Genomic DNA, 57671 nt, shown 5'->3' with positions numbered 1-57671 from the left:
TTTAAAGACCTTCAACGAGATTGTTACTATAAAAATCGATACGGTTAAGTATAAAAGCGATTTTATTCTTGCGCAAAGTAGAAAAGACGAATTGGGTTTTGAGACTTTTGTAAACTTGAAGGGACTCGAAGAAGGGAAACACTATTTAGATGTTCAACGAAAACGTATTTGGCGGAAGGATACTTCGGACTGGCGTATTGCCAGAATTCCTTTTTGGTATTATAAGGGCCAATAACCACTAAAGATCACAATAAAAAGTAAGTCCATTCATATCGGGATCATAAAATGCAAACTCCTTAGTTCCCCATGGTTTTTCTGATAAGGAAGTGTGGTTATGAAACACACTTTTTAATTTATATTCTTCATAAAGTGATTCAATATGTTGTACTACAAATCGAAGCATTGGCCGATCAATTCCAGCTTCCCATTCGCTTGCATCATGCCATTGTAAATGAATTTCAATCCCGTCTTTGGTGATGCCGGCGTAGGTCGGATTCTTTTCGTCATCAGCAAATGCGACATTAAATCCAAGCTTATCAGTATAGTACAATAAGGATTCGAAAACATTTTTGACTGGTAGCACTGGGTGAATCTCTTTGATATATCCTTTCATCTGTAAAAAATTGTTACGTACTTTACTAGATGAAAATACTCAGAAATATTTTATTAATAGGCACTTTGTCTATTTCAGTGCTTTCTGCTCAAGAGATTGAAGTTCAGTTTGATCATGAGGCCATTCTTGTAAAAGACCTTTCTGAAAGTGCGCAATTTTATATGAATGTTATTGGTTTAAAAGAAATTGAAGACGGCACAGGTCTTGATCATATTCGTTGGTTTTCTTTAGGCAACAATACCGAATTACACATTATTGAAGATAAGAATCATAAGCAAGCCGATGTAAAAGGAGTTCATTTTGCACTTCGTGTAAATGATCTTGATATGTTCATTAAACACCTTCAAAAACAAAAAATAGGTTTTGAAAACTGGTTTGGCAAAGCGAATGCAACAAACGATAGACCAGATGGAATACGACAAGTATATTTAAAAGATCCTAGCGGATATTGGATTGAGATCAATGGCAAATAAACTAAGCAACAAAGGTGTTAGGATTAAAAAATGGGAATTACTTTCTGATAATTGGTACACCTTAAAGAAGTATTTCTTCAATTATCAATTAAAAAATGGCTCTTGGCAAGAGCAGCATCGCGAGGTTTATGATCGTGGTAATGGGGCGGTGATTTTGCTTTACAATAAAGAAAAGAAGACTATTATTCTGACAAGTCAGTTTAGAATTCCGACCTATGTTAACGGGAATGAAACCGGAATGATGATCGAATTGCCGGCTGGTTTGCTAGATGATGAACAACCAGAAGAGGCTATTAAACGAGAAACCGAAGAAGAAACTGGTTATCGCATTTCTAAAGTAAAAAAGGTGTTTGAAGCCTATATGTCTCCCGGATCGGTAAGCGAAATTTTATATTTTTTTATAGCTGAATACGATTCTGAAATGAAAGTCGGAACAGGAGGAGGTCATGACGATGAAACTGAAAATATTGAAGTGCTGGAAATCCCCTTTAAAGAAGCTGTGGCGATGATGCAAAAGGGTGAAATCAAAGATGCAAAGACAATGATGTTATTGCAGTATGCGCAAATAAATAAGCTTATATAAGCTTTTAAGAATGATCCATTATTTCCTTAGGAAACTTATCTTCAATTAATCTAAGGTTGATGCCATATTCTAAATAGCTTTTAAGTCCGATTAACACAATATGGAAGGCCCCAGTGGAATCTTTTATTGCTTCAATAAGATCACTTCCTGTGACTCCTAATTCATAATGCTTGGCAGTCAAAAACGTTGTATTGTCGCTAAGTTCCTTTAGATCAAAATCAACTTTGGTAAAGTTGTCTCCGCCATACCAATTAAACTGAATATGCTTATTCGCAATAATTTTTTGTGCAACAACCTTGGTAGTAATATTGTACATTTCCCATTCCCATATCACTTCTTTTCCAACCGTAAGACGGTCGCTGCCTTTCGTAAACCAAAAATTCTTGGTGATTTCAGGATTGACTAAAGCCTCAAAAACTTCAGAAGCGGGTTTTCTAATACGCATTTGCGCTTCAGAGAAGGGAGTGTCTTGAGTACTCATTTTATTAGGTTTTATTGTTCAATCAATAATACCTAAAGTTACTAAAAATTAGATTTAGCTAATAGCTGGCGCACTCTTGCTGTGCTTTTTTGAATTCAGAAATAAGATCGTAGACGATCTCTGCAGCGGGTTTGATATCGTGAATTAATCCAGCAATTTGACCAATTTCTAGTTCCCCTTCGTCCATATCTCCTTCAAACATACCTTTTTTGGCTCTAGCACGACCAAGTAGTTCTTTCAGTTCATCTATTGATGGCGCTTTTCGATACAATTCCTGGACGTCGTTATAAAACTTATTTTTAATTAGTCGAACAGGTGCCAATTCTTTTAAAGTAAGTTGAGTGTCACCTTCTTTTGCTGCGACTACTGCTTCTTTAAATTTAATGTGTGATGAAGCTTCGTCACTTGCAACAAATCGACTTCCTATCTGAACAGCATCAGCACCCAAAACCATGGTAGCAAGCATTGCTCGACCAGTAGCAATACCACCAGCGGCAATTAGCGGAATTTTGATCTGTTCTTTTACCATGGGAATCAAGGTAAGCGTTGTAGTTTCATCGCGGCCGTTATGCCCACCCGCTTCAAAACCTTCCGCAACAATAGCGTCAACTCCGGCCTCTTGTGCTTTTAGGGCGAACTTTACACTACTTACTACATGTACCACTGTAATGCCTTTTTCTTTGAAATAGGGAGTCCATGTTTTTGGATTTCCTGCCGATGTAAATACGATTTTCACGCCTTCTTCAACAATGATATTCATGATCTCTTCTAGATCGGGATATAACATTGGTACGTTTACGCCAAAAGGTTTATCAGTAGCTTTTTTGCATTTCTGAATATGTTCGCGCAGGACAATAGGATACATTGATCCAGCTCCGATAATTCCCAATCCGCCAGCATTACTTACAGCCGATGCTAACTTCCAACCGCTGGCCCATATCATGCCAGCTTGGATTATGGGACATTTGATGTTGAAAAGTTCGGTGATACGGTTGGTCATTCTAAAGCAGTAATTTTTATTTAGCTTTTCTGTTCTTTATTAAAATACACTAGATAATAATACATCTGCTTTTCTTCATCCCAGCCTTTTTCAACAAACTTCTCTGCAGATTCCGGATTGATAAAATCCATCTTAATTTGAATATTGGTATCTAAATCAATTACATTTTTAATTGTTTTTCTTGCGGCAGAAACGGCTTTATTGGCAATAGGAAAAGAAGTAAGGTCTTCAATTTGATATTTAGGCGCTTTTTCAACCTTATAGTGTTTAAACTCGGGAATCAAATCAGGATTATCAATCACCTCATTTAAAAAAGACGATTCTTCAAAATCATCATTTTTAGCAAAGTGATTTACTGCTCGATTCATGAACATTACTTGTTCTTTCTTATCCTCAGCTGGTAATACCACATCTTTAGCGAAATCTTGACAGAATTTTAAATACTTTTTAGTTTTGAAATTCTCATCATTTAAGGCGTCAACACCAAGAAAATTTTCAAGCCAGTATTTCGTGTCATACCTATTACTGTCAATAGAAAGAATTTTATAACCATTTTCTTTTTCAATATTGAATATCAGGCAGCCTTTATCTAATTTGTTTAAGTTGATACCTTGTTGTAATACCATTTCAAGGTTACTAGATTGCTCTTCAAACTGTAAAAAGTCTTGTTTGATCTCTGACTTAAAAATACCAACAGCCTCGACCTTTTGATTGTCGATTACAACGTTTGTCAGATAGCTCACGTAGACTTCCCCATTTTTGATATGTGGATGTTGTGATTGATCAAAAAGTAAACTCGTTATTTTTTTTGATTGTTCGTGTACTGCTTCAGGCTTATCAAAAATCGCCGATACAATTTCGAATAAACTATTAAAGGTAACATCAACATCGTTCGTAAACTGAAAATAGTTTTCTTCTTTATCTCGAAACGGTTTAAAGAAAAATTCCTTGATCAATGGTTGCAGTTCATCAGTCAATCTACATGGATTTTCTGAAAGAAACATACCTTCATTTCTACTTTTGTTGCCTACTCGGTGCAATGATAGGCTTTCAATATTAACGGGATACAGATTAATCATAAATAGGTATAACTATATTTTTTAGGTGCTTTTTTTGCTTTAATTCCAATTTTCATCAAAGCCTAGTTCGTCGTAATCTTCCGGATCTAGGTCATCGTCCATTCCAACATTGTCTGTTTCAAATTGCTTTTCTGGTACTTCGTCTGGCAGTTGTCCGTGAACGTACATTAGGTTAGGATAATCAGTCCCGTCTAGTACCACAGTAATATCGGCCAACTCGACAAGAAAAGTCCACAAATTAAAGAAATCATAGACGTAAATTAGCTTCGTCTTATCTTCAGACACTACTTCTTCTAGCATGGTTTCTCCCATTAAGCGTACGGGCTGGCTAGAATCACTCATGTCAAAAAGAGAAATCTCTTCGCCTTGATTCCAGTCGTCATCACTTACATAAAAAGAGGCCATTTCTGTTCCATCGAACCCAAATGATTGGGTGATAGCGTTATGAAAATCTTCGAGCGTATGGTGCTTGAGCATTTCGATATCGCGAAAAACATCTTCTTCCGCCTCACTATCGAGTAAGACTCTTAAACGATATAGCATTATAAATTATTTAGCGTGTAAATTTACGAACTTTGAACGGACACACGAGCTTTTCTTGATTCTAAAAACAAGTAATATTGCATCCCGAATAATAGTGTTGCAATGACAAGGTGTATTGGCTGGCTTCCAAATGGAAAATCAACATAATACATTAAAACACCAGTTAGTGCTTCAATACCAATAAATGCCATTACCCAGTTTATTTTTGAAAAACCTAAGCTATTTTTCTTGTTTAAATACCATAAAAAGGCATTGAGTACAACTACTAAAATGGATAGTGATCTATGAATATAAAATGTAATAGTTGGATTGTTCAACCATAATTCAGGTGATTCATATCCTACCTGTTTTATATTCATGTCTACAAACTGCCGCACTTGGGTGCCTAATATTATTTGAATTAAACTTAGAACAACCGCAACGATTAACAGCTTATTAAATGAAGCATTGTAAATGAAATTTGAAACACTTTCTTTACTTCTATAAATCAGACTGAGAATTAGTGCAACAATCAGCAGCGCCACCACCATATGTATCGTAATTTTTACTGGTGCTAAGTTGGAGTCGACAACGGTTTTACCAAGCCAGGCGGTAAATCCTAGCGCTATTAGGGTCAAGACGGATAAATATGCAAGCCATTTATCATCCTTAAATAAGAAAAAAGAAAGTACAGTCATCAGTAGAACGGGAATCCCCGATAATGCACCAAATAGTCGATTTATGTATTCTATCCACGTATGAAGTGGATTGAAAATGGCATAGTCATGTGCGGTATAAGCATCCCAATTTCTTTCGTTGTATGTTGATGATGAAGTGAAATCATTGGGGGTAATTCGAAGCGTTTCATTGACAATTATAATGCGACCTTCGTTGTAAAAAGTATTTGGTTTCCATTCTAGCTCCGCCCGCTCTGTTGGTGGTATCAAGTAACCAAAACATTTTGGCCAATCAGGACAACCCATCCCGCTGCCAGTCATTCGCACTACTGCACCAGCGATGATTACTATATATACCAGAATTAAACTTGCCTTAGCAGCCTTTCTAAAGTTGTTTTTCATGATCTATTTTGAAGAATCTTTTTTTCGTTTCCAAACAAAAATTAAGGCCATAAAAAGTCCGAAGAAAATGAGATTAAAAAGAAACCTCCAAAGTCTAAAGGGCTTATCATCTGAAAAATCTAAAATGGCCATTGCAATAGCAAATGTGCCACCATTGACTAAGAATGATATCAAAAATGTGCGATTTAAATACTTTCTCATTAATTGACTTTTAATCCAAGTTCTTTTCCTTTTTTAAGCATAAGTGCTTTGGCAGCTTCATATTCATTCGGAATATCCCCTTCTAAAATGGCCTCTTTAATGGCCTCTTTAATGATTCCAATCTCACGAGAAGGCTTCAAGTCAAAAGTTTCCATGATTTCTTCTCCCGAAACTGGTGGTTGAAAATTACGAACGTGATCACGTTCTTCAACCTCTACCATTTTTTGACGTACGATCTTAAAATTGTTATGGTATTTTCTAAAGCGCTTAGGGTTCTTAGTAGTAATATCCGCCTCGCATAACGTCATTAAATCTTCTATATAGTCGCCGGCATCAAAAACCAATCTACGAACGGCTGAGTCGGTAACAATATCTTGAGCTAAGACAATAGGTCTTGAACTCATTAGTACCATTTTTTGAACAAACTTCATTTTGTCATTCAATGGCATTCGTAATCTCTTGAATAACTTATAAACCATTTTGGACCCGACAAACTCATGTCCGTGAAAGGTCCATCCCACCTTTTTGCTAAATCGCTTTGTTGGCGCTTTACCAATATCATGTAATAGGGCAGCCCAGCGTAACCATAGATCATCTGTATGTTCGCAAATATTATCAACTACCTCTAGCGTGTGATAGAAATTGTCTTTATGAGTTTGCCCCTCTACTTCTTCAACACCTTTTAGAGCAATTAATTCTGGTAGAATATGAGATAATAAACCTGTTTTTTCAAGCAATATAAAACCGACGGAAGGCTTCGAACTTAGTATTATTTTATGCAATTCGTCATTGATGCGTTCTTTGGAAATTATCATAATACGATCTGCATTATCCTTAATCGCATTAAATGATGCCGTATCTATTTTAAAACCAAGTTGAGTAGCAAACCGAATCGCACGCATCATCCTTAGCGGATCATCGGAATACGTTACATTGGGCTCAAGTGGTGTTTTAATGAGCTTGTTCTTGAGGTCAGTAAAACCATCAAAAGGGTCAACCAACTCTCCATAATTATGCTCATTTAGACTAATGGCCATAGCATTGATGGTAAAATCTCTACGGTTTTGATCATCTTCTAAGGTCCCATTTTCCACGGCCGGTTTACGACTGTTTCGATCATAACTTTCTTTTCTAGCACCCACAAATTCAAGTTCAATATCAGCTGCCTGTACCATCGCAGTACCAAAGTTTTTGAATACTTGTACTTTGGTGTTAGGACCAATATTTTTTGCTACCTGCTTTGCAAGTGCAATTCCGCTACCGACTGCTACAATATCAATGTCTTTGGCATTGTTGCGTTCTAGAATATAATCGCGCACAAATCCGCCTATAACATAGGTCTCAAGATTGGTCTGTTTAGCTGCCTTTGCAACAAGATCAAAAACGGGATTTTTTAATGCTGATTTTAAATTATGGGTACTCACAAATGAGAAAGCTTTTTAATGATAGGAATTTGTCAACAAAGATAATTGTTAATGTTCGAATTATTGTTATTAAATAGAAGCCTTAGTTATGTTTCACCACGAATACACGAATATTTTTTTGATTTTACTTCACAATAAAATATTAAGAAATTAGATATTGGTTTTAAGCCTAGATGATTTTTATTCACTAAGCATACACATATAGATATTCGTGTATTCGTGGTGAAATAGTTGTAGTTTTTCTTTGATCGCTAAATTTTTGTCTAGATTAAAGAACCACTCTTTTATATTCAAAACCTTGTTGACTGAAATTTGCTAGAATGGCAAGTTTATTATTTGAAACTTTTAAATAGTTAATGCATTGCCCTAGTTGAACATCAGTCAATTGTAAAATAGTCTTGACTTCTAAAATAATTTTATCCTGGATTACAAAATCAGCATAAAATTTATGCTCCAGAATAATACCCTTGTAATTTACTTGATATTCTTTTTCACGTTCAAATGGGATATCATTTTTTGCAAACTCGTACTCAATTGCATCTTTGTAAACGATTTCAGAGAATCCACCTCCAAGGTTATTGAAAACCTCATAAAGGCACCCAACAATTTTATAACTTTCTTCTTTGTAAATTATATCTGCCAATCCTATCTTATTTCCTTATTATAGTCACAACCCCACTATTCGATAACTTGATAATAGAGGATGGTTTTGAACCGCTTTTTTCCTTTTGAAGATTGACTACATAGTCCACACCATTTAAAATTTCAGGGCTTATATCCTTAAAAGACTTTGGTGCTGGCATTCCACTAATATTTGCGGATGTAGAAACCAATGGACGCTTTAATTTCTTTATCAGTTGCTGGCAAAAATTATGTTTTACAACACGAATTGCCAACGTATTATCTTCAGCGACTAAGTTGCCTGCTACTCGAATCGGTTGATCATATATAACAGTAGTTGGCTTAAAAGTATTTTTCAAAATATCATAAGCAACTTCTGGAACATTTTCAATATGCTGCTCTAACATTCGATATCCATCAACTAAACAAATCAGGGCTTTACTATCATCACGGTTTTTAAGTTTGTAAACCTGATCAACGGCATCTGCATTTGTCGCATCGCAACCAATGCCCCAAACAGTGTCAGTAGGGTAGAGAATAATGCCTCCTTTTTTTAGAGTGTTTAAGGCGTTGTTTATTTCAGTATCTATAGACATAATGTGGCAAAAGTAGTATTTTTAAGCCTTAAATTGACACATGAAAGTTGCTCTTTTAATCAGTACCTATAATTGGCCCAAAGCGCTAAATCTTGTTTTTAAAAGTATTGCGAATCAATCAAAATTACCAGATGAAGTATTGATTGCTGACGATGGGTCAAAGTCTGATACCAAGGAACTAATTGACGATTATAGAAATAAAATATCATCAACAATTCATCATGTTTGGCATGAAGATATTGGATTTCGGAAAGGTGTTGTCTTGAATAAAGCTCTTGCATTATCTAAGGCGGATTATATTATTCAAATTGATGGCGACTGTATTTTACATGAAAAGTGTGTTGAAGATCATTTAAGTTTCGCCGAGAAGGGACTTTATCTATATGGCACAAGGGTTCACATTAAGCAACCTTATGTTTCTAAAATAGAGGATACGGGTCAGATCCACTTTTCTATTTTGCATCCTTCTTTAGGGAAAAGACCAAGACGTCTAAGAATTCCTTTTTTAAGTAATCTAAGCAAAAAGGAATCGAGTATTTCTAAAAAATTACGTGGATGTAATATGTCATTCTGGAAAGAGGATATTGTGAAAATAAACGGTTTTAACGAGGATATTCACGGTTGGGGAAGAGAAGACTCCGAAATGGCAATCCGGCTTCATAATATCGGTGTTCAATCTCGAAGAATGAAATTTAAAGGGCTCGTTTTTCATTTAGATCATACCATTAGCGATAAAAGTATGATGGATGAGAACAGTAAAATTCAAAACGAGGCAATTAAAAACAAAATAACCTGGGCAGGGAATGGTCTAGATAAGTACCTATAACTCTATATCAAAATAATCAGTCAATGCCTGCCATTGGGTTCTGTTTTTATCCTGATCGATATTGTGTTTTTTCAAAGAAATTGCCTGTGTACCAAAAATAGGAATAGCTTTTTTAGTAGTTTTTTCTGCTTGAACAGATTTAGTTCCTTTTAAAAAGGACATTGCTTTAAACCACAGGTCGTCCGCCTTCGGCGCGAGTTTTAAAAATAGATCAACGTTTAACACTTCACTATCCAGCATTTTTGGCGGATATAATACGCCCTCGGCCCCAATAGGTAATATAGCAGTTTCACTGATTTCATTTTTTTCAGGATATAGCCATTCTTTATAAGGTTTTAAAGTCCCGTCAGAATCATAACGAATATGTCGTGTTTGATTTGCTGTTATTGCCAGAGGATTTTTTAAATGTTCATTATACAGAATTTCTAACCAGTTTTTCCGATAGATCATATCATCATCGCATGTAACAATTATATGATCTGGAAATTTTTCTAGACTGTGAATCAATTTCCGATGCGAAAATGTATAAGGGGACACCTCAATCTCGAAACGCTCGCCAGTAAGTACAATTAGACTGTAGGGAATATTGTTAACATCATTTTCGTTTATCCAAAGCACAACTTTTTCTGGTTTTCTACTTTGATCGAGAATACTGCGAATAGTAATATGTAGCGTTTTAAGCCGGCTTGGTATGGTTGTAAGCGAAACAATTATGGGTAAAGCTTCTTTTTTGCTTCTATGAAGTCTTCTGATAGGAACGAACTTCAAGCGAAGGTTTTGATAAATGGATGCAGGAATTTCTTTAAGCTTCATACCGATTTGTTAGGGTACAAGATATCTAAAAAAGCGGATAACTTTTCTGCGATTAATTCTGGTTTGAACTCTTGATAAAGATGAATAGCATTTTCTTTTTGTTCTTTTCTGTTAAGCTCTCGATATAATTCTGGTTTTACATCCTTTAAATGAATTGCTTGATTGATATCATCCCCAAACAAATGCCAGGCTTCTTTATTTATCCAAGGAGAAAAAATACTGAAGGTCGGAATATTTAACGCCTTGGCCATATTAACAGCACCACCTTCGTTGCCAATTAGTGCATCGCAATGAGATAATAGGGCTAGAAACGAACGGAGTGAAGGCGCAAATGCCTCTAATTTAATTTGCGATTTGGTTTCGTGATTACAATGATTGAAAATGGCTTCAGCTTCCTCAAATTGAGAAGGTATATAATTAAATAGGAGGTGAGCTTGCGTTTTACTAGCAATTATATCTAACAGTTTCGCCATGTATGGTATGGGATATGTTTTGTTATGTGAGCTGCCAAGAACTCCGATCATTATGAAATTTTCATTCTGTGATATTCCATGTTCTTTTAGGAAACTAATGGCCTGGTTTAGCTCTTTATCGGTTAAATGGATGGTTGGTTTTACAATTATTTCATCCTCGTTTTTTACAAATGATTCAATCAGTAGTAATCGATCATTAACGGCTAAATCTTTGTTTTTTTGCTGTTGTGAAGCATTGTAGGTTTTGGTGTAGATCCACTTAGAATAGGACTTTTTCCAACCGATCTTTGTTTTTGCTCCTGAGAAGAGTGTTACTAAATTACTCTCCAATTTCCCATAGGCATCAATTACGATATCATATTTTTCTTTCTTAATTGATCGTAGAAATCGATAGAACTTGTACTTGCTTGAGCGAAAATCTTTTTTAAAAACAACAATGGAATCAATCGACGGATTCTGCTCGATAACAGCCAACGTATTTTCATTAGCCATATAATGAATTTCATGGTCGGGCTGAGTTTTTTTAAGATTGTCGCAAATGACAGATGAGGTTAAAACATCACCGATCATTTTTTGTTGTATTACCAATATCTTCATATAGAAATTGTTATCAAAAATATTAGTTTTTGCTATGATAGAAAAGAAACTTAACTTCGCAGTAGTTTAAGCGGCTAACTTTTAAATGAATATATCGGTAATCATAAGCACCTATAATGCAGAGGCTTGGCTTGAAAAAGTACTTGTAGGATATGCTATGCAAGATTTTAAAGATTTTGAAATGGTTATAGCCGATGATGGTTCAGGTCCCAAAACTAAGGCTTTAATCGATCGATATCGTTCAATTGTTGATTATTCTATAGTACATGTTTGGCAAGAAGATGACGGATTCCAAAAATCTCGTATTCTTAATAAAGCAGTTGAAGCATGTAGCGCACCATATATCGTAATGAGTGATGGCGATTGTATTCCTAGAAAGGATTTTCTGTCGATTCATGAAGAGCGTAAAGAAAAAGGCTATTTTTTATCGGGTGGATATTTTATGTTGCCGATGAATATTTCTGAGGCCATCGGTGAAGAAGATATTAGATCAGGACGTTGTTTTGATGCTAAGTGGTTAGCTGCAAATGGGCTTCCTTCTTCCTTTAAAACAAATAAGCTTACTTCTAGCGGATTAAAATCCAAACTACTAAATAAATTGACTCCTACCAATGCAAGTTGGAATGGCCATAACGCTTCTGGTTGGAAAGAAGATATCGTTGCCATAAATGGTTTTGATGAGCGTATGCAGTATGGAGGTCAGGATCGCGAATTGGGAGAGCGCCTTTTCAATTCAGGGATTAAATCAAAACAAATACGCTATAGTGCTATCTGTATTCACTTAGACCACCCACGTGGTTATAAGAATAAAGAGTCAATCGCGAAAAACAGGGCTATTCGTTTTGAGACTCGTTCTAAAAAATTAAAATGGACAGATTATGGGATTCGAAAGGATGCCGATGTCCTTAGTGAGACAGCTTAATTATCCTTCCAGTTTTCCTGCTAGTTCAAACCAACGTTCTTCTTTGGTTTCAATATTCTTAATTACTTGCTCAAGTTCTTTTGATTGCTCTAATATGGCTTCATTGTCTAGAGTTCCTTCCGCAAATAAAGCCTCCATTTCTTTTTTACGATATTCCAGTTGTTTGAGTTCACGCTCGATTTTTTCGTATTCCTTCTGTTCGTTATAAGAGAGTTTTCCGGCAGTATTATCTTTTTTCCAGTCGGTTTTTTCAGTTTTTATTTCCTTAATTTGAGCTGCAACAGGAGTACTGTCTTCATAAGCTCTGAAATCAGAATAATTACCGGGAAAATCCTCAATAACACCCTCGCCTCTAAAAACAAATAGGTGGTCGACAATCTTATCCATAAAATAGCGATCGTGAGAAACAACCAATAGACAGCCCGGAAAATCTAATAAGAAACTTTCAAGAACGTTCAAGGTAACGATGTCTAGGTCATTCGTAGGCTCATCTAGAATTAAAAAATTTGGGTTTTGAATAAGAACTGTACATAAGTAGAGTCGTTTTCTTTCTCCACCACTTAATTTTTCTACAAAATCATAAGATTTTTTTCTGTCAAACAAAAAGCGTTCTAAAAGTTGTTGCGCTGATATTTGACGCCCTTTTTTAAGCGGGATGTAATCACCAAACTCTCTAATAACCTCAATAACCTTTTGTCCTGGTTTTATATTGATTCCTTTTTGAGTGTAGTAGCCGAACTTTATGGTTTCTCCAGTAATGATTTTACCAGCATCTGGTTGTAATGCACCAGTAATCATATTCAAAAATGTAGATTTACCCGTTCCATTTTTTCCGATAATTCCAACACGTTCTCCTGGTTGAAAACTATGATCAAATTGTTTTAATATAATCTTATCGTCAAAAGACTTAGATAGTTTATGCAATTCGACAACCTTGTTGCCCATTCGTTCCATGTTGATCTCGAGCTGCATGGTATGATTTTCTCGCCGTTTATGGGCCTTAGCTTTTATTTCGGAAAAATCATCAATGCGAGATTTAGATTTCGTGGTACGCGCTTTTGGTTGTCGTCGCATCCATTCCAATTCCTTTTTATATAGCTGTTTTGCTTTTCCCGTATTTACAGCTTCTAATTGCAGCCTAGCTTCTTTCTTTTCTAAATAGTACGAATAGTTTCCTTTGTAACTATAAAGTTGACCATCTTCTAACTCGACAATTTCATTACAAACACGTTCTAAAAAATAGCGATCGTGCGTTACCATGAACAGGGTGATATTCTCTTTTGCAAAGTAATCTTCTAGCCACTCAATCATCTCTAGATCTAAGTGGTTCGTAGGCTCATCCAATATTAACAGATCTGGTTTATTCAACAATGCATTCGCCATTGCTAACCTTTTTTTCTGCCCGCCTGATAGTAGGTGCACCTTTCTATCTAACTGGTCCAACTTAAGCTTAAAAAGGACCTGCTTGTATTGGGTTTCAAAATCCCATGCTTGTAGCTGCTCCATTTCGTCAAAAGCTTTTTGGTAAGCATCTTGATCTTCTGGATTGTTTAATGCCTTTTCATAACGTTCAATGACCTTTAAAATATCATTATCCGAAGCAAAAATTGTTTCTTCTATCGTTAGATTACCATCTAGATTAGGTTCTTGAGGTAGGAATGATATCTTGATTCCTTTTCTGCTTACTACTTGCCCAGAATCGGGTGGAGTTATGCCAGCAATAATATCTAAGATGGATGTTTTTCCCGTTCCGTTTTTAGCGACAAAGGCTATTTTTTGGTCTTTATTGATGCCAAATGAGATGTCACTAAATAGAACGCGTTCGCCAAAGGCTTTTGAAATATTTTCAACTGAAAGGTAGTTCACTAGAAGCTATAAATAGAATTCCTGCCAAAGGTACTAATGCAAGTTGAATACTATAGTTTTAATTCAAATTGATTCCGATAACGATATTCACACTACCACGATTTATTGGCTCAAAATCGGTATTTGTTAGTCGTATATGTGGATTGATGGTTAATCTGAATGAAGAGGCACCAATACCAAAAAACGGCACATACCGTAAACTGTCCTCTCGAAAGCTAGTATAGTACACCATTTGTGAGCCTAAAACAATACCACCATAGCTTAAGTAAGCACCAATTTTTGGGCCAATTAAAAATACTGAATTGCCTACTGTGAATTCATTGCCGATATACCAATTAAGACTAGAACCATGAATACCGCTTGAATATGACTTTTGATAGTTGAGATCGACTAAATGAAACCTTTTTTGATTAGGCTCCCCAAAGCTATATTGATATCCAATACTAAGCAGTTTGTCTTTTGTATGACTGGGGCGTTCTTTTTCATATTGGTATGATAAAACCTTAGTTGAAGTAAATAAAAGGGCTATTAAAAGTAGGACTCTAACTGCTTGTTGCATTGGTTGAAAAGTATTGATATAGATATACATATCGTATCAATAATAATACCAAAATTGGAATTAGAGAAAGTGCAAATAATTGAATTCCGAATACCCACAAAACCAGCATTAAAAAGATTGCGCCTAAGAGAAATGCCATATAACGCTTGTTCCAGTTCTGGCTATTTTTTCTTAAGTAGAAAAGGAATAATAGGTTAGGTGTAAATGCCCAGAGAATATTAAAATTATTATCGCTAGCTATATGATCGGTGGCAAACCACAATAGTAAAAGTACAACTCCAATGAGCCCCGTTATAGAAAAGATAAGCCAATCAAGAAGCTTGGTTCGCTTGTTGTTTTTTCTATCTTTATATGTGATAAAAATCCCCAAAAAAGCCAGTGCTGAAAATATAAATACGGGGCTCCAGAAAAAATCAATACCAAAACCTGATTTTCTTGTACTGTCAATAATAGTTTCTGATTTTTCAACTGCCGGAATGATACCTTTTTCAGTCTTTATGGTTGCTTTTGATAAAGCTTTATTTAAATAATGCGGAATATAAATATGTTCCATTGGCGAGGCATCGCTATCAATTACGGAACCTAGAGCTGTAGTTATGCCTAAATTTCCCCAATCATTTGCTGGTAATTCATCTAAATATAACTGTCTAATTGTTCGAATATCTGTTACATAAGTTTCATCGAAAACAAGATTATTTCCTAGAACTTGCTGTAAAACATCTTTTGGTCTAGTTGCGCAATTATCATAAAAATAGTCATATAAATAGGAGCTATTTTGAGGTTTGGCGTTGATCAAAAGCTTGTTAAAAAATTGTTGTTTTTGAGATTGTTTTAAGTTTAACCACTGCTCCTGTACTGACTGGTTATCTCTTTTATAGGCGCGTTCTAAATACTCATATTTATAATTGGTGAGCTTATATAATAAACGTCCCTTGGCAAAATTTAGATAAAAATTGGGTTGGTCAAAATCAAAAGAACCATAATTGAAAACAACATCAAATCCGACGACAGTGTCTTTTACTCTGACCGCAGTGTGACCAAATTTGGTGTACAAATTGTCACCAGGCCCTCCCGTAAGAATACTAATTTCGGCCCTATTAGATAGTTCAATTTCTTGCGAAAAACTGAAAATGCTGGAACAAACTAGTAGGAAAAAGATGTAAAACGACTTCATATTAAAATGGCATTTTCGATGCGGCTTATGCTGTTTTATAAACGTGAAAATAAAAATATTTACTTGGTTAATATGCTTGGGTATTCATAAAATAAATGAAAAGACCTTATTTTAGCCTTAGCGAAACTGACTAATGAAAAAACACATACCTAATTTAATAACCATGGGTAATCTTTCCTGTGGATTGATTGCGACAATATTAGCGATTAACAATAAGCTGGAATACGCTGCTTTTTTCGTTTGTCTGGGTATTTTTTTAGATTTTTTCGATGGTCTAGCGGCAAGACTCCTTAAAGTGCAAAGTGAGTTGGGAGTACAACTAGATTCTCTTGCCGATATGGTCACGAGTGGAGTGGTACCAGGATTTGTGATGATGTCGCTAATGAAAAGTAGCACTAGTGATTACTCGACATATGGTAATGATTGGACTTTCGAGGGAATTTTTGGAGGTTCGTTAATTCCCTTTGTAGCTTTTATTATACCTCTTGCTTCTGCTTATCGCTTAGCTAAGTTTAATATTGATGATGAGCAAAGAGATTCTTTTATAGGCCTACCAACTCCTGCAAATGCATTACTTATCCTATCGTTACCATTAATATTGGAATATCAATTTAGTGAAATGGCATTTACAATAATAAGAAATCAATGGTTTTTGATCGGAGTAACCATTTTGAGTGCTTTTTTACTGAATGCGCGGATACCTCTGTTTGCGTTAAAGTTTAAAACATGGGGTTTCAAGGAGAATGCAGTGCGTTATCTTTTTATTTTAGCTTGTATTATCCTATTGTTAACGCTTAAATTTATTGCAATTCCGATTCTTCTTATTCTTTATGTGATTATTTCCTTAGTCACACCAAAAAGTTAAGTTTATCAAACTACTTTCCTTCTAGAAATTGGATAACGGCTTTACTGAAATTTTCTTGTTTATAGGTATTGTTGTGGTCGCCTTCAACATACTTTAAAAAACTTTTTGAGATCATTTTTTGGAGCGCTTCTCTATTTCCGTTCGATGTGTCCTGCCTTCCTGAAATAATCATCAGTGGAATATTGATGGTTGCACATTCCTGTTTTGTAGTGGTTGGCTGATATTTTTGTTGAAGACTTAGGCTTTTTAAATCTGCATTGATTGATTTTGCATAATTAACGGCTCCCTCAGTCATTTTAGTTAGTTTATCCTCACCACTGAAAGCTCTCGAAAAAGCAGGAGGTATTTCCCAATTTGGATTCGTGAAATCCGATCCGACTCCACCGATCGTGGCTCTGGTTATGCGCTCGTCCATCGTAAGTAGTTTTGATAAAATGATCGCGCCTCGAGAATAACCAACAGCTCGGTATTGTTTTATTTTTAAATGATCCATCAAAGCAATGATATCTTTTAACTCTGCAAAATCTTGATAAGCTATATCACTTTGCGGCTTATCAGAATCACCATTGCCCCGAAGGTCTGGGGCGATTACCCGATATCCTTTTTCGAGTAGTTCTTTTTTTAGAACACTCTTCTCCCAATTTTTTCTTGTATTAATGAATCCGTGTAACAGGAGTATAGCGTCACCATTACCTTCATCAGTAAAGGCAATTTTGGTTTCATCGAAAGAATTAAAAAAATGAGTTTGATCCTGAGCTTTGCAACCAAAGATAGCGGCCATAATTAGACCGCAAATAAGATGTTTCATGTTGATGTAATTACTTAAAACTCCAACTTCTTCTTGCGAAGTTCGAAGTTCTGACCAAGATACACTTTACGAACCATTTCGTCTTGAGCAAGTTCTTCAGGTTTACCAGCCTTAAGTATACCACCTTCGAACATGAGATAGGTTCTGTCAGTAATTGCTAGTGTTTCTTGTACGTTGTGATCTGTAATTAGGATACCAATATTCTTATTTTTAAGATGTGCCACTATACGCTGGATGTCTTCTACCGCAACTGGATCAACCCCGGCAAATGGTTCGTCAAGTAAAACAAAGTTAGGATCGGTGGCGAGTGCTCTAGCAATTTCTGTTCGACGCCGTTCTCCTCCCGATAATAAGTCTCCTCGGTTTTTTCGAATGTGCCCAAGACTAAATTCTTCAATGAGCGATTCCATTTTATGTAGCTGTTCTTTCTTGCTAAGCTTTGTAAGCTGTAGAACGCTTAAAATATTATCTTCAATACTCAATTTTCTAAAAACAGAAGCTTCCTGCGCCAAATATCCAATTCCATTCTGTGCACGTTTGTACATTGGGAATTTGGTGATATTCGTTTGATCTAGATATATCTGTCCTCCATTAGGTTTTATTAGCCCCACAATCATATAAAAAGAAGTGGTTTTACCAGCACCATTAGGGCCAAGTAACCCGACAATTTCTCCTTGATTCACTTCAAGAGATATGCCTTTTACTACTTTTCGACCTCGATAGGTCTTCATGATATTGTCAGCTCGTAAGATCATGTTTCAAAGATGAGGTATCAATGGTTAAATACCAAATAAGGGATTATAATTTGTTATTAAAGTATACATTAAGGCTGCAGTTCAAAGCTTCTAGCCTTCATTATTGCCAACTGAATACTGTTTACTGCGCCTCAAGTTCTTCCCAGAACTCATAAGCTCTTCTTAAATGCGGAATCACGATGGTACCACCAACTAAGGTTGCGATACTTAAACTCTCCATTACTTCTTCTTTAGAAACACCTTCTTTAAAGCATGTTTCTAAATGGTATTTTACGCAATCATCACAACGTAGCACAGTGGAGGCGACCAAGCCCAATAGTTCCTTAGTTTTTACATCCAAAACACCGGCCATAAATGCATTCGTGTCTAGATTAAAAATGCGTTTAATAATCTTGTTATTGTCTTTCAATAACTTACTATTCATTTTCTCGCGATAGGCGTTAAACTCTTCTACTTGACTCATTATTTTGATCGATTAGCCTTAGCTTCTGCTTCTTTTTTCTTTTGATTTTTTATCACTCTTTTAGAGATAAAAATACTTATTTCATAGAGCACCAATACGGGTATCGCTACGATAATCTGACTTGTAACATCAGGTGGTGTAATAACAGCCGAAAGTATCAATACTACAACAAGCGACATTTTTCGATATTTTCGCAGGAATTCCGGGGTGACAAGTCCGATTTTTGTGAGGAAATAAATAATAATGGGTAGCTCAAAAATAAGGCCAGACGCCAATACTGATGCACGTACCATACCGATATAAGAGCCGATATCGAATTCATTTAAGACAACGGCACTTACTTGATAGCTTCCTAAAAAGCGCAGTGATAATGGTGTAACCACGTAATAACCGAATAAGACCCCGATAAAAAATAAAAGCGATGATATCCAGATAAACCCTCCTGCTGTTTTACGTTCATTATCGTATAAACCTGGGCTAATAAACTTCCAAAATTCATATATGACATAAGGGAAAGCAATTATGAAACCAGCGGTAATAGATGTCCACATGTGAGCGGAAAACTGACCCGCTACCGTACGACTTTGTAAGGTGTAGGGTATTTCTTCTAAGCAAAATGATTCATCGAGCCCGATTGCTCTCGAAATATTACAAAGAATTTGGTACGTTGGAAAATTAACATCCTTTGGACCAAATAAAAGCACATCAAATATGATTCCTTTGGCTATAAATGCGACTGTGCCCCCAATTAAAATAGCGACTGTAGCTCTTATTAAATGCCAACGTAGTTGCTCAAGGTGCTCTAAAAATGACATTTCGGTGCCGGTTTGTTCACTTGCTCCCATTAAATAATTCCTTCTTTTATAAGGTTGTGTAAATGAACGACTCCTGCATATTTTCCATTGTCTTCAGCTAATAACTGTGAAATATTATTTTCTTCAATCACTTCCATCGCATCAACAGCCATGGCATCATTATTTATTACCCTAGGGTTTGCTGACATAATATCGGCTGCTTTCAATTTGCTAAAATCCTCATTCTTTGTAAGCATTCTTCGTATATCACCATCAGTAATAATCCCGATGATCTTATCATTTTCTGTCACGGCAACTACACCCAGCATATTTTCGGAAATCTCGATAATTACCTTTTTGATATCGGCATTGGCCTCTACATGTGGTTTCATGTTTTGCGAAGTAATATCACTTACTCTTAGATACAATTTCTTGCCTAAAGCACCGCCAGGATGGTATTTAGCAAAATCACTGCTAGAAAATCCACGAATATCTAATAAGGTTACCGCCAGGGCATCACCTACAACTAATTGAGCAGTGGTGCTGGTTGTTGGAGCGAGATTGTTAGGACATACTTCTTTTTCAACATAAGCATTCAAAACACAATTGGCTTCGGTACCTAAAAATGATGTTTTATTAGAAGTAATAGCTATAATAGGATTCTTGTAATTCTTGATCAAAGGAACCAGCACTTTAATTTCCGGTGTGTTTCCACTTTTGGAGATACAAATCACCACATCATCGGTCAAAATATTACCCAGATCACCGTGAATGGCATCTGCCGCATGCATAAAAATTGCAGGTGTTCCAGTTGAATTAAAAGTGGCAACTATTTTTTGCGCAATAATGGCACTTTTACCTATTCCAGTCACAATAACGCGACCTTTAGAGTTGTAAATTAAGTCGACAGCCTTGCAAAAGTCCTCATCAACTAAATCGACTAAATTGGCAATTGCGTTTGCTTCTTCTTGTATGGTATTTCGGGCAACCCGAATTATTTTCTGTTTGTCCATTAAATAGGCAGCTAAGTTTTGTTTAACCTAAAAAATGCTTATATTTCATTAACAAATGCAAATGTAGCTATTAATTACTTATAGTTAATTAGTGCCAATGGAAATTGATTTACATAAGGAACTGAAAAAATACTTCGGTTTCAGTCAATTCAAAGGATTACAAGAAAAGGTAATAAACAATATTATAAATGATCACAACACTTTCGTGATCATGCCAACTGGTGGAGGAAAATCTCTTTGCTACCAATTACCTGCTTTGGTAAAAGATGGAACAGCCATCGTAGTATCTCCTTTGATTGCTTTGATGAAAAATCAGGTAGATGCACTTCGAAGTATATCCGAAGAAAATGGTATTGCCCATGTACTTAACTCATCGCTTACTAAAACTGAAATTCGCCAGGTAAAAGAAGATATAACCAACGGTGTGACTAAATTATTGTATGTCGCGCCTGAATCACTTACGAAGGAAGAGAATGTCGAGTTTTTGAGATCCGTTACCATTAGCTTTATGGCGATTGATGAGGCGCATTGTATTTCAGAATGGGGGCATGATTTCAGACCTGAATATCGAAACTTAAAAAATATTATAAAGCGTATTGGAGAGTCAATCCCAATAATTGGCCTTACCGCAACTGCAACACCCAAGGTTCAGGAGGATATTTTAAAGAACTTAAGCATGACTGATGCTAAGGTTTTTAAAGCCTCTTTTAACCGACCCAATCTGTTTTATGAAGTAAGACCAAAGACAAAAAATGTCGATGCCGATGTGATTCGTTTTATTAAGCAGCATTCAGGTAAATCTGGTATTGTATACTGCTTAAGTAGAAAGCGAGTAGAAGAGCTAGCTCAAACCCTTCAGGTTAATGGAATTAATGCCGTCCCATATCATGCAGGGCTCGATGCAAAGACAAGAGTAAAACATCAAGACATGTTCTTAATGGAAGATGCCGATGTGGTAGTTGCAACCATTGCATTCGGAATGGGAATTGATAAACCAGATGTTCGCTTTGTAATACATAATGATATTCCTAAAAGTATCGAAAGTTACTATCAAGAAACTGGTCGTGCAGGACGCGATGGAGGTGAAGGTATTTGCCTTGCTTTTTACGCATATAAAGATATAGAGAAGCTTGAGAAATTTATGTCGGGTAAGCCGGTAGCAGAACAAGAAATTGGGCATGCGCTTTTACAAGAAATGGTCGCTTATGCTGAGACTTCAATGTCACGACGTAAATTCATATTACATTATTTTGGTGAAGAGTTTGATAATGAAACGGGAGAAGGTGGTGAGATGGATGACAACATTCGCAATCCGAAAAAGCAACATGAGGCACAAGATAAAGTGGTAAAGTTGTTAGAGATTGTTGAAGCTACTAAAGAGAAATATAAGTCAAAAGAAATTGTAAATACACTTATTGGTAGGTCGAACGCGCTAATGAAGTCGCATAAGACTGATGAAAAGCCTTTTTTCGGTAACGGAAAGGAGGAAAGCGACAAATTCTGGATGGCACTCCTACGACAGGTTCTAGTCTCTGGAGAGTTACGTAAGGACATTGAGACTTACGGAGTTATTAAACTAACCGATCAGGGACGAGCGTATTTAAAAAGTCCACGCTCGTTTATGATGACCGAGGATCATCAATATAACGAGGAGAACGATGCAGGAATAATTACGAATGCTAAAGGTAGTGGTGCTGCCGCTGATGAGAAATTAATGACGATGCTAAAAGATTTGCGTCGTAGTACTGCAAAGCGATTAGGGGTACCGCCATTCGTGGTGTTTCAAGATCCTTCGTTAGAAGATATGGCCCTTAAATATCCAATAAACTTAAAAGAACTTTCTAATGTTCACGGTATTGGTGAGGGAAAGGCAAAAAAATATGGCCAGGATTTTGTTGATATGATTGCCCAATATGTCGAGGAAAACGATATTACTCGATTAGAAGATATGATCGTGAAGAGTACTGGAGCGAACTCCGCTTTGAAGCTCTATATCATTCAAAATGTTGATAGAAAATTGCCTTTAACCGATATTGCATCAGCAAAAGGCATGGAGATGGATAACTTCATTAAGGAAATGGAAGCCATTGTCTACTCTGGTACAAAGTTGAATATCAACTATTGGATTGATGATTTGCTAGATGAAGATCAACAAGAAGAAATTCATGACTATTTCATGGAATCCGAATCTGATAAAATAGACGATGCTATCGAGGAGTTTGATGGCGATTATGACGATGAGGAACTACGCCTATATCGCATAAAGTTTATTAGTGAGGTTGCGAATTAAATCTTCTACAAGATCTAATTGCTCTGTTCTCGTTTTCTTTAGAGAGTATAAAAAGATAGTGGCCACAATAAGAATTACAGCTCTATGAAGTAGCCCGGTACTTTTGGAATCAAATGCAACTACTTTTTCTAAGTATTTTGAATCTATATTTGTACTATGAAAAAATCATTAGTTTTAGCTTTTATACTCGTTTCATTCTTCTTTTTTACAAGTTGTAAAGACGATCAGGAACCAATGGCTGGTCCTATTGAAACGGATATTTCTGTATCACAATCTAGTTGTTGCATTTCTTGGGCTGATACTTCCGATTTACTGCAACAACTCAATAATACAGTAAGCTATAATTATGGTAGGGCACTTGAAAGTGAGGTTGAAAAAACAATAATTTTTGCTTCTGACTCATCGCAAGTTCGTGCTACTGTAGGTTTTAAGGATGCATTTCGAACGGTATATCGAGATGTAAATGTATCCAACAATACCGTGACAATCACCCTGGAAAAAGAAGAAGTGGTACAACCAAATATTGTATCATTAGATGCAGATGGGCCAGGTGATACATATGAATTAATTACTTAAATACTCGCACCTGGCGCCGAGCCAGTCGAAGTACCAGATTGCGGGCATACGGCTTTTGGAAGGCATATTGACGAGGTTTTTGACAATGAGTTAAATACAAATGTATTTAGGTTCTTTATGCATACTGAACCTGACAATGATCGATGTAGAAACTTTGATAGGCAGCGTAATGAAATAAAAACCTACGACCAATCACCAGATGATAGATTGGGAACACAAAATGAAAAGGTTGTTTACAAATGGAAATTTAAATTACCTGCAGGGTTTCAGTCTTCACCAGACTTTACACATATACATCAGCTAAAATCGGTTGGTGGTGATTTAGCGGCAATGCCAATGTACACCTTTACATTAAGAAAAGGTAGTCCAGATAGGCTCGAATTGCGCTATGCTGAAACTGATAGACAGGTTACATTAGCCCAAACGGATTTAGCACCTTTTATAGACAAATGGGTAAGCGTTACAGAAACAATAACCTATGGTACTTCGGGGACCTATGATTTAGAAATAAAAAGAATAGGCGATGATACTATTTTGTTTGAATATACCAATGACGATATCATAAATTGGAGAGCGGGCGCTTCTTTCATTAGACCCAAATGGGGTATTTATCGCAGTTTAATAAACGCACAAGATCTTCGAGATGAATCTGTGCTGTTTGCGAATTTTAGTATAGAAGAGCTTTAAGCATCTTATTACTGCTGTTTGTTTATCAGTTTTCAAAATGTATTAAACAGCTGATTTTGGTTAAAGCACCTTCGTTAGATTTTTTATACTTTCTCTACAAAAAAAGTATCTACCATTTTTGAAATAGTGTTTAGGTATTTATCCTAAATACAAATACTCTTATCCCAATTACAGTTTAGTGTTCCCTCTAGCTACTAACAGTAGAAAATTACAATAGATAATTTTAGTTTTAATGGGTGTTTTAAGTAGCATTAACTGCTGATTTGACCTTTGGTAATTTTCTGTCCTAGCAATCAATATTTAACTCACATCCACTGTGTTTTTATCAGTAATGGGTTTAGAAAGAGCAATAATTTTCATAGCGATAACTATTTATTTTTGTTAAATATTTATTAAAAAATATTAAACAAAGCAACCATTCTATTCATGTTGTATCAATGATTTGTTGAATTATTTTGTTTTAAAGTTAAACATAATAACATGAAATAAATCACACCGAATAAAACATAAACCATTTTTTAAAAATCACACAGCATGAAAACACTAATTAACCATGTTTTTAAAAAGAGTATTTGGGTAATGGCATTCGTCCTTGTTCTAGGAGCTTGTAAAAATGATGACGGTCCCCTTGTCGTCGAAGAAGCTTTTGAAGAAGGAGAATTTGCAGAATCACCCATCATCAGTTTCGAAGAAATTGATGAAATGACCAAAACCACGATTGATGGTGAACTTAATGATGAAACTACATCTAAAACCGACGGCAAAATAGCTGCTAATCGGGGGATTAGTATAGAAAGAAGACGTTACGATTTTAACGCAACTGTAACTCGCGGCGCTGATGAAGGTGCTGAGTTGAGTGGGGAGTTGAATGTAAAATTTACTTTATATCACGCATCCTTTGCGATCATTCGTGGGTTTTTAGATCTAGGAGATGGTGAACGCGCTGCTTTAAGAGGAGCTTGGATTAGTGACGGTTTTGTTTATCTGATAATGCGTCTCCCGGACAACAGTCTAGTATTTGGCTATGGTCAAGCAGATGACGACGGAGATATTCAAGGTCGGTTTAGATTCTTTACCAGAAACGGTAGAAGTGTAGGAAATTGGACAGCTGAATTGACGAGTGTTACCAACCCAAGTCAAGACTTAGTGGATATTGTTGCTTCCGATGGACGTTTTAATACACTGGTTCAGGCGGCTACCGATGCTGGCTTAGTTGATGCACTTAAAGGAGATGGTCCACTTACCTTATTTGCTCCTACGGATGATGCATTTGCTGCATTAGAGACAGTTCCAGGAGGAGATACGCTAAAACAAGTGCTATTATATCATGTTTTAGATGGTAAGTTCCGTACGCAGAAGTTGCTGCAAAAAGAAATGCTTGCAACCTTACAGGGAGAAGATATCAAGGTTTCTTTAAATGAGAATAATGAGATCATTATTAATGATGTTGTAAAACTAGTGCAAGCAAATATTAGAGCCAAAAATGGCATTTTACATGTCATCGACGCGGTACTGATTCCACCATCATTTCAGGATTTACCTTCTATTGTAGAGATAGCAACTGGTGATGAGAATTTCTCCACTTTAGTAAATGCACTAACAACTGCTAACTTAGTAGAAACACTCCAAGGAGACGGTCCTTTTACGGTATTTGCTCCTACTAATGCCGCTTTTGAGAAGTTGGCAGCCATTCCTGAAGGCGATGCTTTAACTGAGGTATTACTATACCATGTTGCATCTGGAAAGCTCACTGCAGCAGATATTGTAGAAGCTGGTACAGTAGTTACTCTTAATAATGGAGCGGAAATTGCTGTGGAAATGACTGATGATAAGGTCATTTTAAATGGGAATATTGAGGTTGCCATTGCAAATATTATGGCTTCAAACGGTATTGTACATGTTATTAATGATGTCTTAATCCCGCCGCTGCCATCTATTGTGGATATTGCTACAGGAGATGAAAACTTCTCAACACTGGTAAGTGCACTAAGCGCTGCTGATTTGGTTGAAACATTACAAGGTGAAGGACCATTTACAGTATTTGCGCCTACAAATGATGCTTTTGAAAAACTAGATGCGCTACCAGAAGGCGATGCTTTAAAAGATGTGTTATTATATCATGTTGCAGCTGGGAAATTTGATGCCGCTACATTATTAGCAGATGGAAAAGTAACAACTATTCAGGGAGCCGAAATTACCGTAGAAAAAATTGGCGATGATGTGATTTTAAATGGAATGGTAAAAGTGGTGATTGCTGATATTATGGCTTCGAACGGTATCGTTCATGTCATCGATACAGTTTTGTTACCGCCACTACCTTCAATAGTTGACATTGCTGTTGGTAATCCTGACTTTAGCACTCTAGTCGCTGCTTTAGGTCAAGCAAATTTGGTAGATGCCTTGCAAGGAGAAGGACCATTTACAGTATTCGCTCCAACAAATGCTGCATTTGATCAATTGGATGCAATTCCAGAAGGGGATGCATTAGCACAAGTTTTATTATACCATGTAATTGATGGAAAAATTACTTCAGGAGATATTCCCGAAGGAGAAACATTAGTGACAACGAAGCAAGGAGAAGAAGTTTCTGTAGTTCGAAATGGAGATATGATTACCTTAAATGAATCTATTACGGTGATTTTAAAAGATGTCATGGCGTCGAACGGGGTAATTCATGTAATCGACGGTGTATTAATTCCGCCAAGTCTACAACCCTTACCTTCAATAGTTGATATTGCTGTTGGCAATCCTGACTTTAGCACTTTGGTAAGTGCATTAGGGCAAGCTGGCTTAGTAGAAGCATTACAAGACGATGGCCCGTTTACAGTATTCGCACCCACAAATACTGCATTTGATCAATTAGATGCAATTCCTGAGGGTGATGCACTAGTTCAAGTGTTATTATACCATGTAATTGATGGTAAAATAGCTTCAGCAGACATCCCTCAAGGAGAAACATTAGTAACTACAAAGCAAGGAGAGCAGGTATCTGTTGTGCGTAATGGCGATATGATTACTTTAAATGAAACGATAAGCGTTATTGTAAAAGATATCATGGCTTCTAATGGCGTTATTCATGTAATTGATGGAGTATTGATTCCACCAAGTTTTACTGGGAAAACAATCTTAGACCTAGCGAAAGAGACTCCGGAACTTTCAACTTTGGTTAGCGCTGTTGAAGCTGCAGGTTTGGATGGTGTTTTAGATGGTGAAGGAAGTTTTACAGTATTTGCACCTACAAACGATGCTTTTGCTCAATTAGCAGCATTACCAGAAGGTGATGCTTTAGTAGAAGTGTTGAAGTATCATGTAGTAGGGCAAAAGTTGTTGGCCGATGATTTGAAGCAATTGCATACCGTTACAACCTTACAAGGTCAGGATGTAACAATCTTTTATAATAACGGAAAGATTTATCTAAATGGTCATGTAATTCAAGTGGCTATTGCAGATATTGAAGCAACAAATGGAGTTGTACACGTAATAACTGGTGTACTTATTCCGCCGGCTTCACATTAATAATTAGCATAAAAAGCTCCAATGGTATATGCCGTTGGAACTTTTTTATTTTCCATTGAAATTTCAAATTTCAGAATAGTACTAATCGAAAAACCCAGGATATACCTGGGTTTTTCTTAGTACAAATCGATTTTAAAGCCCGAATCGATTCATATTTATAGTCAGGGGATTCGACTCTACTTCTTTACTGAACAGGTGCTAATACCAAAAGGAGCGTAAAGCGGACAAAAACTAACCAAACTAGTTAGTAAAAATATTCCTGCAGCCACTAATAGTACTATTCCCAATGTTCCAGTTACCGTTCCTGTAAAATACAAAACGGCCGCAACGATTGCGACTAGCAATCTAACAATCTTATCCGTAGTTCCCATGTTTTTTTTCATAATAATTAATTTTAGTTAAACACATTGGTTAAAAGTAAAACGGCTCCATAAATAATGCCCAAGCAAATTATGCACACTAAACCTAGCTTTATTATCTTGTTTTTATCCATTTTACTAAACAAAAGTAGTCTCGATTTTGCTAAAAAGAAGTGACTAAAGTCACGCCGAAAGTACTTTTATGGTTTGTGATGACTGTTTAATTTTGTTTTCTACCTCTAATTTTTTCAATACTCGGCTAATTACTTCGCGTACAGTGCCTAATTCGTTTGCTATTTGATTGTGCGTAATTTTCAACTCGTTATTTGCCGTTACTTTCGCTTTCTCTTTTAAATAGTCATATAGTCGTTTATCCATTTTGCTAATCAAAATTTGCTCTATGCTAGTTAAGAGATCGACATAACGTTCGTTGTATTGCTGGTAAAATAACTCATTGAGTTTGGGATATGTTTTTATCCATTCTCTCACCTTTTCTACAGGTAATAAAAGTAGCGTAGAATCCTCTTCAGTAACCGCATATATTTTGCTTGGTTGATTGTACAATCCTGCTGAAAAAGACATTATACAACTTTCTTTTGGTTGAATGTAATACAAAAGCAGTTCTCGTTCTTCAAATCTAGAGATCACCTTAACAAGTCCTTCGACCACAAATGGAATTACATTAATATATTGATCTTTTCTTAAAATTTCTGTGGCCTTAGGTATTTGCTTAACAATGGCCGCATGCAATATTTCGTCAGCTAAAGCCTTACCTAAAAACGCTATTTTATTCGCAATCTGTTTCATCAAATACGCATTAGTAATCCTATTTTTTACGAATTTATAAATGCTAATTTACTTTAGTATTCTCATTTACTACAATCTACTTTCAAAACAACAATGAAAACTTCAGAATTAATTACCTTTGCACCCAATTTAAAAATAGAAAAATGCAAGACGGTTTATATGCCAAATTCAATACCTCTAAAGGGGAGATCTTGGTAAATCTAGAATTTGAAAAAACACCAGGTACAGTTGGTAATTTTGTTGGGTTGGCTGAAGGAAACTTAGAAAATGATGTAAAACCTCAAGGCACACCATATTACAATGGACTTAAATTCCACAGGGTGATTCCTGATTTTATGATCCAAGGTGGATGCCCACAAGGAAGTGGAGTAGGTGGTCCTGGATATCAATTTGATGACGAAATTCATCCTGATTTAAAACATAGCGGCCCTGGTATGCTTTCGATGGCAAACGCGGGTCCAGGAACAAACGGAAGTCAGTTTTTTATCACTCATATCGCTACTGATTGGTTAGATGGTAAGCATACTGTTTTTGGTAATGTGATTGAAGGACAAAATATTGTAGATACAGTTGCACAAGGAGATACTATTGATAGTATTGAAATCGTTCGTGTTGGTGCTTCTGCAGAAGCGTTTAATGCTATTGAGGCATTTAGAACTTTTGAAGGTGCTCGTGAAGCTCGTTTAGCCGCAGCGGTTCAAGCTCAAAATGCTGCTTTAGATAAATTATCTGCCGGATTTGAAAGAACTGATAGCGGACTTCGTTACCAAATCATTCAAAAAGGAAATTCTGGTGTAAAAGCTGGAAAAGGAAAAACAGTATCGGTTCACTATAAAGGACAGTTAGATGACGGGACTGTATTCGATTCTTCTTTTAAAAGAAACCAACCAATTGATTTTGCTTTAGGCGTAGGTCAGGTAATTGCTGGTTGGGACGAAGGTATCGCACTACTAGAAGTTGGTGATAAAGCTCGTTTAGTAATCCCAAGTCATCTAGGATATGGTGAGCGTGGTGCAGGCGGTGTAATTCCACCAAATGCAAACCTCGTTTTTGACGTAGAATTGGTTGCTGTTAAATAAGGACCAAGAAGCAAAAAGTTAGCGCCAAGAAACAGGACTATTTTCAGTCTGGTTTCTTGGCTTTTTTGTTTCATAAAGTCTTTATTGCTGTATCCAAAAGCTTACTGTTAGGTTGAGATCATATAGACTCCGCTTGTCAAGCCGCCTAATTAATGTTGTTAACGCATTCCTATTTCAAATTCTAAGCAGTATCTTTAAACACCTAAAATAATACTACTTCCAAGTGCGGTTTTTAAAGAAGACTTTTCGTTTTTTGCTTATTCTCATAGCGCTTTTGGCTCTTGTTTATTTTCTCGGTCCACGGGTAGAAAAACCAGAATTAAATCCGGATTTACCTGAGCTAACAACAGATCTTCTACAATTAGAAAATGAGATAAATAGCCAGGAAGAATCAAATGAAAAAGTAAAAATTGACAATCAATCTACCATCGTGTGGTTTGATTCAATTCCTAAAAAAACTAAATATAGTTTTGTGTATTTCCATGGTTGGTCTGCAAGCCATGAAGAAGGCGCGCCCTTACATCGACAAATGGCAAAACGATATGGAGCCAATTTATATTTACCTCGACTTGCCGGCCATGGTTTAAATGAAGGGGAGCCAATGCTCAATCTAACTGCTACCGATTATTTGAATAGTGCAAAAAGAGCCTTAGCTGTTGCAAAAACAATAGGAGAAAAGGTAATTGTTATGGGCACTTCAACAGGAGGTACTATCGGTTTGTGGTTAGCTAGTGAGCATCCTGATATCGAGGCTTTATTATTGTATTCTCCAAATGTTGAAATCTATGATAGTTCGTCTAAATTGTTATCAGGACCTTGGGGGTTACAATTGGTTCGATTGGTGCAAGGAGGGGACTACTTTTCATTCAAAGCCGATTCTATCAAACGGCAATATTGGACAACAAAATACAGAGTAGAAGCTTTGACTCATTTGCAGGCGTTGATTGATGATACGATGAACGAGGATGTCTTTGGTGCTATAAAACAGCCTGTTTTTATGGGATATTACTATCGAGATGAAGAAAATCAGGATAAAGTAGTTTCGGTTTCTGCGATGTTGGACATGTATGGAAAGCTAGGAACTAAAAACACACTAAAAAGTAAACAGGCATTTGCCAATGTCAATGACCATGTAATGACTTCGCATATTACAAGTAAAGATTTTGAGAGTGTAAAAAATAGGACGATCGAGTATCTCGAGGCCACCCTAAGTCTGAAACCAATTAAAAAAGAAATTCAACTATAAAATGAAAAAACTACTAGTAGTATTTACCGTTTTTGCCCTCTTGATCGCATGCAAAAAGGAGGTAAAACAAAAAGAACCAGCTGTCATTTGGGAAGCTTATGACGAGTCTGTTGATCTTGCTGCTCAGCAAGAGCACGAAAGCGAACGAATGCGTTATAAGTTGGTAAACTCAGTTGTCACAGATAAGAATAGTATTTGGGAACCTTTTATTACCGAGTTGTCATACTTTTCAGCTGCGGAATATGAAGGATTAAAGCCGTACATACTTGAAAAATCAATTCCTGAAATTAATAAAAGTATAAAAGAAGGGAAATTGACCTATGAGCAGTTGACCTTATTTTACATTTACCGAATTCGTCAATTTGAAAGTGATAACACTTTGTCATTAAATGCGGTTATTGCTTTAAATCCGGAAGCGGTTCGTATTGCAATAGATCTAGATGAAAATTTGGATGCAGAAGCAATGGACCTTTACTCGATCAAAGGAATGCCGATTTTGATCAAGGATAATATCGGATTAGCAGGAATTCCGACAACAGCAGGAGCGGTTGCGCTAAAAGATAATATGGTTGATGATGCGTTCATCACTAAGCAATTAAAGGAAAGTGGTGCGATTATTTTAGGGAAGGCGAATTTAAGTGAATGGGCTTATTTCTTTTGTAGCGGTTGTCCTTTAGGCTATAGCGCGCTAGGTGGACAAACAATGAATCCCTACGGGCGTATGCAGTTTGAGAGTGGGGGCTCGAGCTCAGGTAGTGGAGTAGCAGGAGCAGCCAATTATGCAGTAGCTACGGTCGGTACCGAGACAAGCGGATCGATTTTATCACCATCAAGTAAAAACAGTATTGTCGGTTTAAAACCAACAATTGGTAAGTTAAGTCGTGGAGGAATAGTGCCTATTTCTAGTACTTTAGACACTCCAGGCCCAATGACAAAAAGTGTAGTTGATAATGCCATTTTGCTTAATGCTATGTTAGGCAAGGACAAGGCAGATTCTAGTACAGTAGAGTCTATTCAAGTGAATTTAAAAGAAATTGAAGATGCCGATCTAAAAGGAAAACGTTTTGGCGTTATAAAAGCTTTGAAGGAAGACTCTTTGTACGTAGCTGCATTAGATAAAATAGCAAAAGCGGGAGCCGAGCTGGTTGAATTTGATCCAGGTAGTCCAGGATTATCTGGTTTTATTACCTTGTTGAATATTGATATGAAAATAGACTTACCTTATTATTTTGCTGATTACGGAAATAAGGATTTATCATATAAATCGGTCAAAGATGTCGTGAATTTCAATAAACAAGATTCCCTAATAAGAGCACCTTACGGGCAGCAATTGTTTGAAGGTATTGTAAGCGATACTACAACGGTTGAAGAACTAAATGTGATAAAATCAAATTTAGAAGCTTTAGGTCGTAATTTCTTTAATACTGCATTAGATGATTTAAAGGTAGATGCAGTACTTTCTATAAATAATTATCATGCGGGTTATGCTGCCGTCGCGAAGTACCCAGCCTTAACAGTTCCTATGGGATATCAGGAAAGTGGTGAGCCGATGAGCTTAACGTTTATAGGAAAACAGTTTGAAGAAGAAAAGTTATTACAACTTGGTAGCGCGTATGAAAAAGTAAGCAAGGAACGTAAGACCCCTAAAAAATATCAGTAGATGAATAAAATGAAAGGAGCTATTGTCATGATTACGAGAATCGTGGCTTATTATTGCTTGTTTATGGGCTTACTTAAAATAAGCGCTATTTTTCGTGGCGCTTGGCTCGTCCCAAATCTGATTTTGGCAGCTCTTTTATTGATATTGGGAGGACTAGCTTTTTATCAAATAAAGCAAAAGAAGTTCAGCGGCATTTTTGTAATACTATCGATTGTACTAATCTCGGCCTTGCGTTTTTATGAAATACGTTTGGTACATTTAATTCAAGAATGGGTAAGTTAAGATATATATGTTTTTTGGTTTTTATGTTGATATGGCAAGTCTCCATATCCCAAATTACACATCCTAAAATGAGTCCGTTTTCTTCGGTAAAACAAGAAATAGGCTTAGTCACTATTACTATAGATTATTCAAGACCAAGCGCAAGGGGAAGGAACATTGTTGGAGACTTGATGCCTTATGATCGCATTTGGAGAGTAGGTGCTAATGAATCGACCAAGTTCACTACTTCTCATGATATTACAATAGGAGAACATCTATTAAAAAAAGGAACTTATGTTCTGTATGCTATACCTCATAAGGAATATTGGGAAGTTATTTTTCATACTAATCTGACTCATTGGGGTGACGGGCGTACCGACTACAAGCCGCAAGAGGACGCGTTCAGAATTCAAATAAAACCCGAAAAAACTGCTGATTTTCAAGAGACCTTTTTAATCACCCTAAATCATTTAGATCACAATAGCGGAATAATGGAATGGATCTGGGAACATACCAAGGTTAGTATTCCTATTAAGGTTGATACACATGAAATGATGCTTGGTCGGATTAAAACATTATTGAAAGACAATCCGACAGCAATGAGTTATTACCAGGCGGCTAGATATTATCAAGAGCAGGACCACGATTTAATTAAGGCTTTAAAATGGTTAGATAAAGCTGAGACACTTGGTGGACGAACTTATTATATTCATCGTATTCGATCTTTGGTTCTAGAGAAAAAAAAGGACTATAAAAACGCAATTAAAGAAGCTAAAGCCTCACTTAAAATTGCTGATTCACTTGGCAAAGATGAGTTTGTTAGGATGAATCAAAAGAATATTGAAAAATTGCAAAAACTACTTTAGTTGTTCTTATTGCTTTTAAGTGGAGTATTCATCCAATACCCAGTTAAATTTTTTGGTGCAACTATAGCCTGATTTTTGTGTAAAGGACGAGTTTTTAGCATAAAATGACCATCTGTAGATTTTAAGTTATTTGAATTTAACTGTTGCACAAAAAACTCTCTAAATTGGCTATAGGAAGTAGATTCAGATTTATGTACCTCATTTCCGTAAATGTCTACTACGTTTTTCACTTCGAGGGTAATACCCTTATTTGTTGTTTTTCGCTGTGATTGAATTCTTTTACTGTCAAAAACCCAGCTTTTTTGTTTGGGATATAATCGAACACTCTTATTTTTTGTCACAATACTATCTATGGCTAGATAAATACCTTGATACCATAACCGATACCTATTCTTTTTCCTTGCACTACTCGGTACAGGGGGATTATTAAATACAACTTCAAAAAATTTCTTGTCATGATTAACTTTTACAGTATCGGGAATGAACTTTGGCGGTTGTAAAACTTCAAATGAGTTATTGAAGGATATATAATTAGGATACATTCTGTCTTTATGGAGTTGATATTCCACAATAATCTGATATAGAAGCTTTCCTGGAATTTTTTCATTAGCCTCCTTGAAGCTATTGCTTTGTTTTTGACCTTTATTATTTTTAGTATCATAAACATTATATTCCAGTTTGTATATGTGAAAATCGCCTTTACTTATGAAGATTTTACCTTGAACTTTATAAGGAGTTTGATTTTTAATGAGGTTAACAACATATAAAGGAATATCATTTAACGAAGTTTCATAGCTTAATTTAAGTCTATGATTTTTAATTAAATCTATGTCCAAACGATTTATAAAATCATAGGTGTTTATGTTGTGATTTCGCAATGCGTCATGCAGACGAAGTATGGTATATTCGTTTCCTCCCTGTCCGTCTAAGGTGGCATTGTTGATGATTTTACTTCTATTTATATAGTCATACGGTTTAGCTGCTAGCGTATCAATTGGAAAATCAATGTTTGTTTTATAGTTGTATATTTTAGTTTGTGTGTTCTTCAGATCCTCAAAACCAAACCCAGGATCAAATACTTCTAATATCGCTTCTTTTAAATTAAGATACTTACTGTCTTTTAATTGATAATCTCGATAATAACCAATGTATGAAAATGGCTCAAATGGAAAATTTTCAGGAATTCTTTTTATAGCTTTTCGAACAATCTCTTTAGCTTTGAGTCTTTTGCGAATTTTGGAGTCTATAAGAACCACTTCTGCCAGCATTTCTACTTTTTCACTAAGACGTATATAATTAATTTGATTTTTAGAAAGGTCGGTTAAAGGGATTTCCTTTGTCTTATAGCCCATAGAAGATATTACCAAAGTATCTTTCAAGCTAACAAGTTCGTAAGGAATTCTAAATCCACCGTCGAGATTGCTAATCAGCCCTTTTGATTTGTTTTTAATTTTGATAGTAGCAAATGGAATAGAAGTAGCATCTTTAGAGTCAACTAATTTTCCGTTGATAAATTCAATTTGCTGTCCAATTGAAAAGTTAAACTGTACTAAAAAAACTATAATGGAGTATGCACGTAAAGCTCTGATCGACGAAGTCATTTAATACAATAAATTTTTTGATTTAAATGAATATCAAATTAATAAACATTGTGATGGTTTTCAATAAAATAGCATTAAGATTTTAGTAAGCTTCTGTTAAATTTTTGTCTGTCTTGATAATAGCAATACATTTTTGGACTCAATTAATCAAACATACTAATTTTGCCATCTTTTATGAAAAAAACACTTTTCAAAACCCTAATTTTGCACACCTTTTAAAAAGACTTGTAATGCGCACTAAATCTCTTAAAAACAACAAAATAAATGTCGTAACCTTAGGTTGCAGCAAAAATGTATATGATAGCGAAGTGCTAATGGGCCAGTTACGGGCAAATAATAAAGAGGTTGTGCATGAAGAAGAAGGAAATATTGTAGTTATAAACACCTGTGGTTTTATTAACAATGCCAAAGAAGAAAGTGTTAATACTATTTTAGAATATGTTTCTAAAAAAGAAGAAGGAGCTGTCGATAAGGTTTTTGTTACAGGCTGTTTAAGCGAACGCTATAAGCCAGATCTTGAAAAAGAAATTCCTGATGTTGACCAATATTTTGGTACTACAGATCTACCGCTATTATTGAAAGCTTTAGGTGCCGATTACAAACACGAATTAATTGGCGAACGCCTAACAACTACACCAAAAAATTACGCTTATTTAAAAATAGCGGAGGGTTGCGACCGGCCATGTAGTTTTTGCGCTATTCCTATCATGAGGGGTAAACACCGCTCAACGCCAATTGAAGAGTTAGTTACCGAGGCAGAAAAACTGGCCGCGGATGGTGTTAAAGAACTTATTTTGATTGCCCAAGATCTAACCTATTATGGTCTTGATTTATATAAAAAACGAAACCTAGCCGAACTTTTATTGGCTTTGGTCAAAGTTGAAGGAATCGAATGGATTCGCCTACACTACGCGTTCCCAACTGGATTTCCTGTCGACGTGCTAGAAGTGATTAAAAATGAGCCTAAGGTTTGTAATTATATCGATATTCCGTTACAGCACATTGCCGACCCTATATTAAAAAGTATGCGTCGTGGCACCACAAAAGCGAAGACAACTAAGCTGTTGAAACAGTTTAAAGAAATGGTGCCTGAAATGGCAATTCGTACTACATTAATTGTTGGCTATCCGGGTGAAACAGAAGAGGATTTTGAAACCCTTAAGGACTGGGTTAGCGAAATGCGTTTTGACCGCTTAGGTTGTTTTACTTACAGCCATGAAGAAAACACACATGCTTATAATTTAGAAGATGATGTGCCCGAGGATGTAAAACAAGATCGGGCTAATCAGATTATGGAAATACAGAGCCAGATTTCGTGGGAACTTAATCAAGAAAAAATAGGTAAGACCTTTAAGTGTATTATCGATCGAAAAGAAGGGAATCATTTTGTAGGTAGGACCGAATATGATTCCCCTGATGTAGATAATGAAGTCTTGATAGATGCTACTGAGCACTATTTGAAAATCAGCGATTATGCAATGATTACTATTACGGAAGCTACTGATTTTGATCTAATAGGAAAGCCTAGTAACTAGAAATAGTTAAAATAGTTATTGATTATTTCTTCCAATTCCTCATGAGTTAATGGTTTTTTCATGAAAATTTTCACATCTTCATATTTATGAGCCTTTTTCTCATCATCAACATTTAAACTGGTCGTAAGTATTGCAACTATAATCTTTACCTTTTTATTTTCAGGTAAGGCTTAGTATTCCTCCAGAAAATCCTATCCACTCACGCCCGGCATATTAATGTCTAGAAATATCAAATTGGGTTTGGGAGAATTATCGGCTAAATAGTTAATATAAGTCAGAGCGTCGCTTGCATTTTCTTTAATCGCAAAAGCGCGTAAATCAAAGCATAAAAAAGGCCTCATTTTAAAATGAGGCCTTAAATTATTTTATAGAAAACGATTGTTGACTAACTGTCTTTTATTTTTTTGAGCTTGCGTTGTATTTTTTTAATTGCTGCTTCAATCGATTTTTCAGGCTCTATTACGTTGTACTCCCCCCAAAATTCAGGATCAGAAAAACCAGAAGCTTCGTCACCAATAATGACAGTAGGACGTAAACGCTCTCGCGGTTTTAAGTAATTATTTTCAGTATTGGTTTCCCAGTCTGTTATAGCCATTTCGCATGAAAGTTTGTACCTAGAATTAAACAACTTTTTACGCCAGTTTACCTTAAACTCTAGTTGAACATTGCCATAACCGTAGTGCCATTTTCCGTTTTTATTTCTATAATCAACACGATAGGAAGCTTCCGTAGGAATAACAGTTACGTCTCGAGGTTTCTTTTTTACAAAGGCTGCCGATGCTAATTTCTCATTTTCAAGATTTAAATGATAGATGGCACTCGTTAAGACATAATTTTCAGGGTTAATATATAAGGTGCCATAGTATAGTGGCTCGTTTAATGTTTCTAGTTGTTTAAAATTTACAACATATACTGGTTGATTGTTGATCGATGTAGTTCTTCCAAACGAAAAGGTATAGTATTCCAACATATCCTCTGTAAATACATATTCAGGATACTTCATTATATCGAGGTACAAGGTACTAAAAGGACCACCTTGTAATTTGAGCGCCACGGTATCTAATTTTTTATAATTAGTACTTTTTCTTGCTTTGTAAAGTTTTACCGCGTCTTTGCGAGAATACGTGTAGGGTTGTTTGTAAATATTTACTACCGCTTCTGATAATGATACGTTCGTTCGACGCTTCTTAATAGTTTCCCGATAAAAAGCAGTCATTACTGTAGGATCATTAACATAATTGGTTCCGCGATTTTTTAGGGTTTTCCTAACAAGTTCTCTTGCATTTTTTGGTACAGAAATATTAACCTCACTAAGTTCGGTAACAGATGTTTCAAGTTTAATTTTCGTCTTTTCTTCTTTGAGATCTTGAATGTCTAATACTTTTGTTTTAAAGCCTAAGAAGGAAACGGTTATTTTACCGGCAGTTAAGGTCTTGGGGATTTTAAGTGCAAACTCACCTTCACTATTTGTTATGGTGCTAATATTAGTGCCATTTACCGTTAATGAGGCAAAGACTAAGGGGGCGTTATTAGAACTATTTACCACAGTGCCTTTATATTGATTAAAGGCAACTGTAGGAGCTATTTGAACTGGATCTTGTGCAAAGGCGGTATGATTAATACCTAGAGCTAGGCATAACACCATACTTAAGCCGTACAGCTGTTTGATAATTGATTTTTTGGTGGTCATAATTCGTATTTTTACATCTATTTTCAGCAGTTTTATCAACTATGTAAGTTACTCATTTAAAAAGATGATTACAACTTTGTCGTGTTAAAAGCTGTTAATCAACAAACAAGAATGTTAGAATTTAATTCCGATTTTCCTGCCTATGTGTCCCTAAATGGCGAAGTTATTCCAACAAGCGAGGCTAAGATATCAGTTTTTGATCGTGGGTTTAATTTTGGTGATGGTGTATATGAAGGACTGCTTATAGTTAATGGCGTTATCTTGTTTGAAGATGCCCATTGGAATCGGTTACAACGAAGTTTGAAAGCCTTAGACATGAGTTCTGATATTGCGCAATTAAAATTGAGAATACGTACATATCTTCAACATGAAGAAGTAGCAAAGAACTCAGCTTTTCTGTATGTGCAAATAAGTAGAGGAGTGGCTATGCGCGGTCATCAATACAATAAAAGTATTTCTCCAACGGTATTTATGTATGCAATTAATAGGGAAGTTACCGATATTAATGAGACATTTTTAGACACAATTTCTACCCCTGATAATCGCTGGCATCGGTGTGATATTAAAATGACATCTTTATTGGGGAATGTCATGGCAAAAACAAAAGCCATAAATACCAACTGTTATGAAAGTATTATGGTGCGAAATGGTCTCATTACCGAAGGCTCTCATTGTAATGCCTTTTTTGTGAAAAATGGTAGGGTATTCACCCATCCAGCGGATCACCATATTCTAAATGGCATTACCCGCTTAAAGGTTGTTGAGCTATGTAATGAACTAGGTATTCCTTTTACAGAACAAGCTGTTGCGTATAGTGAGTTAAAAACTATGGATGAAGCATTTTTAACCGGAACTTCAACGCAAATTGCTCGAATTCATAAAATTGATGATCATGAGTTCGATATCAATTTTAAAAATAGCATTACAATGCGGGTTCAATACGCCTATGCAAAGCTCAAGCGGGCATATATTAAAAAAGTAAGGTAACAAAAAGATCCCGAATGTTGTCATCCGGGATCTTTTTGCTAAATAAATAATTTATAGTAGTAGTCTTTGTTTTGTCTTTTACATTCCGAAAGCCACTTTTGTAAAGAAAACTAACATTGGTAAAACAAGTGCCGCAGTAAGTAGGGTACTGATAGCATTTCCGTTGCTGTCTTCATTCTTTTGGAAGTTCATTACATGAGAAGTCATTTTATCTTGGTTAAAGATCATATAAGTAGCTACATGTAAAGTAGGTTGTAATAATAATAAAGCTATTCTGTAAGGCAAACTTAACTCAAGTCCTACAACTTCTACCATTTTATATACGTAAAAGAAAACGGTTACTGAAAAGATAAAAGAAGTTTGAGCGTGTAAGTTGAAGGTTTTAATTCCAGCGTAGTTGAAGTACTGATAAACTTTCGAGTAAAATAAGATAGCGGGGTTATTCATGTCTTTTTGTTTAGGTGATTATTGTAAGATGTTGTTGCAATTATTAAACACCTACCCCCTAAAAAACCCTACCCTTTTCATTATTTTTTTTTCAAATTGTTTGTAAAAGCTTGATAATCAATATTCTGTTTGTTGTCAGGAAAAACTCTATTTCCTTACGAAAAACAAAAAAACCGTCTTAGATGAGACGGTTTTTTGACCAAATGTTTAAGGATAGGTTTAGACTTATACTAAAACAATAAGGATTTGGGGGCTTAGTTTAGTTTTAATTAAACTGCAAAAACAGTTATTGTAAAGAAAATGATCATAGGTAGGATAAAAGCGACGGTAAGTAAACTACTTATCGCATTGGTTTGTGCAGATTCATTTTCTATAATGTCTGATAATTTACTTGCCATTGCAGCACTATTAAAGTAAGAATATGAAATGAGATGCATCATGGGGCCAATAGCCAAAATCATTAATTGGATAAATACAGAAGCTTCTCCAGTAAAAAGTTGAACTACCTCAAGAAAATAAAAATACAAGGTCGCCGAAAAAATAAACGAAGCTTGCGCATGTACATTAATTGCTTTGATTCCGGCAAAGGTGAAATACTGCAGAATTTTAGCATAGAATAGGTTAATTGGGTTCATAGGTGTTGCTTTAGGGTTATAGGTGTTGTCAATGTTCGACATAGCGAATATATATTTACATCGATTATAAGCAAATAAATATCGATGAAATACTTAAATATTAACATTTGTTAACATTTATATATAAAATCATACCATTTTTAACCCAGCTTTAAGAAAGTATGATTTTGGGTGGATAATTAATAAGCGGCCTTAATACATTCAATAACTACTTTGTTGTTATCATGTACAGTGGTAAAAAATAAATAGGTATCACCACCATCTTTAATTCCGAATGATTTTTTGATCGTATCTGGATTTTCTGGAAAATTACGACAGCTTACATTTGCCTTAGCTCCTTTATAAAGTGACTTAATCTTCTTCTTATTAAAAGATTGTACTGCCACTACCTTAAACATGCGCCCAGGAAAATTGATTTTTGAATTTGATGTATATAAATGTGTGTGTTGATGCAGTTTCTTTAATGTGAACGCCTCCGCAATATTTTTGAATGCTCCAGATTTTAGGATAGCAGCGTTAGGTTCAAATAAATACTGCATGGGCTCGGCAAAATCTATAACAACTTCGGGAAGTGGTAATGTTGTTTTATAGATGGGTTGATCACTATCTAAATTAACAGCTATAAGATCGACTGCGCTTACCTGTTCTTTATTTAAAATCCAGAGCAATTCCTTTACTTCATTTTTGACAGCAACAATATGAATTTCCTGAACGTACTGTAGTTCTTTCAATCCGATACTAATATCGAGTAGCGGTGATGTTTTTATCAGTATATTATCTGCCTTCTCAAAAAGTAATGAGATGAGTTCTGGAATATTTGGAATACAATCCGCTAGAAAAAATACTTTTTGTTGGTTGTCATCACGTCTTGCGGGATCGACATATATCCAACTAAAATGGGATTTTGTATCCTTTAGATACTGAATCCCATCAGTGGCTACGCAGCTTACATTATTGGCTTGTAACTGTTCAAAGTTATGTACCGCTATTTCCGAAAGTTGTTTTTGTTGTTCGCAATGAATAAGAGTATCAACTTTTTTTGCCATATAGAATGCGTCCACACCAAAACCGCCTGTGATATCAATGACAGATGCTCCATTAATTAAACTCGCTTTGTAAGCGGCTGTAATTTCAGATGAGGTTTGTTCAATAGATAATGGAGTTGGATAATATATATTTGAATGTCTATGCCAGCTAGGAAGTTTATTCTTAGATTTCTTCTTTGCGATTAGCTGATCGATCAGCTCCTTGTTTTCAATATGTTCAAAAAACTGCTTTTTAAATGCTAGATCAAGAGGATCTTTCGATCCGTAGTTTTTTAAAAACTCTTGAACCTCTATATGTAAAATATGCCTATTCAAATGGGCTAGTTAAATGTCCTTGGTAAGGCTTTTTACCAGTTTGTTTTCTGCCAAAAACTCCTTTAAAATTACTTTAATGACAGTATAAGCGGGTACGGCAACGATCATTCCTATTACACCAAAAAGTAAACCGGCAATAATAATAATTAAGAAAATTTCTAAGGGATGCGATTTCACGCTACTCGAGAAAATAAAAGGCTGGCTAAAAAAGTTGTCGACCAATTGGGCCACAACAAATCCAATCATGACATATATAGTAGTTGGTAAAATAACACTGCTAAAATCTTCTCCCAAATTTGAGGTCATTGATAGGATCATTAACAAAACAGCACTTATAATAGGCCCAACGTAGGGAATAAGATTCATTAAAGCGCATAAAAATGCAATCACAATGGCATTATCAATTCCAAAAATTAATAAGACTATACTATAAAGAATAAATAGTATGAGAATTTGAAGTAATAAACCAATGAAGTATCGCGACAGCAAGCCTTTTATTTTTTCAAACGATTTATTGGCTCGTTTTTCTTTTCCTTTTGGTGTGAGCACCATAATACCATCAACTAATAATTGACTATCCTTTAATAAAAAGAAGGCAATAAATAATACCGAGAATAAACCAATACTAAAACTGCCGAAAGCTCCGACAACGGAGTTCAGAAAGTCGGGAATCATTTGAAAATTAAATTTTGAGAAAACATCCGCCTCTTTCACTTGTTCCTCAATATCGATATTCGAGCTATCAAAATAAGATAATACCTGGGCATATAGGTCCTCAAGATTTCCTCTTAAAGCATCGATATCTAATAAGGAAAGATTTTTTCCTTGCTCTAGAACAAGTGGGATAAACATGAAAAACACACCCAGCAAAAGCCCTACCATTAAAACCATAGTGGCTATAACCGCTAATGTATTTTTAAACTTCAGTTTACTCTTTAAGAATAATACAATGGGCCTTCCAATTAATGAGATAACGGCCGCAATAGCTATATAGCCCAAAACCGAACGAATTTGATAAAGAAAATATAGTAGGATAAAAATCCCAACAAGAATACCAACGGCTCTTAAAATGCCATTTGCTATGGTTTTTGGTTTCATTTAATTGATTTAGTAATGAAATATAACTATTAATTCATGAAGTTGCACTTACAAGTTGCTTAGATAATTCATAAAGTGCAATACCAGTTGCCTGCGTAACATTCATACTACTATTATGGCCATACATATCAATATGTACGGTAGTGTGAACTAACCTTAAAACTGCTTCGGAAACCCCAAAATTCTCTGCACCGACGATTAATGCTATCTTTTTAGATAGGTCTATGTTAAATGAACTAAGGGGAATGCTGTTTTCTGTGATTTCTATGGCAATTAGTTGGTAATCTTCCGTTACTAAATTTGAGATTTCATCTTCAATGTTATCCAAACAGGCATGTTCAATATGATTGATGGTTGCTCTCGCGGTTCTAAGAATTCGTTTTGAATTAAAGTCGATAGTGGCATTTCCGAACAGAAGCTTAGATACACCAAAAGCATCTGCTATACGAAATAGCGATCCGATATTAGCGGGCATCGAAACCCCATCGGCAATTAATACAATGGGAAGTGTTAGTTTCTCAAAATTGGTATTGTAATGGGTACACTGTTGCACAATCTTATTTTCTGCGAATCATTGTTTTGTTAAAACTGCTTACTGATTTTTTGTGCTGCGCGATAACCATAATAGGCAATGAAAAGGCCAAAGCGCCCAAAATACCAAACCTGAAAAGAATGTATAAAGCAATAATTAACCCAATGAGCCCTCCTATAAACATAAACATTTTGTTAGGGACTGCTATCAGACGGTTTAGGTGTTTGGCATTAAAATGTCCACAATTATTACAGTGTTCTTTAATTTCGTCCTTGCCCAGTCGCATTTGTAAGTCAACGCGATCTGATGCGTTCGTTTTATAACTATTTTCTTTTTTACAACTATCGCAAGAGTAACTTAATTTCATAAACTAGTTTTCAAAAACATATTGTACAATATTCGAACCCATGCGTAATGCTTTTAGCCTGACTTCTTCCGGGTCATTGTGCACAGCTGTATCTTCCCAGCCATCACCCAAGTCCGATTCTATGGTAAACAATAACACCAATCTTCCTTCATGAAAAATGCCAAGTGCTTGTGGTCGTTTCCCGTCGTGTTCGTGAATTTTTGGTAGTCCGTTTGGGAACTTAAATTTTTGATTAAAAATGGGGTGGTCGGCTGGAATTTCTGTCAAGTCCTTAGCAGGAAATACCTTTTTAATTTCTTTTTCAGCGTATTTAAACATCCCATAATTATCATCTATATGAAGGAAGCCGCCGCTCAATAAATAGGTGCGTAGGTTTTTAGCTTCATCTTCGTTGAAAAAGACATTGCCGTGCCCAGTCATATGAATAAAAGGATATTGAAAAATATCAACGCTACCAACTTCTACAGTTTGATGTTTAGCATCAATTTTAGTATTAATCTGTTGGTTGCAAAATGAAATTAGGTTGGGCAGTGCAGTAGGGTTTGAATACCAATCGCCGCCACCATTGTATTTTAAAATAGCAATTTCCTGAGCCTTTACGACACCTGAAAAAGTGCATAAACTCATGAAAAACCCTAAAATAAAATAACGCATTGTAAAGTATTTGAAATTACGCGGACTAAACCTACCAAATCAAAAATAAGAATAATTGCTATGCAGAAAATACTTTTTAGGATTGTTTTAGCAGCCGTTTTGGTGATAGGGGTAGTATTTGTATCGAATGCACAAGCCTCAAATAAAGATAAAATGACAATTAAAGGAGAGCCCGTGATACTTTTAGAATTGTTTACTTCTCAAGGTTGTTCTAGCTGTCCGCCTGCTGATGAGTTATTATCTGAAATAAGCGAAACGTATAATAATAAAAAGGTTTTTACCTTAAGTTATCATGTAGATTATTGGAATTATATTGGTTGGAAAGATCCATTTAGTAGCAAGAAATATAGCGACAAACAACGTTTATATGCCCAGAAGTTCAGAAGCCGATCCATCTATACACCACAGTTAGTCGTAAATGGCAGTGAGCATTTTGTGGGTAGTAGCGAGACTAAATTAAAGTCGGCTATAAAACGATATTCTGAGAATTACCAGTCGGACCAAAATATTGTAATTAAATCATTGAAAAGAAATGGCAATACTGTTGAAGCGAGCTATACATTTAATGGAGATTCAGACAGCAAAAATTTGCGAGCTGTATTAGTTGTAAAAGAAAAGACTACGCATATTAAGCGCGGAGAAAATAGAAATTTAACGCTTACCAATAAAAATATTGTCGCTGCTGAAGTAGGGGCAAAATTAATTACTGAAGCCACAGTAAGTCTTCAAATACCATCGTGGATTGAAAACAGTGATGAGCTGTCGTTAATCTTAATCGCAGAAGATGAGAATTTGACTACATTGACGGCTGTTGCTTCCAAGATTTCCAAATAGGAGGTAGATAATAATTCCTTCTCTTTGAGGAGAAGGTTAGGATGAGGAGTTTGTCTCATTCATCAACGCTACCGTATGACAGGCTACAATTGCTGCAGTTTCGGTCCGTAACCGTGTTTCACCAAGACTAACAGCAGTATAGTTAGCCGCCAGGGCTGATTCAATTTCGCTAGTAGAAAAATCCCCTTCGGGTCCTATTAAAATGGTGATATCCTTACCGGCAACAATCTCATTTTTCAAACTTATTTTATCAGTTTCTTCACAGTGCGCTATGAATAGTTCATCTGTATTTGATTGTTTAACAAAATCAGAAAAATTAATAACCTCATTCAATTTTGGTAAATGACATTGCAGCGATTGTTTCATTGCTGAAATCAATATTTTTTGAAGGCGTTCGTGCTTTACTACTTTACGCTCGGAGTGGTCGCAAATTATTGGTGTAATTTCATCAATTCCTATTTCGGTAGCCTTCTCCAAAAACCATTCGTAACGATCATTCATCTTCGTAGGAGCGACCGCTATATGTAGTCTGTAGTTTTTCTTTGACTGTTTTTTAAAAGAAATCACTTCTAGTTGGCATTTTCGTATGTCGGCTATTACAACGGTTACTTCAAATAGTAATCCTTTTCCATTTGTAAAATTTAATGTATCGCCTTCTTTTCTGCGAAGTACTTTTACCAAATGCCTACTTTCTTCTTTATCAATAAAAAAGTTTTTTGATGTTGCAGTAATATCAGCTTGATAGAATAGTTGCATAGATCGATGGTTAAAAACTAGTTCTGGCTTTCGCTACTACGCGATCATCAGCAAAGTTACCTTCCAAGTATTTTAGATAGCCGACTATGGCAATCATCCCGGCGTTATCGGTAGTATACTCAAATTTAGGAACAAAGGGTTTCCATCCGTATTGCGATTCCGCATCCTTCAATGCTTGTCGTATTCCCGAATTCGCAGAAACACCGCCGCCAATAGCAATTTGTTTAATACCTGTTTGTTTAGATGCTTTTACCAACTTATCCATTAAAATATTGATAATAGTATGTTGAATAGAGGCACAAATATCTGTTAGGTTCTCCTCAATGAAATTGGGATTATCTTTCACTTGTTTTTGTATGAAATATAGTATTCCCGTTTTCAATCCGCTAAAACTAAAATCGAGACCATCAACACGAGGTTTTGTAAATGAGAATGCTTTTGGATTTCCTTGCTTTGCCAGTTTATCTATCACTGGTCCTGCAGGATAATGAAGGCCTAGTATTTTTCCACTTTTGTCAAATGCTTCACCAACCGCATCATCGATGGTTTGACCGATAACTTCCATTTTAAAATAATCATCTACCCGAACAATTTGAGTATGGCCACCAGAAATAGTCATTGCCAAAAATGGGAAGTCTGGCTTATCAAAACCTTCTTCATCTATAAAATGAGCTAAAATATGCGCTTGCATATGGTCAACATCAATCAAAGGGATATCTAATCCTATTGCCAAAGACTTTGAAAATGAGGTTCCTACCAGTAAAGATCCCATAAGTCCAGGACCACTAGTAAAAGCTATGGCACTTAGTTGTTTTTTATCGATATTTGCTTGGGCTAAGGCCTGATGTACTACTGGTACAATATTTTGTTGATGTGCTCTCGAAGCTAATTCGGGAACAACCCCTCCGTATCGGTAGTGAATAGCCTGATTTGCAACAACATTGGATAGTATTTTGCCGTTGTGTAGTATAGCAGCCGCTGTGTCATCGCAGGATGATTCAATGCCTAGAATGTAAGTGTCGGTTTCTTTCAAAATGAAGAAAAACGTTAAGGTTTCATTAAAGTATAAAAAAAGGCACGGTCGTTGCACCCTTATTTAGCAAAATTAAAACTTTAAAGGCTATCAAAAAATTCAGAAAAATATTGGTTCGATTTCTTCTCGGAATCATGCTGCTTTTTTTGTTGCTTTTTATCATTTTCAATATCCCCGCAGTCCAAACGTATTTTGCTCGTAAAGCAACCAATAGTATTAATAAAGAATTCGGAACAAACATTAATATTGGTAGAGTAGGCCTTAGCTTAACCGGCAATGCAGATATTAAGGATATTTATATTGAAGACTATAAGAAAGACACGCTCATTTATATCAAATCATTAGAGGCTTCTATTCTTGGGATAAAAAATGCCATTAATGGTAAGTTAGAGTTTAGCGCTGTCGATATGGATGGTTTACAGTTTAATTTAAAAACGTATAAAGGCGAAGATTTTACCAATCTTGACGTATTTGTAGATAAGTTGGATACGCCTTCAGAATCAACAGAGCCATCTTCATTTTTATTAAAAGCAGCGGACATTGGTTTGGAAAATGGTGTTTTTAGATTAATTGATGAAAATTTAGAAACAGCTGAGGTTCTTAATTTCAAAAATTTGTTTGGTCAGCTCAGCGATTTTAAAATTTCTGGACCAAATGTGACCACCGATATTAATCAGATGTCATTTATAGACCAGCGTGGGCTAGAGATGGAACAACTAAAAACAAAGTTCTCATACAGTCTGTCTCAAATGAGATTTGATGAGCTAGAAATAAATACAAAAGACTCCGAAGTAAACGGTTCTCTTGTTTTTGATTACAAACGAGAGGATATGAAGGAGTTTACCGATAAGGTTAAAGTAAATGGCAGCTTCGTAAGTTCTAAGATTAGTTTTAACGAGATCAATTTGTTTTATGATGAATTTGGATTAGGTAACGCCTATTTCAGTTCTGATTTTACAGGGACATTAAATGAGCTGGAACTTAAAAAATTAAATCTCGTATCCTCCAACACGCGTATCAAGGGCGATATGTATTTCAAGGATATTTTTGACAGCAAGCAACCATTTTATATGGAGGCCGATTTAAAAGAACTTACATCAAATTATCAGCAACTAAGAAGACTCCTTCCAGATCTTTTAGGTAAAACCTTACCCTCTAGTTTTTCGAAACTTGGACAGTTTAAGATTAAAGGAAATACCATTATTTCCGAAAGCATGATCGATGCGCAGTTAACTGTTGATACCCGAATTGGTAGATCGGTTTCTAATTTAACATTAACCAATATCGAGAATATCGATAATGCGTCATATGAAGGTGTGGTCGAATTAAAAGGTTTTGATCTAGGCGATTTTTTAAACGATCCAATACTTGGTAAAGCATCATTAAAGCTGAATGTAGATGGTAAAGGTTTCGTACAAGAAACATTGAACACTGAGATTATTGGTACCGTTGATACACTCCAGTTTAATAACTACAAGTACAAAAATTTAGAAGTATCAGGTGTTTTAAAAGATCAGCTTTTTGATGGGTTTTTACAGTCTAATGACCCCAATTTGAAATTGCGTTTTGACGGTTTAGCAGATTTTTCGAAAGCAGAAAACCAGTTTGATTTCAAAGCAAATGTCGGTTATGCGAATCTGAATATTCTCAATTTTATAAAGCGAGATAGTATTTCCATTTTTAGAGGTGATATTGATATCAATACTGTAGGTACTAATATCGATAATATGACTGGTACCTTAAGTTTTAAGAAAACTGGATATCAAAATCAAAATGATCAGTATTACTTTAATGATTTTAATGTAAGCTCGTCCTTTAAAGATAGTATTAGAACCTTGACGTTTAATTCCCCTGATATTGTAAATGGAAAATTATCAGGACGTTTTTCAATAAATGAGCTAGATAAACTTGTTCAAAACTCTATAGGGAGTATTTATGCCAACTACAGTCCTTATGAGGTGAACATGGGCCAGTTTATTGACTTTAATTTTATTGTTTACAATAAGATTGTTGAAGTGTTTTATCCAGAGCTGAAATTCGGCCCTAACACTATAATTCGAGGTAGAATTGCAGCCGATAACGGTGAGTTTAAACTCAATTTCCGATCACCCAGAATCGATGTTTTTGATTATATGATGGATAAGGTGAGCGTTCAAATTGATAATAAAAACCCTCTTTTTAATACAGCCATAGAAATAGGTAAGATCGACGCAGGCTTTTATCAAGCTAGTAATTTTGATCTCATCAATAAGACACTTCGGGACACGCTATTCTTCAAAACAAATTTTAAAGGAGGTAAGCAAGATAATGATGATTACAATCTTAGTTTTTATCATACGATAGATAATAAAAATAGATCGGTTGTTGGTATTCAAAAATCGGAAGTAGATTTTAAAGGTAATCGTTGGTATATCAATAAGGAAAGAGATAGAAAAAATAGGGTAGTACTTAATAAAACACTAGATACGATAAGCATTGAGGATATCTCTATGAATCATGAAGATGAATTTATCAATATTCGCGGAGTGATGCTGGACAGCACTTATAAGGACATTGGTATAGGTTTTAAAGTAGTCGATCTTAACAAAATTACACCCGAGGTAGATAGTCTTAGACTGGACGGTGTTATTGATGGGAAAGTAAATATCATTCAGCGTCAAGGTGTGTATTTGCCTAATTCAAGAATGGTAATTTCCGATTTTAAAGTCAATAAATACGAGTATGGTAATTTATTAGTAGATGTTCAAGGAGACGAACGTTTACGCGATTTTGATGTAAATGCGTCGATAGTTAATGGTGATATTAGGCCGCTATTTATAAAAGGAGGCATTAATAAGAAGGCTCGTGGTTATGTCTATGATCTCGATGTTTCACTGGACAAATTTAAGTTAGATCCTTTTAGTCCACTTGGCGAAGATGTAATCCAACGTATTCGAGGAGATGCCACTGGAAAAGCAAAAATTTCTGGAGTTGTTGATCGACCTATGATTAATGGTTATTTAGAATTGGATAACGGGGGTATTTACCTACCCGATTTGAACGTTGATCTGGCAATGGATAACAATTCGACTATTCAATTACGAGAAGAGAGCTTTATTTTTGATAATATAAATATTACTGATACTGCATATCGTACAAGAGGAAATATTGATGGAAGTATATCGCATACTTACTTTGATGATTGGCGCCTTGACCTAAAGGTCTTAGCACCTAGACGTCTTATGGTATTCGATATTCCTGAAGGGGATGAAGCACTATACTATGGTACTGCTTTTATAAGTGGTGAAGGAGATATATTTGGTCCGATTGATGCGCTAACCATAAAAGCGGATGCACGGTCAGAAAAAGGGACTTCTATAGTAATTCCAATAGATGACACTGCCAGTGTGGGTGATGAATCATTCATCACCTTTATTGATAAAAATGAGTTAAAAAAGAGCAATGCTGAACGTCGAGTAGCAGAGGAGTTTAAGGGTATTGAAATGGAGTTTGATCTTGATATCACAACGGAAGCTCAGGTTTCGGTAGTTATTGATAAAAAAACAGGAAGTAAGTTATCTGGCAGTGGGGTAGGACTACTACTAATGCAGATTAATACTAATGGTAAATTTAATATGTTTGGTAGTTTCGCGGCTTATGAGGGTATTTATAACTACAAGACTTTGGGCGGACTTTACAGTAGAGACTTTGTAGTACAGCCCGGTGGAAATATTGATTGGCAAGGAGACCCTTATGGCGCCCAATTGACAAATATGACAGCTATTTATAGCCTAGAGGCGAATCCGGCTATATTACTTGCAAATGGTCAAGATTTTAATCGAAAAATCCCTACTGAAGTTTCTATAATTTTGGATGGAAATTTTGACGAGTTAACACCGTCTTTTAATATTGACTTCCCTAATGCGAGTGGCGTTGTAAAGTCAGAATTGCAATTTGCGATGCAAGATGAAGACCAAAAACAGTTACAGGCCTTATCGTTGATTACGCAAGGGGTTTTTATTGACCAGGTCAGTATATCTCAACAAGCACTAACTGGTAATTTATTTCAAACAGCCAGTAATGTATTCAATGACCTGATTTCTGGGGACGATGATGTGTTGCAATTGGGTGTTAACTATGATCAAGGAGATCGGTCTGGTTTAAACAATCTAAGGACAGAAGATAGGCTAGGTTTGACACTAAGTACAAGAATAAGTGATCGTATTCTTCTTAACGGTAAGTTTGGTGTACCTGTAGGTGGTGTTAGTCAAACAGTAGTTGTTGGTAATGTTGAGGTTGATATTTTACTAAATCAAGATGGATCATTACGCGCTAAAGTATTCAACCGCGAAAATGAGTTGCAGTTTGCCCAAGTAGCTGAAAATATTGGTTATACCCAAGGTGTAGGCTTGTCTTATGAATACGATTTTGATACGTTTAAGGAACTACTTCATAAAATCTTTAAGAAGGCCGACAAAGATGCTAAAAAGGAGAAAAAGCCCAAGCGTAAAAAAGACTCTGTGGCTGAACCAGCCCTGGTAAATTTCCGACCTAAGAAGTCTACTTCCAATAAATAATTTTCTTTCCCTTCAGTCGTCCCATTTTTTGGACATAAAAAATGAGGATTTAGCAATTAATTGATGTAAAATTTGAAACATCAAAATAAATAATTGTTAACGAAATCGTTTACGTGTTTATAATCATGTAAATAATACCCTGTAGTAACAGGTTTATTGCATGAAGTTCGTAATTTTGCTATTCAATTCGCAATTAATGTCTAAAAAAGTCAGTAGAATTGGGGTTATGACCTCAGGCGGAGATGCTCCTGGAATGAACGCTGCAATACGATCAGTTGTTAGGGCATGTGCCTATCATGAAGTTGAATGTGTAGGTATCTATAGAGGATATCAAGGTATGATCGAAGGTGATTTTACCGATATGGATGCTCGTAGTGTACGTGGTATAATCAATAAAGGTGGAACTATCCTAAAATCAGCTAGATCAAAGCAATTTATGACACCAGATGGTCGTAAAAAGGCATATAGACATCTTATGGCTAAAGGTATTGAGGCATTAGTGCTTATTGGCGGTGACGGTACTTTTACTGGAGGTATGGTTTTTAATGAAGAATATAAGTTTCCTGTAATTGGTATTCCTGGTACCATTGACAACGATATTTATGGTACAGCATATACACTTGGTTACGATACAGCCTTAAACACGGTTGTAGAGGCTATTGATAAAATACGAGATACAGCAAGTTCACATGACCGTCTTTTCTTTATCGAGGTAATGGGACGCGATGCAGGAGATATCGCATTGAATTCGGGTATCGCTGGTGGTGCGGAGGAGATCCTAATCCCAGAAGAAGATATCGGCTTAGATGTGCTTTTAGATTCACTTAAAAAGAGTAAATCCTCGGGTAAATCGTCTAGTATTGTAGTTGTAGCTGAAGGTGATAAAATCGGTAAAAATGTATTCGAATTAAAGGATTACGTCGAGGAGAATTTGCCATTATATGATGTACGCGTATCAGTATTAGGACATATGCAACGAGGTGGAGCACCATCATGTTATGATCGTGTTCTCGCAAGTCGAATGGGGGTCAAGGCCGTAGAAACTTTATTAGAAGGGAAATCGAATTTCATGGTCGGGATTAATAACAATAAACTGGACCTAACACCTCTCGATAAAGCGGTGAAAGGCACACATCAAATAAATAAAGAATTACTAAGGGTAGCAGATATCATGTCAACCTAAATTTAATAATCAGAATAAAGAATTATGTCAACAGTAAAAATTGGAATAAACGGATTTGGTAGAATCGGACGCTTGGTTTTTAGAGCATCGTTAAACCGAGATAATATAGAAGTTGTAGCAATTAATGACTTGTTAGATGTTGATCATCTAGCGTATTTGTTAGAGTACGACTCAGTACATGGTCGTTACGATGGCACCATTGAAGTAAAAGATGGCAATTTAATCGTTGATGGAAAAACTATTCGCATTACTGCGGAAAGAGATCCTAAGAGTCTAAAATGGGATGAAGTAGGAGCTGATGTTGTAGCTGAATGTACAGGGATTTTTACTACATTAGAAACTGCTGATCTTCATCTTCAGGGAGGGGCTAAGAAAGTAGTAATCTCTGCACCTTCTAAAGATGCTCCAATGTTCGTAATGGGAGTAAACAATCACGAGTTAAAAGCATCTGACACAATTATTTCAAATGCATCATGTACAACCAACTGTTTAGCGCCAATTGCTAAGGTGTTAAATGATAATTTTGGTATTGAAGAAGCATTAATGACGACAGTACATGCGGCAACATCAACACAGTTTACGGTAGATGGTCCTTCAAGAAAAAACTATCGACTAGGACGTTCTGCTTTGGCTAACATTATTCCATCTACAACAGGGGCTGCTGTTGCTGTAACTAAGGTAATACCCTCTTTAAAAGGAAAGCTTACAGGAATGGCATTTAGAGTGCCTACACCAAATGTATCAGTAGTTGATTTAACAGTGCGTTTAGCAAAGGACACGTCGTATGATGACATTAAAAAAGCAATGAAAGATGCGGCTGACGGTGATCTAGCTGGAATTTTAGGTTATACAGATGAGCCTGTAGTATCAACTGATTTTGTGTCGGATGCTAGAACAAGTATCTTCGATGCTGAAGCTGGAATTGCTTTAAACGAACGTTTTTACAAGATAATCTCTTGGTATGACAATGAGTTTGGATACTCAAATAAATTACTAGATCTAGTAGCACACGCCGCTAGCTTATAAGAAGAAATTAAAAATCTAATTCCCGTTTATTGGCTAACCGCGGTAAGCGGGAATTTTTCTTTTACAGCCTATGATTTTAATAGCTGACAGCGGATCGACTAAAACCGACTGGATTGCCCTAAGCGCAAATGGAGAGGAGCTTTTTCAAACCCAAACACTAGGCTTAAATCCACAGGTTCTTACCCGTGAAATAATTAAGGAGCGCATCATCAATAATTTTGAGTTGTATCAACATAAAGATGAGGTAACTGATGTGTATTTCTATGGTGCGGGGCTTGGGGTAGAGCGACCTAAAGAACGCATTAATGATGTTTTTGGAGACTTCTTTACCAAAGCAGAACTTCATATTAAGGAAGATACCTATGCTGCTTTATATGCTGTTTTTGAAGAAGGCACCCCATGTATTGTTTGTATTTTAGGTACAGGATCTAATTGCAGTTATTATGATGGCGATATTGTGCATCAAAAAGTGATCTCCTTAGGATATATTTTGATGGACGATGCTAGTGGAAATTATTTTGGCGGACAAATGATACGGGACTACCACTTTAGTAAAATGCCTGATCATTTAAAAGAGAAGTTTGGAACAGATTATGAGCTTTCGGCAGAATCGGTTAAAACGCATTTATATCGAGAGCCAAATCCGAATACGTATTTAGCAACTTTCGCTCGTTTTTTAATAGAGAATAAAGATGAGGAGTATTCGCAACAACTCATCAAAAAAGGACTTCAGTTATTTGTGGAGAATCAAATTATGCAGTTTGAAAATTGCCGAGAAATTCCCGTTCATTTTGTAGGGTCTATTGGTTTCTACTTAGAAAAAGAACTTCGTGCGGTGTTAAAAGAATACGGCATTACTCCAGGAAAAATAATCAAAGCGCCAATTGAAGGATTGGTCGATTATCATTTGAAGAATAAAATGCATGCCTAATTTTATAATCTTGAAAAAGACAAGAAACTGGGCTACCACTATTTTATTGCAATCATTGAGATTTCTACATTGACGAATTTTGGTAAGTTGGCTACTTCAACAGTCTCGCGAGCTGGTGCTGTACTTTCGTCAAAATAGATCGCATACACCGAGTTAACTTCGCTAAAGTTGTTCATGTCTGACAAAAATATTGATGTTTTTACAACATTTTCAAATGTCATTTCCGCAGCATAAAGAACCGCTTCTAGATTCTTCATTACTTGTTTTGTCTCCTCTGCGATGCTATCAGTAACCAATTCCATACTTACGGGATCAAAGGCTATTTGTCCTGACATATATAAAGTGTTGCCAGATAAAATAGCTTGATTGTATGGGCCTATTGGAGCGGGAGCTTGATCAGTTGTGATTACTTTTTTCATTTTTGGTATGTATTTAAAGCAAATATTCTAACTTTCTTAATTCTTAATTCTTAATTCTTAATTCTTAATTCTATTAAAGTTGTCTATCCGGTTGTGCTTGTTTATCGTATTTGATATCGCTTAAGAAGCTAGATCTGATTCCAATATAGAAACTCCAGTTAACACGTGTATCAAACGGACTCCAAGTAAAATCCATTTGCCAACTCTTAAGATCTCTTGCAAAACGCAATTGGGTTGAAGTTATACCATTTCTTACAAAATCATATCCGCTATTAAAACCAATACTCCATTGTGGTGTTAAGTCTACACTGCCACTAAATTGTAAGGAGTGAGCGCTGATATTTTGTTCCCGATTTCGGTTACTATAATTAAAACTATGCCTAATACTCAATCGCCAAGGGATCTTTACTCTATAATACTCTTCTTCGCCGTCTTCCTTTTTTCTGTTTGGATCGCTAGAGAGTCGATCCCTGAAGTCGGTATCCTTTCCAAAAAATGCATCGCTTTCTTCCGCATCTAAATCATAAGTGGTTTCTTCTCGCCGCCCTCCTCCTGGTTTCTTATCATCCTTTTCAAAATCAGTGCTACTAAACGAATAGCTATAACTAGCTCTTGCCGCAGTTAGCCTAAATAAACTACCCCCATTGTCAATATTAAATTTATCAATGCGCTGACCATTATTATCAATCGCATAAGGATCTAAAATACCACCAAAGGTAAGGTTGAGTTTTTGGTTAAAAAGCGGTATTGTCCCCGAAAAATTCACAGGACTCCATTGTAAGGAATCGGATGCGATATTGTAGTTAGTAGAGAAGTTTAGATTACTTAATAACTTAATTTTTTTAGGCTCAGTAGCGGTGCTGTCTTTATCTCTGACTTTTGCTTCAAAATTGTTACTTACGGCCAAATTTATCGAGCTGGATTTATTTCTTCCAGGAGCTCTAAATAAGCTAATATCAAAAGGGCTGTATTGGGTTACATTTCCATCTATATCAGAGACGAATTCATCATAAAACTGTTCAAAACTTGGGTTTAACGAGTAGCTTATACGAGGCGCAATAGTGTGACGTATTGCTTGGATTTTTTTGTCATCTCCAAAGTTAAAAGTACCGTAAATGGTTGTTCCTATACCAGCCGAGAAATTATAACGACGATGCGAATCAAATCCTGAAAGTGTATCACGAATGGGCTCAATATCATCGGTTATATCATCTGGAGTACCATTATCATCATAGTCAGAAACGTTTAGCGTTTCGAACACCCAAGATTCTTCATAGTTACCCCCCATAGTAACACTTAAATGCTTTAAGAGTTTAAAGTTAGTGCTGACCGGAATGCGATGTTGTACGCCCAATTTCGCATCGTCAAACATCTCCTTTTTAAAGAATAACGAATCCGATGTTCGTATGGTGTTTGATCCGTTAACAGAGTACTGGAAGTTGAAATTTTTAATAAGGCCTTTTTTCGATCCTGTTCTGCTTACAAAAGGATAGATACGCTCCATATTCGCCTGAAAAGTTGGCAGTGTCATATCGATAGTTTGCGTCCTGTTGTTTTGACTGTGGGTCGCCGTTAATGACATATTTACTGAAGGGTAAGCAGGAAATGTCTTGGAATAACTTACCGATGATTGTGTTTGGTTGGTGGCTCTATCAGCTACCGTATTGATGCTTTGCGATTCTGTAAAGAAGTTGCTACTTGATATATTCACATTGGCGCTAAATGTTGAATTCGGACTCGCTTTTGCATCCTTACTATGGTTCCAACCAATACGATATAGTGTGCTACGCGAAAAATCAGGAAATCCACGCTGACTTCGTACTTGATTTTGATACTGTGCATTAAGGCTTCCTCGAAATTTATAGCGTTTTGCGTATTTACTATCTACTCGTAAACCATAACTGCCGTTCGTAAAATAATCACCTAGTAAGGCGATATCCGCATATTCGCTTATTACTTGGTAATATCCTAGACCCTGTAAAAAATAGCCTTGGTCACCACGTTCACCAAAAGTAGGGAACAGGATTCCGGAAATCGACTCCTCACTGCTTAACGGGAAATATGCAAATGGTAACCCGA

General features: G+C 35.9%; 57 protein-coding genes (2 of these 57 only partly in view). 22 read left to right on the top strand and 35 right to left on the bottom strand.

Annotated features, from left to right (window positions below; all coding sequences use genetic code 11):
* A protein-coding gene (locus tag GWK10_RS02045; RefSeq protein ID WP_164029230.1) for an APC family permease crosses the window boundary here: on the top strand, positions 1–235 show its final stretch. It extends 1097 nt beyond the left edge of the window; 235 of the gene's 1332 nt are visible here — the last part of the coding sequence; its start codon lies off the left edge, out of view; its stop codon occupies positions 233–235.
* A 3-nt stretch (positions 236–238) separates the two neighbouring features.
* Here GWK10_RS02045 and GWK10_RS02040 read toward each other — a convergent pair whose 3' ends face one another.
* The gene (locus tag GWK10_RS02040; RefSeq protein ID WP_164029229.1) at positions 239–613 is read right to left on the bottom strand and encodes a VOC family protein; all 375 of its coding nucleotides are present in this window, start codon (positions 611–613) and stop codon (positions 239–241) included.
* Between the two features lie 29 nt (positions 614–642).
* Here GWK10_RS02040 and GWK10_RS02035 point away from each other — a divergent pair, with 29 nt between their 5' ends.
* Positions 643–1086 (top strand): VOC family protein, encoded by a 444-nt coding sequence (locus tag GWK10_RS02035; protein ID WP_164029228.1) that lies wholly within the window; start codon positions 643–645, stop codon positions 1084–1086.
* The gene (locus GWK10_RS02030; RefSeq protein ID WP_164029227.1) at positions 1076–1669 is read left to right on the top strand and encodes an NUDIX domain-containing protein; all 594 of its coding nucleotides are present in this window, start codon (positions 1076–1078) and stop codon (positions 1667–1669) included. The genes GWK10_RS02035 and GWK10_RS02030 overlap by 11 nt, the downstream gene beginning before the upstream one ends.
* A gap of 4 nt (positions 1670–1673) precedes the next feature.
* Here GWK10_RS02030 and GWK10_RS02025 read toward each other — a convergent pair whose 3' ends face one another.
* The 9 genes from GWK10_RS02025 to GWK10_RS01985 form a co-directional block, all read right to left on the bottom strand.
* Positions 1674–2150, bottom strand: coding sequence for an SRPBCC domain-containing protein (locus tag GWK10_RS02025; RefSeq protein WP_164029226.1), 477 nt, complete (start codon positions 2148–2150; stop codon positions 1674–1676).
* 58 nt (positions 2151–2208) lie between these two features.
* On the bottom strand, positions 2209–3150 hold the full coding sequence (locus GWK10_RS02020) for an NAD(P)H-dependent flavin oxidoreductase (RefSeq protein ID WP_164029225.1): 942 nt from the start codon (positions 3148–3150) through the stop codon (positions 2209–2211).
* A gap of 20 nt (positions 3151–3170) precedes the next feature.
* Positions 3171–4229, bottom strand: a complete 1059-nt coding sequence (locus GWK10_RS02015; protein WP_164029224.1) for a nucleoid-associated protein — start codon at positions 4227–4229, stop codon at positions 3171–3173.
* A 39-nt stretch (positions 4230–4268) separates the two neighbouring features.
* On the bottom strand, positions 4269–4772 hold the full coding sequence (locus GWK10_RS02010) for an IS1096 element passenger TnpR family protein (RefSeq protein ID WP_164029223.1): 504 nt from the start codon (positions 4770–4772) through the stop codon (positions 4269–4271).
* Between the two features lie 23 nt (positions 4773–4795).
* A complete protein-coding gene (locus GWK10_RS02005) occupies positions 4796–5830 on the bottom strand; it encodes a COX15/CtaA family protein (RefSeq protein ID WP_164029222.1) in 1035 nt (344 codons plus the stop codon).
* Between the two features lie 3 nt (positions 5831–5833).
* Positions 5834–6031: a hypothetical protein gene (locus GWK10_RS02000; RefSeq protein ID WP_164029221.1), complete on the bottom strand. Its 198-nt coding sequence runs from the start codon at positions 6029–6031 to the stop codon at positions 5834–5836.
* Positions 6031–7455 carry a CCA tRNA nucleotidyltransferase gene (locus GWK10_RS01995; protein ID WP_164029220.1) on the bottom strand — a complete coding sequence of 475 codons (1425 nt, stop codon included), beginning with the start codon at positions 7453–7455 and terminating at the stop codon, positions 6031–6033. The genes GWK10_RS02000 and GWK10_RS01995 overlap by 1 nt, the downstream gene beginning before the upstream one ends.
* A 268-nt stretch (positions 7456–7723) precedes the next feature.
* Positions 7724–8098: a GxxExxY protein gene (locus GWK10_RS01990; RefSeq protein WP_164029219.1), complete on the bottom strand. Its 375-nt coding sequence runs from the start codon at positions 8096–8098 to the stop codon at positions 7724–7726.
* A gap of 7 nt (positions 8099–8105) precedes the next feature.
* Positions 8106–8672 carry an L-threonylcarbamoyladenylate synthase gene (locus tag GWK10_RS01985; RefSeq protein ID WP_164029218.1) on the bottom strand — a complete coding sequence of 189 codons (567 nt, stop codon included), beginning with the start codon at positions 8670–8672 and terminating at the stop codon, positions 8106–8108.
* A 40-nt stretch (positions 8673–8712) separates the two neighbouring features.
* On the opposite strand from GWK10_RS01985, the gene GWK10_RS01980 reads away from it, so the two are divergent.
* Positions 8713–9498 carry a glycosyltransferase family 2 protein gene (locus GWK10_RS01980; protein WP_164029217.1) on the top strand — a complete coding sequence of 262 codons (786 nt, stop codon included), beginning with the start codon at positions 8713–8715 and terminating at the stop codon, positions 9496–9498.
* Here the strand turns inward: GWK10_RS01980 and GWK10_RS01975 are convergent.
* Both GWK10_RS01975 and GWK10_RS01970 read right to left on the bottom strand, forming a co-directional pair.
* Positions 9493–10311: a glycosyltransferase family A protein gene (locus GWK10_RS01975; protein WP_164029216.1), complete on the bottom strand. Its 819-nt coding sequence runs from the start codon at positions 10309–10311 to the stop codon at positions 9493–9495. The two genes, GWK10_RS01980 and GWK10_RS01975, sit on opposite strands and share 6 nt — an antisense overlap.
* Positions 10308–11381, bottom strand: a complete 1074-nt coding sequence (locus GWK10_RS01970; RefSeq protein ID WP_164029215.1) for a glycosyltransferase family 9 protein — start codon at positions 11379–11381, stop codon at positions 10308–10310. Before GWK10_RS01970 ends, GWK10_RS01975 begins: the two co-directional genes overlap by 4 nt.
* Before the next feature lie 85 nt (positions 11382–11466).
* On the opposite strand from GWK10_RS01970, the gene GWK10_RS01965 reads away from it, so the two are divergent.
* A complete protein-coding gene (locus tag GWK10_RS01965) occupies positions 11467–12303 on the top strand; it encodes a glycosyltransferase family 2 protein (RefSeq protein ID WP_164029214.1) in 837 nt (278 codons plus the stop codon).
* Here GWK10_RS01965 and GWK10_RS01960 read toward each other — a convergent pair whose 3' ends face one another.
* From GWK10_RS01960 to GWK10_RS01950, 3 genes are read right to left on the bottom strand one after another with little or no spacing between them, the layout of a single operon-like run.
* Complete coding sequence (locus GWK10_RS01960; protein WP_164029213.1) at positions 12304–14169, bottom strand: ABC-F family ATP-binding cassette domain-containing protein; 1866 nt, start codon at positions 14167–14169, stop codon at positions 12304–12306.
* Positions 14170–14227: 58 nt separating this feature from the next.
* Positions 14228–14728, bottom strand: coding sequence for a hypothetical protein (locus GWK10_RS01955; RefSeq protein WP_164029212.1), 501 nt, complete (start codon positions 14726–14728; stop codon positions 14228–14230).
* Positions 14712–15902 (bottom strand): lipoprotein N-acyltransferase Lnb domain-containing protein, encoded by a 1191-nt coding sequence (locus GWK10_RS01950; protein WP_164029211.1) that lies wholly within the window; start codon positions 15900–15902, stop codon positions 14712–14714. The genes GWK10_RS01955 and GWK10_RS01950 overlap by 17 nt, the downstream gene beginning before the upstream one ends.
* A 133-nt stretch (positions 15903–16035) precedes the next feature.
* On the opposite strand from GWK10_RS01950, the gene GWK10_RS01945 reads away from it, so the two are divergent.
* Positions 16036–16767 carry a CDP-alcohol phosphatidyltransferase family protein gene (locus GWK10_RS01945; protein WP_164029210.1) on the top strand — a complete coding sequence of 244 codons (732 nt, stop codon included), beginning with the start codon at positions 16036–16038 and terminating at the stop codon, positions 16765–16767.
* 10 nt (positions 16768–16777) lie between these two features.
* Here the strand turns inward: GWK10_RS01945 and GWK10_RS01940 are convergent, their stop codons facing one another.
* From GWK10_RS01940 to GWK10_RS01920, 5 genes are all read right to left on the bottom strand, one after another.
* The gene (locus tag GWK10_RS01940) at positions 16778–17575 is read right to left on the bottom strand and encodes an alpha/beta fold hydrolase (protein WP_164029209.1); all 798 of its coding nucleotides are present in this window, start codon (positions 17573–17575) and stop codon (positions 16778–16780) included.
* Between the two features lie 14 nt (positions 17576–17589).
* Positions 17590–18330: an LPS export ABC transporter ATP-binding protein gene (gene lptB / locus GWK10_RS01935; RefSeq protein ID WP_164029208.1), complete on the bottom strand. Its 741-nt coding sequence runs from the start codon at positions 18328–18330 to the stop codon at positions 17590–17592.
* Between the two features lie 121 nt (positions 18331–18451).
* On the bottom strand, positions 18452–18796 hold the full coding sequence (locus tag GWK10_RS01930) for a carboxymuconolactone decarboxylase family protein (RefSeq protein ID WP_164029546.1): 345 nt from the start codon (positions 18794–18796) through the stop codon (positions 18452–18454).
* On the bottom strand, positions 18793–19608 hold the full coding sequence (gene tatC, locus GWK10_RS01925) for a twin-arginine translocase subunit TatC (protein WP_164029207.1): 816 nt from the start codon (positions 19606–19608) through the stop codon (positions 18793–18795). The genes GWK10_RS01930 and tatC overlap by 4 nt, the downstream gene beginning before the upstream one ends.
* 29 nt (positions 19609–19637) lie before the next feature.
* Entirely contained in the window at positions 19638–20600 is a 963-nt protein-coding gene (locus GWK10_RS01920; protein ID WP_164029206.1) for a KpsF/GutQ family sugar-phosphate isomerase, read from the bottom strand.
* A gap of 97 nt (positions 20601–20697) precedes the next feature.
* Here GWK10_RS01920 and GWK10_RS01915 point away from each other — a divergent pair, with 97 nt between their 5' ends.
* The 4 genes from GWK10_RS01915 (at position 20698) to GWK10_RS01905 (ending at position 27669) form a co-directional block, all read left to right on the top strand.
* Positions 20698–22890 carry an ATP-dependent DNA helicase RecQ gene (locus tag GWK10_RS01915; RefSeq protein ID WP_164029205.1) on the top strand — a complete coding sequence of 731 codons (2193 nt, stop codon included), beginning with the start codon at positions 20698–20700 and terminating at the stop codon, positions 22888–22890.
* Positions 22891–23046: 156 nt separating this feature from the next.
* Positions 23047–23466, top strand: coding sequence for a hypothetical protein (locus tag GWK10_RS18270; protein WP_204263070.1), 420 nt, complete (start codon positions 23047–23049; stop codon positions 23464–23466).
* Positions 23467–23583: 117 nt separating this feature from the next.
* Positions 23584–24153: a heparin lyase I family protein gene (locus tag GWK10_RS01910; RefSeq protein WP_204263069.1), complete on the top strand. Its 570-nt coding sequence runs from the start codon at positions 23584–23586 to the stop codon at positions 24151–24153.
* Between the two features lie 534 nt (positions 24154–24687).
* Positions 24688–27669, top strand: coding sequence for a fasciclin domain-containing protein (locus tag GWK10_RS01905; RefSeq protein WP_164029204.1), 2982 nt, complete (start codon positions 24688–24690; stop codon positions 27667–27669).
* Between the two features lie 176 nt (positions 27670–27845).
* Here GWK10_RS01905 and GWK10_RS01900 read toward each other — a convergent pair whose 3' ends face one another.
* Complete coding sequence (locus GWK10_RS01900; RefSeq protein WP_164029203.1) at positions 27846–28052, bottom strand: YgaP family membrane protein; 207 nt, start codon at positions 28050–28052, stop codon at positions 27846–27848.
* 159 nt (positions 28053–28211) lie between these two features.
* The gene (locus GWK10_RS01895) at positions 28212–28835 is read right to left on the bottom strand and encodes a Crp/Fnr family transcriptional regulator (RefSeq protein WP_164029202.1); all 624 of its coding nucleotides are present in this window, start codon (positions 28833–28835) and stop codon (positions 28212–28214) included.
* Between the two features lie 143 nt (positions 28836–28978).
* Between GWK10_RS01895 and GWK10_RS01890 the strand changes: the two genes are divergently transcribed.
* From GWK10_RS01890 to GWK10_RS01870, 5 genes are all read left to right on the top strand, one after another.
* A complete protein-coding gene (locus tag GWK10_RS01890; protein ID WP_164029201.1) occupies positions 28979–29914 on the top strand; it encodes a peptidylprolyl isomerase in 936 nt (311 codons plus the stop codon).
* Positions 29915–30167: 253 nt separating this feature from the next.
* Positions 30168–31160: an alpha/beta hydrolase gene (locus GWK10_RS01885; RefSeq protein WP_204263068.1), complete on the top strand. Its 993-nt coding sequence runs from the start codon at positions 30168–30170 to the stop codon at positions 31158–31160.
* Between the two features lies 1 nt (position 31161).
* Complete coding sequence (locus GWK10_RS01880; RefSeq protein WP_164029199.1) at positions 31162–32820, top strand: amidase family protein; 1659 nt, start codon at positions 31162–31164, stop codon at positions 32818–32820.
* Positions 32821–33102: a hypothetical protein gene (locus tag GWK10_RS01875; protein ID WP_164029198.1), complete on the top strand. Its 282-nt coding sequence runs from the start codon at positions 32821–32823 to the stop codon at positions 33100–33102. It begins immediately after the preceding gene.
* 68 nt (positions 33103–33170) lie between these two features.
* On the top strand, positions 33171–33947 hold the full coding sequence (locus tag GWK10_RS01870) for a DUF2911 domain-containing protein (protein WP_239540664.1): 777 nt from the start codon (positions 33171–33173) through the stop codon (positions 33945–33947).
* Here GWK10_RS01870 and GWK10_RS01865 read toward each other — a convergent pair.
* Positions 33944–35548, bottom strand: a complete 1605-nt coding sequence (locus GWK10_RS01865) for a carboxypeptidase-like regulatory domain-containing protein (RefSeq protein WP_164029196.1) — start codon at positions 35546–35548, stop codon at positions 33944–33946. The two genes, GWK10_RS01870 and GWK10_RS01865, sit on opposite strands and share 4 nt — an antisense overlap.
* A gap of 230 nt (positions 35549–35778) precedes the next feature.
* On the opposite strand from GWK10_RS01865, the gene rimO reads away from it, so the two are divergent.
* Complete coding sequence (rimO, locus tag GWK10_RS01860; protein WP_164029195.1) at positions 35779–37083, top strand: 30S ribosomal protein S12 methylthiotransferase RimO; 1305 nt, start codon at positions 35779–35781, stop codon at positions 37081–37083.
* A gap of 385 nt (positions 37084–37468) precedes the next feature.
* On the opposite strand, the gene GWK10_RS01855 is transcribed toward rimO, so the two are convergent.
* Positions 37469–38773, bottom strand: a complete 1305-nt coding sequence (locus tag GWK10_RS01855; protein ID WP_164029194.1) for a carboxypeptidase-like regulatory domain-containing protein — start codon at positions 38771–38773, stop codon at positions 37469–37471.
* A 111-nt stretch (positions 38774–38884) separates the two neighbouring features.
* Here GWK10_RS01855 and GWK10_RS01850 point away from each other — a divergent pair, with 111 nt between their 5' ends.
* Positions 38885–39760, top strand: a complete 876-nt coding sequence (locus GWK10_RS01850) for an aminotransferase class IV (protein WP_164029193.1) — start codon at positions 38885–38887, stop codon at positions 39758–39760.
* 78 nt (positions 39761–39838) lie between these two features.
* Here the strand turns inward: GWK10_RS01850 and GWK10_RS01845 are convergent, their stop codons facing one another.
* From GWK10_RS01845 to GWK10_RS01815, 7 genes are all read right to left on the bottom strand, one after another.
* Positions 39839–40207, bottom strand: coding sequence for a hypothetical protein (locus GWK10_RS01845; RefSeq protein ID WP_164029192.1), 369 nt, complete (start codon positions 40205–40207; stop codon positions 39839–39841).
* A gap of 269 nt (positions 40208–40476) precedes the next feature.
* Positions 40477–40884, bottom strand: a complete 408-nt coding sequence (locus GWK10_RS01840) for a hypothetical protein (protein WP_164029191.1) — start codon at positions 40882–40884, stop codon at positions 40477–40479.
* 137 nt (positions 40885–41021) lie between these two features.
* Positions 41022–42203, bottom strand: coding sequence for a THUMP-like domain-containing protein (locus tag GWK10_RS01835; protein WP_164029190.1), 1182 nt, complete (start codon positions 42201–42203; stop codon positions 41022–41024).
* 9 nt (positions 42204–42212) lie between these two features.
* Positions 42213–43301, bottom strand: a complete 1089-nt coding sequence (locus GWK10_RS01830) for an AI-2E family transporter (protein WP_164029189.1) — start codon at positions 43299–43301, stop codon at positions 42213–42215.
* Positions 43302–43335: 34 nt separating this feature from the next.
* Positions 43336–43854 (bottom strand): TrmH family RNA methyltransferase, encoded by a 519-nt coding sequence (locus GWK10_RS01825; protein ID WP_317164663.1) that lies wholly within the window; start codon positions 43852–43854, stop codon positions 43336–43338.
* 4 nt (positions 43855–43858) lie between these two features.
* Positions 43859–44200, bottom strand: a complete 342-nt coding sequence (locus GWK10_RS01820; RefSeq protein WP_164029188.1) for a hypothetical protein — start codon at positions 44198–44200, stop codon at positions 43859–43861.
* 3 nt (positions 44201–44203) lie between these two features.
* On the bottom strand, positions 44204–44854 hold the full coding sequence (locus GWK10_RS01815; protein ID WP_164029187.1) for a DUF4159 domain-containing protein: 651 nt from the start codon (positions 44852–44854) through the stop codon (positions 44204–44206).
* A 60-nt stretch (positions 44855–44914) separates the two neighbouring features.
* On the opposite strand from GWK10_RS01815, the gene GWK10_RS01810 reads away from it, so the two are divergent.
* Positions 44915–45688 (top strand): DUF1223 domain-containing protein, encoded by a 774-nt coding sequence (locus GWK10_RS01810; protein WP_164029186.1) that lies wholly within the window; start codon positions 44915–44917, stop codon positions 45686–45688.
* A gap of 36 nt (positions 45689–45724) precedes the next feature.
* Here the strand turns inward: GWK10_RS01810 and GWK10_RS01805 are convergent, their stop codons facing one another.
* Together GWK10_RS01805 and tsaD are read right to left on the bottom strand one after the other, a co-directional pair.
* Positions 45725–46444 (bottom strand): 16S rRNA (uracil(1498)-N(3))-methyltransferase, encoded by a 720-nt coding sequence (locus GWK10_RS01805; protein ID WP_164029185.1) that lies wholly within the window; start codon positions 46442–46444, stop codon positions 45725–45727.
* A 10-nt stretch (positions 46445–46454) separates the two neighbouring features.
* Positions 46455–47477, bottom strand: coding sequence for a tRNA (adenosine(37)-N6)-threonylcarbamoyltransferase complex transferase subunit TsaD (tsaD, locus tag GWK10_RS01800; RefSeq protein WP_164029184.1), 1023 nt, complete (start codon positions 47475–47477; stop codon positions 46455–46457).
* 134 nt (positions 47478–47611) lie between these two features.
* Here tsaD and GWK10_RS01795 point away from each other — a divergent pair, with 134 nt between their 5' ends.
* The 4 genes from GWK10_RS01795 (at position 47612) to GWK10_RS01780 (ending at position 55173) form a co-directional block, all read left to right on the top strand.
* Positions 47612–52033, top strand: a complete 4422-nt coding sequence (locus GWK10_RS01795; RefSeq protein ID WP_164029183.1) for a translocation/assembly module TamB domain-containing protein — start codon at positions 47612–47614, stop codon at positions 52031–52033.
* A gap of 196 nt (positions 52034–52229) precedes the next feature.
* Positions 52230–53216, top strand: coding sequence for a 6-phosphofructokinase (gene pfkA / locus GWK10_RS01790; RefSeq protein WP_164029544.1), 987 nt, complete (start codon positions 52230–52232; stop codon positions 53214–53216).
* A gap of 24 nt (positions 53217–53240) precedes the next feature.
* Positions 53241–54242, top strand: a complete 1002-nt coding sequence (gene gap, locus GWK10_RS01785; RefSeq protein WP_164029182.1) for a type I glyceraldehyde-3-phosphate dehydrogenase — start codon at positions 53241–53243, stop codon at positions 54240–54242.
* 70 nt (positions 54243–54312) lie between these two features.
* Entirely contained in the window at positions 54313–55173 is an 861-nt protein-coding gene (locus GWK10_RS01780; RefSeq protein ID WP_164029181.1) for an N-acetylglucosamine kinase, read from the top strand.
* 38 nt (positions 55174–55211) lie between these two features.
* Here the strand turns inward: GWK10_RS01780 and GWK10_RS01775 are convergent, their stop codons facing one another.
* Together GWK10_RS01775 and GWK10_RS01770 are read right to left on the bottom strand one after the other, a co-directional pair.
* Complete coding sequence (locus GWK10_RS01775; RefSeq protein WP_164029180.1) at positions 55212–55592, bottom strand: Rid family detoxifying hydrolase; 381 nt, start codon at positions 55590–55592, stop codon at positions 55212–55214.
* Positions 55593–55665: 73 nt separating this feature from the next.
* Positions 55666–57671, bottom strand: the 3' portion of a protein-coding gene (locus tag GWK10_RS01770) for a putative LPS assembly protein LptD (RefSeq protein ID WP_317164662.1). 709 nt of this gene lie beyond the right edge of the window; only the last 2006 of its 2715 coding nucleotides appear in the window; its start codon lies beyond the right edge, outside the window; it ends in the stop codon at positions 55666–55668.

The organism is Spongiivirga citrea (assembly GCF_010671565.1).
Lineage (GTDB): Bacteria > Bacteroidota > Bacteroidia > Flavobacteriales > Flavobacteriaceae > Spongiivirga > Spongiivirga citrea.
The sequence above is the reverse complement of the archived record's forward strand: the minus strand, read 5'-3'. Positions and strand labels throughout refer to the sequence as shown.

Excerpts from the sequence above, each read along its gene's own strand:
- GWK10_RS02040 (WP_164029229.1), bottom strand. The coding sequence starts at position 613 with ATGAAAGGATATATCAAAGAGATTCACCCAGTGCTACCAGTCAAAAAT.
- GWK10_RS02035 (WP_164029228.1), top strand. The coding sequence starts at position 643 with ATGAAAATACTCAGAAATATTTTATTAATAGGCACTTTGTCTATTTCA.
- GWK10_RS02030 (WP_164029227.1), top strand. The coding sequence starts at position 1,076 with ATGGCAAATAAACTAAGCAACAAAGGTGTTAGGATTAAAAAATGGGAA.
- GWK10_RS02025 (WP_164029226.1), bottom strand. The coding sequence starts at position 2,150 with ATGAGTACTCAAGACACTCCCTTCTCTGAAGCGCAAATGCGTATTAGA.
- GWK10_RS02020 (WP_164029225.1), bottom strand. The coding sequence starts at position 3,150 with ATGACCAACCGTATCACCGAACTTTTCAACATCAAATGTCCCATAATC.
- GWK10_RS02015 (WP_164029224.1), bottom strand. The coding sequence starts at position 4,229 with ATGATTAATCTGTATCCCGTTAATATTGAAAGCCTATCATTGCACCGA.
- GWK10_RS02010 (WP_164029223.1), bottom strand. The coding sequence starts at position 4,772 with ATGCTATATCGTTTAAGAGTCTTACTCGATAGTGAGGCGGAAGAAGAT.
- GWK10_RS02005 (WP_164029222.1), bottom strand. The coding sequence starts at position 5,830 with ATGAAAAACAACTTTAGAAAGGCTGCTAAGGCAAGTTTAATTCTGGTA.
- GWK10_RS02000 (WP_164029221.1), bottom strand. The coding sequence starts at position 6,031 with ATGAGAAAGTATTTAAATCGCACATTTTTGATATCATTCTTAGTCAAT.
- GWK10_RS01985 (WP_164029218.1), bottom strand. The coding sequence starts at position 8,672 with ATGTCTATAGATACTGAAATAAACAACGCCTTAAACACTCTAAAAAAA.
- GWK10_RS01980 (WP_164029217.1), top strand. The coding sequence starts at position 8,713 with ATGAAAGTTGCTCTTTTAATCAGTACCTATAATTGGCCCAAAGCGCTA.
- GWK10_RS01975 (WP_164029216.1), bottom strand. The coding sequence starts at position 10,311 with ATGAAGCTTAAAGAAATTCCTGCATCCATTTATCAAAACCTTCGCTTG.
- GWK10_RS01970 (WP_164029215.1), bottom strand. The coding sequence starts at position 11,381 with ATGAAGATATTGGTAATACAACAAAAAATGATCGGTGATGTTTTAACC.
- GWK10_RS01965 (WP_164029214.1), top strand. The coding sequence starts at position 11,467 with ATGAATATATCGGTAATCATAAGCACCTATAATGCAGAGGCTTGGCTT.
- GWK10_RS01955 (WP_164029212.1), bottom strand. The coding sequence starts at position 14,728 with ATGCAACAAGCAGTTAGAGTCCTACTTTTAATAGCCCTTTTATTTACT.
- GWK10_RS01950 (WP_164029211.1), bottom strand. The coding sequence starts at position 15,902 with ATGAAGTCGTTTTACATCTTTTTCCTACTAGTTTGTTCCAGCATTTTC.
- GWK10_RS01945 (WP_164029210.1), top strand. The coding sequence starts at position 16,036 with ATGAAAAAACACATACCTAATTTAATAACCATGGGTAATCTTTCCTGT.
- GWK10_RS01940 (WP_164029209.1), bottom strand. The coding sequence starts at position 17,575 with ATGAAACATCTTATTTGCGGTCTAATTATGGCCGCTATCTTTGGTTGC.
- lptB (WP_164029208.1), bottom strand. The coding sequence starts at position 18,330 with ATGATCTTACGAGCTGACAATATCATGAAGACCTATCGAGGTCGAAAA.
- tatC (WP_164029207.1), bottom strand. The coding sequence starts at position 19,608 with ATGTCATTTTTAGAGCACCTTGAGCAACTACGTTGGCATTTAATAAGA.
- GWK10_RS01920 (WP_164029206.1), bottom strand. The coding sequence starts at position 20,600 with ATGGACAAACAGAAAATAATTCGGGTTGCCCGAAATACCATACAAGAA.
- GWK10_RS01915 (WP_164029205.1), top strand. The coding sequence starts at position 20,698 with ATGGAAATTGATTTACATAAGGAACTGAAAAAATACTTCGGTTTCAGT.
- GWK10_RS18270 (WP_204263070.1), top strand. The coding sequence starts at position 23,047 with ATGAAAAAATCATTAGTTTTAGCTTTTATACTCGTTTCATTCTTCTTT.
- GWK10_RS01910 (WP_204263069.1), top strand. The coding sequence starts at position 23,584 with ATGCATACTGAACCTGACAATGATCGATGTAGAAACTTTGATAGGCAG.
- GWK10_RS01905 (WP_164029204.1), top strand. The coding sequence starts at position 24,688 with ATGAAAACACTAATTAACCATGTTTTTAAAAAGAGTATTTGGGTAATG.
- GWK10_RS01900 (WP_164029203.1), bottom strand. The coding sequence starts at position 28,052 with ATGAAAAAAAACATGGGAACTACGGATAAGATTGTTAGATTGCTAGTC.
- GWK10_RS01895 (WP_164029202.1), bottom strand. The coding sequence starts at position 28,835 with ATGAAACAGATTGCGAATAAAATAGCGTTTTTAGGTAAGGCTTTAGCT.
- GWK10_RS01890 (WP_164029201.1), top strand. The coding sequence starts at position 28,979 with ATGCAAGACGGTTTATATGCCAAATTCAATACCTCTAAAGGGGAGATC.
- GWK10_RS01880 (WP_164029199.1), top strand. The coding sequence starts at position 31,162 with ATGAAAAAACTACTAGTAGTATTTACCGTTTTTGCCCTCTTGATCGCA.
- GWK10_RS01875 (WP_164029198.1), top strand. The coding sequence starts at position 32,821 with ATGAATAAAATGAAAGGAGCTATTGTCATGATTACGAGAATCGTGGCT.
- GWK10_RS01870 (WP_239540664.1), top strand. The coding sequence starts at position 33,171 with ATGAGTCCGTTTTCTTCGGTAAAACAAGAAATAGGCTTAGTCACTATT.
- GWK10_RS01865 (WP_164029196.1), bottom strand. The coding sequence starts at position 35,548 with ATGACTTCGTCGATCAGAGCTTTACGTGCATACTCCATTATAGTTTTT.
- rimO (WP_164029195.1), top strand. The coding sequence starts at position 35,779 with ATGCGCACTAAATCTCTTAAAAACAACAAAATAAATGTCGTAACCTTA.
- GWK10_RS01855 (WP_164029194.1), bottom strand. The coding sequence starts at position 38,773 with ATGACCACCAAAAAATCAATTATCAAACAGCTGTACGGCTTAAGTATG.
- GWK10_RS01850 (WP_164029193.1), top strand. The coding sequence starts at position 38,885 with ATGTTAGAATTTAATTCCGATTTTCCTGCCTATGTGTCCCTAAATGGC.
- GWK10_RS01845 (WP_164029192.1), bottom strand. The coding sequence starts at position 40,207 with ATGAATAACCCCGCTATCTTATTTTACTCGAAAGTTTATCAGTACTTC.
- GWK10_RS01840 (WP_164029191.1), bottom strand. The coding sequence starts at position 40,884 with ATGTCGAACATTGACAACACCTATAACCCTAAAGCAACACCTATGAAC.
- GWK10_RS01830 (WP_164029189.1), bottom strand. The coding sequence starts at position 43,301 with ATGAAACCAAAAACCATAGCAAATGGCATTTTAAGAGCCGTTGGTATT.
- GWK10_RS01820 (WP_164029188.1), bottom strand. The coding sequence starts at position 44,200 with ATGAAATTAAGTTACTCTTGCGATAGTTGTAAAAAAGAAAATAGTTAT.
- GWK10_RS01815 (WP_164029187.1), bottom strand. The coding sequence starts at position 44,854 with ATGCGTTATTTTATTTTAGGGTTTTTCATGAGTTTATGCACTTTTTCA.
- GWK10_RS01810 (WP_164029186.1), top strand. The coding sequence starts at position 44,915 with ATGCAGAAAATACTTTTTAGGATTGTTTTAGCAGCCGTTTTGGTGATA.
- GWK10_RS01805 (WP_164029185.1), bottom strand. The coding sequence starts at position 46,444 with ATGCAACTATTCTATCAAGCTGATATTACTGCAACATCAAAAAACTTT.
- GWK10_RS01795 (WP_164029183.1), top strand. The coding sequence starts at position 47,612 with ATGCTGCTTTTTTTGTTGCTTTTTATCATTTTCAATATCCCCGCAGTC.
- pfkA (WP_164029544.1), top strand. The coding sequence starts at position 52,230 with ATGTCTAAAAAAGTCAGTAGAATTGGGGTTATGACCTCAGGCGGAGAT.
- gap (WP_164029182.1), top strand. The coding sequence starts at position 53,241 with ATGTCAACAGTAAAAATTGGAATAAACGGATTTGGTAGAATCGGACGC.
- GWK10_RS01780 (WP_164029181.1), top strand. The coding sequence starts at position 54,313 with ATGATTTTAATAGCTGACAGCGGATCGACTAAAACCGACTGGATTGCC.
- GWK10_RS01775 (WP_164029180.1), bottom strand. The coding sequence starts at position 55,592 with ATGAAAAAAGTAATCACAACTGATCAAGCTCCCGCTCCAATAGGCCCA.